The sequence below is a fragment of the Actinomadura harenae genome, from assembly GCF_003696215.1.
GTDB classification, from domain to species: domain Bacteria; phylum Actinomycetota; class Actinomycetes; order Streptosporangiales; family Streptosporangiaceae; genus Spirillospora; species Spirillospora harenae.
Window position 1 is genome coordinate 1 of the sequence record NZ_RFFG01000013.1, and the last position, 54,391, is coordinate 54,391.

At 69.7% G+C, this 54,391-nt stretch carries 56 protein-coding genes and 5 pseudogenes; 27 read left to right on the top strand and 34 right to left on the bottom strand.

What is annotated here, in order from left to right:
• The first annotated feature begins 239 nt into the window (after positions 1–239).
• Both EBO15_RS09370 and EBO15_RS09375 read left to right on the top strand, forming a co-directional pair.
• Positions 240–929 carry a TnsA-like heteromeric transposase endonuclease subunit gene (locus EBO15_RS09370; RefSeq protein WP_199744420.1) on the top strand — a complete coding sequence of 230 codons (690 nt, stop codon included), beginning with the start codon at positions 240–242 and terminating at the stop codon, positions 927–929.
• Positions 930–970: 41 nt separating this feature from the next.
• Positions 971–2,989 carry a Mu transposase C-terminal domain-containing protein gene (locus EBO15_RS09375; protein WP_199744421.1) on the top strand — a complete coding sequence of 673 codons (2,019 nt, stop codon included), beginning with the start codon at positions 971–973 and terminating at the stop codon, positions 2,987–2,989.
• A 208-nt stretch (positions 2,990–3,197) separates the two neighbouring features.
• On the opposite strand, the pseudogene EBO15_RS09385 reads toward EBO15_RS09375, so the two are convergent.
• Positions 3,198–4,354 (bottom strand): annotated as a pseudogene (locus EBO15_RS09385) (IS3 family transposase).
• Positions 4,355–4,428: 74 nt separating this feature from the next.
• Here EBO15_RS09385 and EBO15_RS09395 point away from each other — a divergent pair.
• Both EBO15_RS09395 and EBO15_RS09400 read left to right on the top strand, forming a co-directional pair.
• Positions 4,429–5,322: a TniB family NTP-binding protein gene (locus tag EBO15_RS09395; RefSeq protein WP_267898394.1), complete on the top strand. Its 894-nt coding sequence runs from the start codon at positions 4,429–4,431 to the stop codon at positions 5,320–5,322.
• A complete protein-coding gene (locus tag EBO15_RS09400) occupies positions 5,319–6,227 on the top strand; it encodes a TniQ family protein (protein ID WP_122193952.1) in 909 nt (302 codons plus the stop codon). The genes EBO15_RS09395 and EBO15_RS09400 overlap by 4 nt, the downstream gene beginning before the upstream one ends.
• A gap of 478 nt (positions 6,228–6,705) precedes the next feature.
• Here the strand turns inward: EBO15_RS09400 and EBO15_RS09405 are convergent, their stop codons facing one another.
• Positions 6,706–8,172, bottom strand: a complete 1,467-nt coding sequence (locus tag EBO15_RS09405; protein WP_122193953.1) for a DUF2079 domain-containing protein — start codon at positions 8,170–8,172, stop codon at positions 6,706–6,708.
• Positions 8,173–8,289: 117 nt separating this feature from the next.
• Between EBO15_RS09405 and EBO15_RS09410 the strand changes: the two genes are divergently transcribed.
• Together EBO15_RS09410 and EBO15_RS09415 are read left to right on the top strand one after the other, a co-directional pair.
• On the top strand, positions 8,290–8,967 hold the full coding sequence (locus tag EBO15_RS09410) for a response regulator transcription factor (RefSeq protein WP_122194046.1): 678 nt from the start codon (positions 8,290–8,292) through the stop codon (positions 8,965–8,967).
• Entirely contained in the window at positions 8,960–10,432 is a 1,473-nt protein-coding gene (locus EBO15_RS09415) for a sensor histidine kinase (RefSeq protein WP_122193954.1), read from the top strand. The genes EBO15_RS09410 and EBO15_RS09415 overlap by 8 nt, the downstream gene beginning before the upstream one ends.
• A gap of 6 nt (positions 10,433–10,438) precedes the next feature.
• On the opposite strand, the gene EBO15_RS45880 is transcribed toward EBO15_RS09415, so the two are convergent.
• Together EBO15_RS45880 and EBO15_RS47250 are read right to left on the bottom strand one after the other, a co-directional pair.
• Positions 10,439–10,651, bottom strand: a complete 213-nt coding sequence (locus EBO15_RS45880) for a hypothetical protein (protein WP_233616074.1) — start codon at positions 10,649–10,651, stop codon at positions 10,439–10,441.
• A gap of 9 nt (positions 10,652–10,660) precedes the next feature.
• Positions 10,661–10,882: pseudogene (locus EBO15_RS47250) on the bottom strand (methyltransferase domain-containing protein); the annotation flags it as partial.
• Positions 10,883–10,989: 107 nt separating this feature from the next.
• On the opposite strand from EBO15_RS47250, the pseudogene EBO15_RS47030 reads away from it, so the two are divergent.
• Positions 10,990–11,444 (top strand): annotated as a pseudogene (locus tag EBO15_RS47030) (IS630 family transposase); the annotation flags it as partial.
• 78 nt (positions 11,445–11,522) lie between these two features.
• On the opposite strand, the gene EBO15_RS09430 reads toward EBO15_RS47030, so the two are convergent.
• Positions 11,523–12,110: a hypothetical protein gene (locus EBO15_RS09430; RefSeq protein ID WP_122193955.1), complete on the bottom strand. Its 588-nt coding sequence runs from the start codon at positions 12,108–12,110 to the stop codon at positions 11,523–11,525.
• Positions 12,111–12,172: 62 nt separating this feature from the next.
• On the bottom strand, positions 12,173–13,360 hold the full coding sequence (locus tag EBO15_RS09435) for a lactonase family protein (RefSeq protein ID WP_199744424.1): 1,188 nt from the start codon (positions 13,358–13,360) through the stop codon (positions 12,173–12,175).
• A gap of 275 nt (positions 13,361–13,635) precedes the next feature.
• Between EBO15_RS09435 and EBO15_RS46760 the strand changes: the two genes are divergently transcribed.
• From EBO15_RS46760 to EBO15_RS09460, 6 genes are all read left to right on the top strand, one after another.
• Complete coding sequence (locus EBO15_RS46760; RefSeq protein WP_267898392.1) at positions 13,636–13,905, top strand: recombinase family protein; 270 nt, start codon at positions 13,636–13,638, stop codon at positions 13,903–13,905.
• Complete coding sequence (locus EBO15_RS46765) at positions 13,902–14,309, top strand: recombinase family protein (protein ID WP_267898393.1); 408 nt, start codon at positions 13,902–13,904, stop codon at positions 14,307–14,309. Before EBO15_RS46760 ends, EBO15_RS46765 begins: the two co-directional genes overlap by 4 nt.
• Entirely contained in the window at positions 14,306–15,307 is a 1,002-nt protein-coding gene (locus EBO15_RS45190) for a hypothetical protein (RefSeq protein WP_199744425.1), read from the top strand. Before EBO15_RS46765 ends, EBO15_RS45190 begins: the two co-directional genes overlap by 4 nt.
• A gap of 183 nt (positions 15,308–15,490) precedes the next feature.
• Positions 15,491–15,922 (top strand): hypothetical protein, encoded by a 432-nt coding sequence (locus EBO15_RS09450; RefSeq protein WP_158628169.1) that lies wholly within the window; start codon positions 15,491–15,493, stop codon positions 15,920–15,922.
• 105 nt (positions 15,923–16,027) lie between these two features.
• On the top strand, positions 16,028–16,321 hold the full coding sequence (locus tag EBO15_RS45885; protein WP_233616076.1) for an NUDIX domain-containing protein: 294 nt from the start codon (positions 16,028–16,030) through the stop codon (positions 16,319–16,321).
• Positions 16,322–16,767: 446 nt separating this feature from the next.
• Positions 16,768–17,406, top strand: coding sequence for a hypothetical protein (locus EBO15_RS09460; RefSeq protein WP_122193958.1), 639 nt, complete (start codon positions 16,768–16,770; stop codon positions 17,404–17,406).
• 63 nt (positions 17,407–17,469) lie between these two features.
• On the opposite strand, the gene EBO15_RS09465 is transcribed toward EBO15_RS09460, so the two are convergent.
• Positions 17,470–18,360, bottom strand: coding sequence for an aldo/keto reductase family oxidoreductase (locus EBO15_RS09465; RefSeq protein ID WP_122193959.1), 891 nt, complete (start codon positions 18,358–18,360; stop codon positions 17,470–17,472).
• 140 nt (positions 18,361–18,500) lie between these two features.
• Here EBO15_RS09465 and EBO15_RS09470 point away from each other — a divergent pair, with 140 nt between their 5' ends.
• Both EBO15_RS09470 and EBO15_RS09475 read left to right on the top strand, forming a co-directional pair.
• The gene (locus EBO15_RS09470; protein ID WP_456047864.1) at positions 18,501–18,938 is read left to right on the top strand and encodes a winged helix-turn-helix transcriptional regulator; all 438 of its coding nucleotides are present in this window, start codon (positions 18,501–18,503) and stop codon (positions 18,936–18,938) included.
• Positions 18,939–19,264: 326 nt separating this feature from the next.
• Positions 19,265–20,014: an SIR2 family NAD-dependent protein deacylase gene (locus EBO15_RS09475; RefSeq protein WP_122193961.1), complete on the top strand. Its 750-nt coding sequence runs from the start codon at positions 19,265–19,267 to the stop codon at positions 20,012–20,014.
• Positions 20,015–20,257: 243 nt separating this feature from the next.
• Here EBO15_RS09475 and EBO15_RS45195 read toward each other — a convergent pair whose 3' ends face one another.
• Both EBO15_RS45195 and EBO15_RS09490 read right to left on the bottom strand, forming a co-directional pair.
• On the bottom strand, positions 20,258–20,419 hold the full coding sequence (locus EBO15_RS45195) for a hypothetical protein (protein ID WP_199744426.1): 162 nt from the start codon (positions 20,417–20,419) through the stop codon (positions 20,258–20,260).
• A gap of 461 nt (positions 20,420–20,880) precedes the next feature.
• Complete coding sequence (locus EBO15_RS09490) at positions 20,881–21,771, bottom strand: LysR family transcriptional regulator (RefSeq protein ID WP_122193962.1); 891 nt, start codon at positions 21,769–21,771, stop codon at positions 20,881–20,883.
• A 121-nt stretch (positions 21,772–21,892) separates the two neighbouring features.
• Here EBO15_RS09490 and EBO15_RS09495 point away from each other — a divergent pair, with 121 nt between their 5' ends.
• The 3 genes from EBO15_RS09495 (at position 21,893) to EBO15_RS09505 (ending at position 23,751) form a co-directional block, all read left to right on the top strand.
• Positions 21,893–22,537 carry a hemerythrin domain-containing protein gene (locus tag EBO15_RS09495; RefSeq protein ID WP_122193963.1) on the top strand — a complete coding sequence of 215 codons (645 nt, stop codon included), beginning with the start codon at positions 21,893–21,895 and terminating at the stop codon, positions 22,535–22,537.
• A 212-nt stretch (positions 22,538–22,749) separates the two neighbouring features.
• The gene (locus tag EBO15_RS09500) at positions 22,750–23,163 is read left to right on the top strand and encodes a VOC family protein (protein ID WP_122193964.1); all 414 of its coding nucleotides are present in this window, start codon (positions 22,750–22,752) and stop codon (positions 23,161–23,163) included.
• A 123-nt stretch (positions 23,164–23,286) separates the two neighbouring features.
• Entirely contained in the window at positions 23,287–23,751 is a 465-nt protein-coding gene (locus tag EBO15_RS09505) for a YdeI/OmpD-associated family protein (RefSeq protein ID WP_233616077.1), read from the top strand.
• 154 nt (positions 23,752–23,905) lie between these two features.
• Here EBO15_RS09505 and EBO15_RS47255 read toward each other — a convergent pair.
• The 6 genes and pseudogenes from EBO15_RS47255 to EBO15_RS09535 all read right to left on the bottom strand — a co-directional run.
• Positions 23,906–24,076: pseudogene (locus EBO15_RS47255) on the bottom strand (Tn3 family transposase); the annotation flags it as partial.
• Between the two features lie 1,457 nt (positions 24,077–25,533).
• Positions 25,534–26,250 (bottom strand): cytidylate kinase family protein, encoded by a 717-nt coding sequence (locus tag EBO15_RS09515; RefSeq protein WP_122193966.1) that lies wholly within the window; start codon positions 26,248–26,250, stop codon positions 25,534–25,536.
• A gap of 628 nt (positions 26,251–26,878) precedes the next feature.
• Positions 26,879–27,562 carry a helix-turn-helix transcriptional regulator gene (locus EBO15_RS47035; protein ID WP_122194049.1) on the bottom strand — a complete coding sequence of 228 codons (684 nt, stop codon included), beginning with the start codon at positions 27,560–27,562 and terminating at the stop codon, positions 26,879–26,881.
• Positions 27,563–27,823: 261 nt separating this feature from the next.
• Positions 27,824–28,087 (bottom strand): hypothetical protein, encoded by a 264-nt coding sequence (locus tag EBO15_RS43575; protein ID WP_147481433.1) that lies wholly within the window; start codon positions 28,085–28,087, stop codon positions 27,824–27,826.
• A 227-nt stretch (positions 28,088–28,314) separates the two neighbouring features.
• Positions 28,315–28,638, bottom strand: a complete 324-nt coding sequence (locus EBO15_RS09530; RefSeq protein ID WP_122193968.1) for a hypothetical protein — start codon at positions 28,636–28,638, stop codon at positions 28,315–28,317.
• Positions 28,598–29,085, bottom strand: a pseudogene (locus EBO15_RS09535) (CoA transferase). The gene EBO15_RS09530 and the pseudogene EBO15_RS09535 overlap by 41 nt, the downstream one beginning before the upstream one ends.
• Positions 29,086–29,250: 165 nt before the next feature.
• On the opposite strand from EBO15_RS09535, the gene EBO15_RS09545 reads away from it, so the two are divergent.
• Positions 29,251–29,505 (top strand): hypothetical protein, encoded by a 255-nt coding sequence (locus EBO15_RS09545; RefSeq protein WP_147481434.1) that lies wholly within the window; start codon positions 29,251–29,253, stop codon positions 29,503–29,505.
• A 144-nt stretch (positions 29,506–29,649) separates the two neighbouring features.
• Here EBO15_RS09545 and EBO15_RS09550 read toward each other — a convergent pair whose 3' ends face one another.
• Complete coding sequence (locus EBO15_RS09550; RefSeq protein ID WP_122193972.1) at positions 29,650–30,297, bottom strand: peroxiredoxin-like family protein; 648 nt, start codon at positions 30,295–30,297, stop codon at positions 29,650–29,652.
• A 205-nt stretch (positions 30,298–30,502) separates the two neighbouring features.
• Here EBO15_RS09550 and EBO15_RS09555 point away from each other — a divergent pair, with 205 nt between their 5' ends.
• On the top strand, positions 30,503–31,114 hold the full coding sequence (locus tag EBO15_RS09555) for a TetR/AcrR family transcriptional regulator (RefSeq protein WP_122193973.1): 612 nt from the start codon (positions 30,503–30,505) through the stop codon (positions 31,112–31,114).
• A gap of 197 nt (positions 31,115–31,311) precedes the next feature.
• Here the strand turns inward: EBO15_RS09555 and EBO15_RS09560 are convergent, their stop codons facing one another.
• Positions 31,312–31,929, bottom strand: coding sequence for a DUF2218 domain-containing protein (locus EBO15_RS09560; RefSeq protein ID WP_122193974.1), 618 nt, complete (start codon positions 31,927–31,929; stop codon positions 31,312–31,314).
• A gap of 118 nt (positions 31,930–32,047) precedes the next feature.
• Here EBO15_RS09560 and EBO15_RS09565 point away from each other — a divergent pair, with 118 nt between their 5' ends.
• The 3 genes from EBO15_RS09565 to EBO15_RS09575 all read left to right on the top strand — a co-directional run bounded on the left by EBO15_RS09565 (position 32,048) and on the right by EBO15_RS09575 (position 34,891).
• On the top strand, positions 32,048–32,623 hold the full coding sequence (locus EBO15_RS09565) for a TetR/AcrR family transcriptional regulator (RefSeq protein ID WP_122193975.1): 576 nt from the start codon (positions 32,048–32,050) through the stop codon (positions 32,621–32,623).
• A 266-nt stretch (positions 32,624–32,889) separates the two neighbouring features.
• The gene (locus EBO15_RS09570) at positions 32,890–33,984 is read left to right on the top strand and encodes an agmatine deiminase family protein (protein ID WP_199744428.1); all 1,095 of its coding nucleotides are present in this window, start codon (positions 32,890–32,892) and stop codon (positions 33,982–33,984) included.
• Between the two features lie 70 nt (positions 33,985–34,054).
• Complete coding sequence (locus EBO15_RS09575; RefSeq protein WP_122193977.1) at positions 34,055–34,891, top strand: DUF4436 family protein; 837 nt, start codon at positions 34,055–34,057, stop codon at positions 34,889–34,891.
• Positions 34,892–34,984: 93 nt separating this feature from the next.
• Here EBO15_RS09575 and EBO15_RS09580 read toward each other — a convergent pair whose 3' ends face one another.
• Entirely contained in the window at positions 34,985–35,569 is a 585-nt protein-coding gene (locus tag EBO15_RS09580; RefSeq protein ID WP_122193978.1) for a TetR/AcrR family transcriptional regulator, read from the bottom strand.
• Positions 35,570–35,632: 63 nt separating this feature from the next.
• On the opposite strand from EBO15_RS09580, the gene EBO15_RS09585 reads away from it, so the two are divergent.
• The gene (locus tag EBO15_RS09585; protein ID WP_122193979.1) at positions 35,633–36,184 is read left to right on the top strand and encodes a TetR/AcrR family transcriptional regulator; all 552 of its coding nucleotides are present in this window, start codon (positions 35,633–35,635) and stop codon (positions 36,182–36,184) included.
• Positions 36,185–36,190: 6 nt separating this feature from the next.
• Here EBO15_RS09585 and EBO15_RS09590 read toward each other — a convergent pair whose 3' ends face one another.
• The 11 genes from EBO15_RS09590 to EBO15_RS09640 all read right to left on the bottom strand — a co-directional run bounded on the left by EBO15_RS09590 (position 36,191) and on the right by EBO15_RS09640 (position 48,162).
• On the bottom strand, positions 36,191–37,843 hold the full coding sequence (locus tag EBO15_RS09590; RefSeq protein ID WP_199744429.1) for an urease subunit alpha: 1,653 nt from the start codon (positions 37,841–37,843) through the stop codon (positions 36,191–36,193).
• Positions 37,840–38,532: an urease subunit gamma gene (gene ureA, locus EBO15_RS09595; RefSeq protein WP_122193981.1), complete on the bottom strand. Its 693-nt coding sequence runs from the start codon at positions 38,530–38,532 to the stop codon at positions 37,840–37,842. Before ureA ends, EBO15_RS09590 begins: the two co-directional genes overlap by 4 nt.
• Positions 38,507–39,325, bottom strand: coding sequence for an ABC transporter ATP-binding protein (locus tag EBO15_RS09600; RefSeq protein ID WP_122193982.1), 819 nt, complete (start codon positions 39,323–39,325; stop codon positions 38,507–38,509). Before EBO15_RS09600 ends, ureA begins: the two co-directional genes overlap by 26 nt.
• Positions 39,318–40,253 (bottom strand): ABC transporter ATP-binding protein, encoded by a 936-nt coding sequence (locus EBO15_RS09605; protein ID WP_122193983.1) that lies wholly within the window; start codon positions 40,251–40,253, stop codon positions 39,318–39,320. Before EBO15_RS09605 ends, EBO15_RS09600 begins: the two co-directional genes overlap by 8 nt.
• Positions 40,250–41,050: an ABC transporter permease gene (locus EBO15_RS09610; protein ID WP_122193984.1), complete on the bottom strand. Its 801-nt coding sequence runs from the start codon at positions 41,048–41,050 to the stop codon at positions 40,250–40,252. The genes EBO15_RS09605 and EBO15_RS09610 overlap by 4 nt, the downstream gene beginning before the upstream one ends.
• Positions 41,047–42,000, bottom strand: a complete 954-nt coding sequence (locus tag EBO15_RS09615; RefSeq protein WP_122194050.1) for an ABC transporter permease — start codon at positions 41,998–42,000, stop codon at positions 41,047–41,049. Before EBO15_RS09615 ends, EBO15_RS09610 begins: the two co-directional genes overlap by 4 nt.
• Positions 41,997–43,586, bottom strand: coding sequence for an ABC transporter substrate-binding protein (locus tag EBO15_RS09620; RefSeq protein ID WP_199744430.1), 1,590 nt, complete (start codon positions 43,584–43,586; stop codon positions 41,997–41,999). Before EBO15_RS09620 ends, EBO15_RS09615 begins: the two co-directional genes overlap by 4 nt.
• 62 nt (positions 43,587–43,648) lie before the next feature.
• On the bottom strand, positions 43,649–44,647 hold the full coding sequence (locus tag EBO15_RS09625; RefSeq protein WP_122193986.1) for an agmatine deiminase family protein: 999 nt from the start codon (positions 44,645–44,647) through the stop codon (positions 43,649–43,651).
• A gap of 142 nt (positions 44,648–44,789) precedes the next feature.
• A complete protein-coding gene (locus tag EBO15_RS09630; protein ID WP_199744431.1) occupies positions 44,790–45,608 on the bottom strand; it encodes a sugar nucleotide-binding protein in 819 nt (272 codons plus the stop codon).
• A gap of 94 nt (positions 45,609–45,702) precedes the next feature.
• Positions 45,703–46,839, bottom strand: a complete 1,137-nt coding sequence (locus EBO15_RS09635; RefSeq protein WP_199744432.1) for an ATP-binding protein — start codon at positions 46,837–46,839, stop codon at positions 45,703–45,705.
• 459 nt (positions 46,840–47,298) lie between these two features.
• A complete protein-coding gene (locus EBO15_RS09640; RefSeq protein WP_122193987.1) occupies positions 47,299–48,162 on the bottom strand; it encodes an NAD(P)H-binding protein in 864 nt (287 codons plus the stop codon).
• A gap of 109 nt (positions 48,163–48,271) precedes the next feature.
• Here EBO15_RS09640 and EBO15_RS09645 point away from each other — a divergent pair, with 109 nt between their 5' ends.
• Complete coding sequence (locus tag EBO15_RS09645) at positions 48,272–49,222, top strand: Lrp/AsnC family transcriptional regulator (RefSeq protein ID WP_122193988.1); 951 nt, start codon at positions 48,272–48,274, stop codon at positions 49,220–49,222.
• Positions 49,223–49,293: 71 nt separating this feature from the next.
• Here the strand turns inward: EBO15_RS09645 and EBO15_RS09650 are convergent, their stop codons facing one another.
• Both EBO15_RS09650 and EBO15_RS09655 read right to left on the bottom strand, forming a co-directional pair.
• Positions 49,294–50,343 (bottom strand): CU044_5270 family protein, encoded by a 1,050-nt coding sequence (locus tag EBO15_RS09650; RefSeq protein ID WP_233616080.1) that lies wholly within the window; start codon positions 50,341–50,343, stop codon positions 49,294–49,296.
• Positions 50,336–50,935 (bottom strand): RNA polymerase sigma factor, encoded by a 600-nt coding sequence (locus EBO15_RS09655; protein WP_233616091.1) that lies wholly within the window; start codon positions 50,933–50,935, stop codon positions 50,336–50,338. Before EBO15_RS09655 ends, EBO15_RS09650 begins: the two co-directional genes overlap by 8 nt.
• 356 nt (positions 50,936–51,291) lie before the next feature.
• Between EBO15_RS09655 and EBO15_RS09660 the strand changes: the two genes are divergently transcribed.
• Positions 51,292–51,762 (top strand): VOC family protein, encoded by a 471-nt coding sequence (locus tag EBO15_RS09660; RefSeq protein ID WP_122193991.1) that lies wholly within the window; start codon positions 51,292–51,294, stop codon positions 51,760–51,762.
• A 397-nt stretch (positions 51,763–52,159) separates the two neighbouring features.
• Here the strand turns inward: EBO15_RS09660 and EBO15_RS45200 are convergent, their stop codons facing one another.
• Both EBO15_RS45200 and EBO15_RS45910 read right to left on the bottom strand, forming a co-directional pair.
• Positions 52,160–52,357: a hypothetical protein gene (locus EBO15_RS45200; protein WP_199744446.1), complete on the bottom strand. Its 198-nt coding sequence runs from the start codon at positions 52,355–52,357 to the stop codon at positions 52,160–52,162.
• Positions 52,358–52,757: 400 nt separating this feature from the next.
• Positions 52,758–52,916: a hypothetical protein gene (locus EBO15_RS45910; protein ID WP_233616081.1), complete on the bottom strand. Its 159-nt coding sequence runs from the start codon at positions 52,914–52,916 to the stop codon at positions 52,758–52,760.
• A gap of 233 nt (positions 52,917–53,149) precedes the next feature.
• On the opposite strand from EBO15_RS45910, the gene EBO15_RS09670 reads away from it, so the two are divergent.
• A complete protein-coding gene (locus tag EBO15_RS09670; RefSeq protein ID WP_122193992.1) occupies positions 53,150–53,596 on the top strand; it encodes a pentapeptide repeat-containing protein in 447 nt (148 codons plus the stop codon).
• 240 nt (positions 53,597–53,836) lie between these two features.
• Here EBO15_RS09670 and EBO15_RS09675 read toward each other — a convergent pair whose 3' ends face one another.
• Complete coding sequence (locus EBO15_RS09675; RefSeq protein ID WP_122193993.1) at positions 53,837–54,361, bottom strand: DUF6790 family protein; 525 nt, start codon at positions 54,359–54,361, stop codon at positions 53,837–53,839.
• Positions 54,362–54,391 lie beyond the last annotated feature (30 nt).

Genomic DNA, 54,391 nt, shown 5'->3' on the forward strand with positions numbered 1-54,391 from the left:
CCGCTCTACCAGTACTTCCGCAAGAGCCAGATAGCGTGAGAACGCCCGACACCGCAGTCCCAAACATCGCGGCATCCCCGCAGGTCACCCACTCTTCATTGGCCACCTACAGTCGAACGGGACAGTGGCGAATCACGGTGGGTGAGCTGTCATGCTCGGTGGGTGAGTCGCCAGCGGGCCAAGGTGATGCAGTGAGAGCGGTTGAGGGCGCAGGCGCTGCCCGGTGCGATGAGTTCCAGGTGGCCTTCGTGGAGGGCGGTGACGAGGTACGCCGCAAGCTGGTCCATGCGCAGGAGGTTTCGTTCGAACGCGCGAGCGCGGTTCGGGACTTTCCGTCCTACCGAGGGCAACGCAACTATCCAGGGCTGTACTACGCGGCCACGATGGACGAGCACGTGGGGTACGAGTCGTGGCTGGAGCGTGATGAAGCGATGGCGCTCGACTTCGCGGTGGACGTGGTGGGCTTCGCATCCCAGCCGTTCTGGCTGTTCTGGTCGGATGGCCAGCGCGTCAGGTCTCATGCGCCGGACTTCTTCGCCCGGCTGAAGGACGGCACCGGGGTCGTGATCGATTGCCGTCCGTCCGAACGGATTCGCTCGCGCGACGCTGGTGCTTTCGAGGCGACAGAGCAGGCCTGCGACTCGGTCGGCTGGCAGTATCGCCTGGTCGCTGCGTATGACCCGACTTGGCTGAGCAACGTGCGCTGGTTGGCGGGCTACCGCCACGACCGGTTTGCGGATGAAGCGGTCGGTGCTCGACTCTGCGAGGTGTTCGCCGACGGCGCGTCGCTGATGGACGGAGCGGCCGAGGTGGGTGACCCCATCGCGGTGCTTCCGGTGTTGTTTCACCAGATGTGGTCCCACCGCTTGGGCACCGATCTTTCGCAACGCCTGGATGCCGGGGCATGGGCTTGGGACACAGCCTCGTGACGCGGGTCCTACGGGTAGGTGACCGGGTCCGGTTCGAGTCGATGGAGCATCAGGTCACAGCCCTGACGGGAACCTGGGCACGGTTGCTGGCCACCGACGGGCGGCCCTCAGCCGTGCTGCTGACGCGCCTCGTGAGCGCCGATGATTTCGCGTTGCTCAGCGAACAGGAGCAGGTCCGCGACGTTGTCATTCGGGATCTGGCTGGGGTCCCTGAGGGGGCCGCCGCTCAAGCCCGCTTCTGGGAGCAGCATGTGGTGGAGGTGGAAACTGGTCTGCCTCCGGGCGCCGAGGCCGGGGCGGTTCCGCGGCCCGAGTACGATGCGGCCACCCGGACGCTCACCGAACGTGAGCTCGCCAAGGTCGCCGAACTCGACGCGATGGGTGTGGTGGCCAGTGCGCGCACGATTCAGCGGATGCGGCGGCGCTACCGTGAACAGGGCCTGCGCGGGCTGGTCGATACCCGGTCAAACAAGGCTCGTGGCCGCTATGGGCGGACCGACTCCCGGGTCGTTGAGGCGATTCAGGAGATCGTCGCGGCGGAGGCTGGCACCTCCACCGGCACGCGCGACCGATTGCGATGGAAGGTCAAGAATCTCCTGGACGAACGGTATGGGCCCGACGCGGTTCCAGTGCCGTCGAAGTCCACGTTCGGTCGGCTGATGAACTCCCTGACCGCAGGACACCACACCTTCGGGTCGGCCAAGAACCGTCGGTCGGTGGCCAATCGGCCTGCTGCTCCTTTCAGCGTCACCTGGGCGGCGCGTCCTGGCCAACAGGTTCAGATCGACACCACGACACTGGACGTGATGGCGCTGTTCGATGACGGGCAGGCCCGGAGGGTCGAGCTCACCGCGGCGATCGACATCGCGACCCGCACGATCTGCGCGGCAGTGCTGCGTCCGGTGGGCACCAAGGCCGTGGACGCCTCGCTGCTGTTGGCGCGGACACTGGTTCCCGAGCCGATGCGGCCGGGCTGGGCCGACACGCTGCGCATGACCGGTTCGCGGCTACCGCATCGTCAGCTCGCCGAGATTGATGCCCGGCTGAAGGACGCGGCGGCCAAGCCGGTGGTGATTCCCGAGACGATCGTGTGTGACCGCGGCAAGGTCTACCTCTCGCAGGCGTTCATAGGAGCCTGCCGGAGCCTGGGAATCTCGGTACAGCCCGCGCACCCACAAGCCCCCACCGACAAGGGTGTCATCGAGGCGACCTTCGATGGGATCAATACGTTGTTCTGCCAATACGTCGCGGGCTACACCGGTCGGGATGTGACACGCCGCGGTGCGGCGGTGGATCGTGAGGCATGCTGGTCGATGGCCCAGCTTCAGGAGCTGCTGGACGAATGGGTTGTGATCGGCTGGCAGCAACGCCCGCACGAAGGGCTGCTCAGTCCCGACACGGCTCGGCCGTTGTCTCCGAACGAGATGTTCGCTGCGCTGGTGACTGCTGCGGGATACGTCCCCCTGATGTTGACCGGTGAAGACTACATCGAGCTGCTCCCGGTCGCCTGGCGGACTATCAACGACTACGGAGTGCGCCTGGACCGGCGCACCTATGACGACCAGGCCCTCAATCTTTACCGGCGGCAGCATTCGGGAGTGAGCGCCAAGCGGGGACTCTGGGAGGTGCGTTACGACCCCTACGACCTCACCCAGATCTGGGTCCGCAATCACCACGATGGCGGATGGCTCCGCATCCCGTGGACGCATCTGCCGATGGTGGCAGCTCCCTTCGCCGACTTCACCTGGCAGCAGGCTCGCAAGTCCGCGGCAGCGTCATTGCCCGACCGGGCCGAGCAGGAAACGGCCGCAGCATCGGCATTGAACGACCTTCTGAACAGGGCGAATCAAGGTCCTGACAGGGACCCGACACATGACAAGGTCGCAGCGCGAACCCGAGCCGCCTCCAGCACGCACCGCCCCGACATCGAGCCGGTCATGGTGGACGCCGGCACCGACGACGACTTCTCCGAAGACGACGGCATCGACTCCCAGGAAACCGGAACTGTCATCCCATTTGGGGTCTTCGACGCCCGAGCCGAAGCAGAACGGTGGCCATGACCGCAACAACCTCCACGCCCTCGCCGCCCTTCGCCCCGCCCCCGGACGAACCTTTGACCACCAAGGAAGGCTGGTCACGCTGGGTGCAGCGAGATCTCCAAGCGCCTTCCCCACCGGGCGAGCTGACTCTGCTGGCTCCGGCTGAGCGCGCCGCCTACGACGATGCCTGAGGTTCCCCCCGCTGCACGGACACGTGCGGTGAGATGGGTCAGGTCGCCCGCAAGGCGGTGCGGTACTGCTCCTCGTAAGCGACCGGGCTCAGCATTCCGATACTGGAATGCCGCCTGAATGGGTTATACCAACACTCGATCCATTCAAACTGTGCAGCGGCGAGTTCTGCCCGAGTTTCCCAGATCTTGGTGTCGAGCAGTTCGAGCTGCATCGTTCCCCAAAATGATTCGATCATTGCATTGTCGTAACAGTCGCCGACCGTGCCCATCGATCCGAGTAGTCCCGCATCGCGAAGCCGTTTCCCGAAGGTCCAGGAGGTGAATTGCGTGCCGTGATCCGAATGCAGAATCGTGGATCCGGCGGGCTGCCTGCGAGTCACGGCGGCAGCCATCGCGTCGACCACCAGCTCGGTGTTCTGTCGTGGCCCGATGGAATGCCCGATGATCCGCCGGGAGAAGCAGTCGAGAATGGCCGCGCAGTACAGCTTTCCTTCCCTGGTCGGGTGCTCGGTGATGTCGGTGACCCACAGCACGTCTGGGGCGTCCACCGTGAAGGCCCGCTTGACCAGGTCTTCCTCGGTGGCCGCGTTGACCAGGTTCTTGCGGCCTCTGCGCCGGTGGATCCCCTGGATCCCGGCCTCGCGCATGAGCCGTTCGACCCGTTTGTGGTTCACCACCTCGCCCCGCCCCAGCGTCAACTCCGCGTGCACCCGCGGCGAACCGTAACTCCCACGCGACTCCACCTGCACTTCGCGGATTTGTTTCAGCAGGTCGTCGTTGCGTTGTTGCCGCACCGACGCCGGCCTGCCGAGCCAGTCGGCATATCCCGACCGGGAAACCCCCAGGACTCGGCAGGCCACCGCGACGGGAACAGCGTCAGCGGCGAGTTCGCGGACCAGCGAGAACCTTATTTTGGGAGCATGTTCTCGCGGGCGAAGTACGCCGCCGCCCGCTTGAGGATGTCGTTCTCCTGCTCCAATTGTCGGGTCCTGCGCCGCAGCACGGCCAGTTCCTTCTTCTCGGCCGCGGTCAGCCCCTCGACGCGCCCTTCCTCGATGTCGGCCTGGCGCATCCAGTTCGACAGGCACGACTGGCTGATACCCAAGCTCTTGGCCAGCGCGGAGACCGACTTGTCGCCAGACCGCGCCAACTCGACAGCGCGACGCCGGAACTCCGGCGGATGTGGTGAAGGCACGAGACACTTCCTTCCCAAGTTGATCAAGGTCAACTCAGATCGGGTGTCCGCGGAACGGGGGAAGCTCAGCCCGGCTGGAGTTCCTCAGCGATCCGATCGTGGTGAACACCCCCACGATCCAGCAGGTCATCAAGACAGTTCGCCGCCTTCTCATTCTCAACCGGCGGCAGATCTCTGCCCGCCGCGGACTGATCATCACCGGTGGAGGTGGCACTGGCAAAACCACCGCCATCACCCAGCTTGGCCGCGCCCACGAGATCAGCGTTCGACTCCGCCACCCCGAGCCCCAGCATCGCATTCCCGTGATCTATGTGACCGTCCCTCCAGCTGCCACGCCCCGGATGCTCGCCGCGGAGTTCGCCCGCTTTCTCGGGCTCCCGGTCGCCCGCAGAGACAACATCACCGACATCACCAACGCGGTCTGCGCTGTCCTTAGTGACGTGGGCTGCGACCTCGTCCTCGTTGATGAACTCCACAACCTCAATCTCGCCACTCGCGCGGGAGCCGAGGTCTCTGACCAGCTCAAGTACTTCGCCGAGCGCATCCCTGCCACTTTCATCCTGGCCGGGATCGATGTTGAACGTGTCGGCTTGTTCTCCGGCACTCGCGGGCGCCAGATCGCCAGCCGGTTCAGCACCCTGTCAACCCAGCCGTTCGCCCACGGCACCCCCACTCAGCGCGACAATTGGCGGTCGCTCGTGCTGACCCTCGAACAGGCCCTCCCGCTCCACCAGCACAAACCGGGAACACTAGCCCGCCATGGCGAATACCTCTACCGGCGCACCGGGGGCATGCTCGGCAGCCTCTCCCACGTCATCCGCGGCGCCGCGATCGACGCCATCCTCGACGACACCGAGAAGATCACTAAAGCCCACCTTCAGGCGATCCTGCTCGACCACCAGGCTGAGCATGGTCTCGCAATGAAGGCAGCACCCTCACGGCCTCGGAAGCAACAAGGCGCCGCATGATCGAACAGCCCCTGCGCAGGCTTCCGATCACCTCACCGCCCGCACCATATGAGTCGCTGGAGTCCTATCTGAGTCGGCTGGAAAGGATCAATCATCTGCCCTTAGGGGCGCTTCGACGCTGGACCGCCACCAGTGCGAAGGCCAAGGCGAAATACAACCAGTTCACCTCGGTAACGATTGATATCGCCAAAGTAAGCATCCTGAGCGGCATACCAGAATCCACACTCCGCCAGGCGATCACCGGCTTCATGCCAGACGAAGACCGACGGCTCCTCCAGCCCCAGCAAAGGCCCGCCTGCCCACGATGCGTTCACCGAGCCGGCGGAGCAGTGCTCTGCCGTCATCCGTTCCACTACTTCACCTGCCTCCGCCACCGGACCCTGGTGGGCGGCCGAGCATGGGGACATCCGATCGAAGGGCCCCATTCCCACCTCGACCTGAGCCTGGTTCCCGAAGTCTTCTCAACTCAACGGCGACACCGCCAATTGATCCGCCGCTACGGCCACCCAACCATGGCCGACGCACTCGTAATCTCCGAGCAGTGGTTCGAATACTTCGTTCAGCGCCATGGAATGCTAAACCGATCGCGGACTCGTATAACGCGCCTGCTGGGGCCAAAGCCGGGACGGCTCTCCATTGACTCTCCAGCGCACGTAATCAGCTACCGCCCCGAACTAGTAAGCCTCGCCGGAATCCTGGCCGCGCCGCACTGGCGCGCCATCGCGGCTGCACCCGAGACTCGTGCCAGGTTCTACCAAGAGATCGACCGCATCACGAACCTCCACGGCTACGAGCCCATCACGAAGCAAGACCCCATCCATCACTGGATCCAAAGCCTGGAGCCACGCCGTCGTTCCACGCTCGCCAGATTCACTGAGTTCGATGAACTCTTCCAGAACCAATGAAAGTGACGAACCCCAGGTCAGCGCATGGACTACTCGCCAGATTCAATGAACCAGGACAGGGGGCCGGTCAGGACGCGGTCCGTCTGAGGCGGGCCGCGCGCAGAAACGCGGGCGGCCGCAGGGGGCCGCGAGATCCGCCAGCGGCGCCTCGGCCGTTCCCGGAGCACATCCCGGAGACCGACCGCAGTACGAGGGACCGCCCAGCTGTTGAGTGCCAGGTAGGCGTCCCGGATGCGCCAAGTAGTGAGCCACCCGGCGTCAGGTAGTTGGCGATTGACGTCAAGTAGTTGGCAGCTGGGGTGAGATGGAGCGCGCTCGCGCGGGTCGGGTCGTGGGCCCCGCCGGGCCTGTCTCATAGGTGAACGCCTATGAAACAGGCGCGTGACGAAGACCTGTCCCGGGTGTTCGGCGCTGCATGGCTTGTTGCATTTGGCTGGATGATTGCAACGCACTCATGAAACGCTTCGCGACCGGCGCACTAGGAGGACGGCGCGGCCGGGCGTCCGGGCGGAAGGGCCAGGCGGTAGACGGCGACCCCGCCGCCGGAGGCCACCAGCCGGTAGCCCGCCGCCGGCAGCCCTTCGAGGGCGGACGCGTCGGCCGCCGCCAACGGCCGGAACGGCGCGGCGCCGGTGACGGCGACCGCCCATTCCGGCCGCCGCCACGGCGGCGACGCGAGCAGCCGGAACACGCGGCAGCGGCTGGTGAGCTGCGGCGCGAGCCGGTTCGCGGCGGCCACTTCCGCGCCGTCGGGGACGAGCGCGAGCGTCGCCGCGGCCGCCCGGTAGCGGTCGGAGGCCGTCCAGGTCGCCGGGCTGAGGAGCCGCGCGAGCGGCTGCGGCCCGACCGGCCACGGCCCCACCATGGTGATCGCCACCGCCACCGCCAGGATCGCGGGCGCTGCCGCCCGTCCGAGGAAATGGTGGGAGCGGTGGAGGGCGTCCGCTGCGGCGATGGAGAGGATCGGCGTGAGGACGGCGCTGTAGTGGAAGCCGGTGCCCCAGTAGTGCGGTTCGGTGGCCCAGAAGCGCGCCGCGACGTACGGCACCGCGAGCAGGACGAGTGGTGAGCGCAGCGCGAGGAAGACGGTCGGCGCGAGCAGCGCCTCGACCGTGCCGGCCTTGACGGCGAGCCCGGCGAAGGGGCGTCCGCCGTGCAGGGTGTGCGCGTAGCGGTAGGCATGGCTCGGGCTGAAGGCCGGGATCACCACACCCATGACGACCAGGCCGGTCACGGCGGCGACGGCCATGAGGGCGGCGCCGGTCCTGCGGTCGCCGCGGCAGAGGATGTACGCGCCGATCGCCGCGACCATGAGCGCCTGGTCCTCCTTGACCAGCAGGAGCGGGAGGGCCCAGCGGGCGGCGGACGCCCACCGCCGCCGGGCGGCCGACTCGACGCAGCACGCGAGCAGCGGCACCGCGAACGCGATCTCGTGGAAGTCGAACTGGACGGCCTGCTGGATTCCCCAGGACAGGCCGTAGGCGAGTCCGACGCACGTCCCGGAGCGGCGGCCTCCCCAGTCCGTCGCGAGCCGCGTCACGGGGACCACCGACACCGCGAACAGAGCGGCCTGGACCAGCAGCAACGTCACGGGGCTCGGGAACACCCGGTAGAGCGGCGCTACCAGTGCGACGACCGGGTGGAAGTGGTCGCCGAGCACGTCGAAGCCCGGCGATTTCAGCGTCGCGACCGGCGGCTCGAACCGGGAGTAGGCACGGACGGCCTGCTCGAAGATCCCGAGGTCGTACCCGGTGCTCTCCATGGCGAGGTGCCGCGTCACCGACAGCGCGCCGTAGGCGAGGAAGAACACCGCCGCCAGGACCCACGGAATCGCGCGGCGGCCGCCCCCGGCGCGTCGGACCTCGCCGTCCGGAGAGCGGTCGGCTTGCGGCGAGACGCGCGGTGCGATGAGCGCGAGGGGCCGGGCGGCGAGTGCGAGGGGCATGGCAGCCAGCTTCGGCGCCGGTGGCCGAACCGGCGCTGAACCGACCTGAAGCCCGGCTGAAGCGGCCTGAAGCCGGGTTCAGCCGCCGCCGAGGACACCCCGGACATAATGACCGCCATGCGCCTGCTGATCATCGACGACGAAGAGCGCTTCTCGGCGACGCTGGCCCACGGCCTGCGCGCGGACGGCTACGCGGTCGATCTCGCGCACGACGGACGGCACGGCCTGGACCTGGCGCGGACGCACCCCTACGCGGCGATCGTCCTGGACATCATGCTGCCGGGCCTCAACGGCTACGCGGTGTGCGCGGAGCTGCGCCGCGCGGGCTCGACGGTCCCGATCCTCATGCTGACCGCCAAGAACGGCGAGTACGACGAGGCGGAGGCGCTCGACACCGGCGCGGACGACTACATCTCCAAGCCGTTCTCCTACGTCGTGCTCGTCGCGCGGCTGCGCGCGCTGATCCGGCGGGGCGGCGCCGTCCGGCGGTCGGTGCTGACGGTCGGCGACCTGCGGCTGGACCCGGCGACCCGCCGCTGCCGCCGGGGCGACACCGAGATCCGCCTCACCGCCAAGCAGTTCGCGATCCTGGAGTGCCTGGCGCGGCGGGCCGAGCAGGTGGTCACCAAGACCGAGATCCTCGACGAGGCCTGGGACGAGCGGTACGAGGGCGACGTCAACGTCGTCGAGGTCCACGTCCGCGCCCTGCGCCGCAAGCTCGACGTTCCGTTCGGGCGCGCCTCGATCCAGACCGTCCGGGGCGCCGGCTACCGCCTGATGCCCGCCGATGCGTAGGCCGGCCTCCGTCCGGGCGCGGTCCGCGCTCGCCGCCGCGCTGGCGACCGCGCTGGTCCTCGGGCTGGGCGGCTGGTGGCTGCGGGCGGACACCCAGGCCCGCTGGGACCGGAGCGCTCTGGAGACGGCGACGTCCGACGCGTTCGCGCTGACGTCCGCGCTGGAGGGCGGCGAACCCCTGGGGCCCGGAGTCTTCGTGCGCTCCGGCGGGCCCGTCGCGGTGGTCTTCGCGGACGGCTCGTTCGCGGTCGCCGGACGCCCGTTCACCGAACTGGACGACCGGCCACTCGTCCCGCTGCCGCCCGCCACGGGCTGGACGGTCCGGCACGTCCGGTTCCCGGCGCGGGCCGTCGCCCCCCGCGCGGATTCGGACGGCCTCCGCGCGGACGCGGACGGGCTCCGGCACCGCGACGCGACGCTCGCCGTCGGCGTCACCGGCGTGCTCTCGACCGACCGCGTCCGCGCCGTCACCGGGGTCGCCGGGAAGCCGCCGCAGCGGCTCACCGTCTACCGGCTCGCATCCCAGGAGTCGACGGACCTGGCCGTCGCCACCCTCGACCGGTTCACCGCCTGGGGCTTCCCGGCGGCGATGCTGTTCGTGGGCGCGGTGGCCTGGGCGGTGACCGGCCGCGCGCTGCGTCCGGTGGACGCGATCCGCGCGAAGATGGACGTGATCGGCGCGAGCGGCTCCGGCCAGCGGGTGCCCGTCCCGGCCGGGAGCCTGGAGATCGCGCGGCTCGCGCGGTCGACCAACCGGACGCTCGACCGGCTCGAACACACCCTGGACCGGCAGCGGCGCTTCGTCGCCGACGCTTCGCACGAGCTGCGCAGCCCGCTGTCCGGTCTGCGGGGCACGCTGGAGATCGCCCTCGTCCACCCCGGCGAGGCCGACTGGCGTGCGGTGGTCGCGCAGGCGCTCGCCGACGCCGTCCGGCTCCAGGCCCTGACCGACGACCTGCTCCTCCTCGCCTCGGCTGAGCGGTCCCCGGACGGCGAGACGACCGACCTGGCCGACCTGGTCGAGGAGCAGGTCGCCGAACGCGCCTGCGCGGAAGCCGACCTCACCTTCACAGCCTCGGTGCGGGGCCCGGCCGTCGTCCGGGGTGGCGAGATCCGGCTGGGCCGCGTCCTGCGGAACCTGCTCGACAACGCCGCCCGGCACGCGCGCGCCGAGGTGCGCGTCACCGTCGGCGCGTCCGCCGGGCGCGCGACGCTGACGGTGGCCGACGACGGTCCGGGGGTCCCGGCGGCCGACCGCGAACGGATCTTCGACCGGTTCGTCCGGCTCGACGACGCCCGGGCCCGCGCGACCGGCGGAGCGGGCCTCGGCCTGACGATCGTCCGCGACATCGTCACCGCCCTCGGCGGCACCGTCCACACCACTCCCGGGGCACCGGGGGCGTGTTTCGTGGTCAGCCTGCCCTTGCTCTTCGATGCCTCCGGAGTTTCCGCAGGGCGGGGGTAAAGGGCGTCAGGCGCGGCAGGGGATCTCGCCGTTCTGGGCGCAGAAGGCGCCGTCGGGCGCGGTGGCCCATTCCTGCCGGCCCTGGTGGATGCGCTCAAGGTCGTCGCGTGTGGCGTGGCTGTTCGCGACGGCCTGGTCGGCGACGCTGGACTTGACCATGCGGCCGCCCCACGTGCCGCTCCACCAGGCGCGCTCCTCCGGCGTGGCGAAGGCCCACACGCGCCGCATCTCCGACGGCGCGCGGACCGGGTCGGCGATGTGCTGGAGGACCTGGTGCGCGTGGGCGATGTCGAACGTGTCGTCCGAGACGTCCAGGGCGTGGACGTCGGCGACGCGAACTCGATGTTGTTCAGGTCGCCCTCGGCGGCGTGGGCGCGGGCCTGTTCCAGGCCGCCTTCGGCGGCGCCCACGCCCACGCCGCGGCCGGGGGCGAGGGCACGGTGGGCGCACGCGATGCGGCTACCAAGCTGGGCACCGCGTGCGCCCGTGGGCGAGGTGTCGTGTTGAGGAAACCAGCCCCGCGTGCAGGAGAGGGCTTGTGTCCGGCGAGGCCGAACTTCCACGGCTGCTACTCCCTCGGCGATGACCGGCTCTGGGGCGTCAACCGGCAGCGCAAAGGCGGCGTGAACACCCTCAAGGCGTTGAAGACGATCCGGGCCGCCCGCCCCGACGGCGCCCCGATCTAGGTGATCCTGGCAACCTGTCCTCCAACAAGACCTCCGCCATCCGCTCCTGGTCACGCATGAACAAGGTCGAGCTGTGCTTCACCCGGACCAGCGCGTCCTGGGCCTACCCGATCGAGGCTCAATTCGGGCCACTGCGCACCTTCGTGATGGGCAACTCCGACCACCCCAACCACACCGTCCTGGCCCGCAAGCTCCAGGAATACCTGCGGTGGCGCAACGCCAACGCCCGCCACCCCGACGTGCTGACCGCCCAACGCCGCGAACACGCCCGCATCCGCAGCCAACGCCAGCAACGCTGGGGACGCCCACACCCCAAAGCAGCATGACCAAACACGGCGAACGTATGTGGTCAGCGCACTAGGCAATGTCCCTCACCTGGGACGCCTCGCTCCGAGTCGGTGCTGTTAGACGAGTCGAAAGCGGGCCCAGCCACCCCGGGTGAGGGGGAGTACTTGGTCGAGGACCATCTCCCGAGCCGCCGGGCCGATGCGTGCGCCGGACGTCCGGCGTTCGAACTGGTCGATCACTGGGGCCGGTTGGGTCGCCGTACGCAGCGCCCGCCAGAGCAGGCGGGTCTGCTCCGTCAGTACCGCGTGCAGGGCAGGCCCGACTTCGGGCTCGAACCAGCGGACGGCAAGCCTGCCCGCGCGGAAGTGTTCGCCATGCTCGTCCTCGTAGAGGTCGGACCGCAGGAGCTGGACGATCGCTTGGAGTGGTTCCGGCGAGCGGGGCTCGACCCCGTCGGTCAACTCGGCGGTCTCGGGAAGCGACGCCCGCGCCGGGAGCGGGATGAAGGCCTGGCGGCCGCCGCATTCCATCGCCTGCCGGACGGTGCGATGCAGGTGGACCTGATGGAGCCCGACAGGGCCAGGATGGCTGCACATCCACCCAGCACCGGGAAGCGCTCGGTCGACGCCGGCGTCCAGGAGCTCCTCATCCGGCGGAAGAAGCCACAGGTCGGTGGACTTGGTGCGGGAACCGGGCAGCGGCATTATCGGACACCCTGGGACGGACGGAACATGACTACGATTGGGCAGCGCTCGAATCGGTGTCGTCATTCCGCTTGCAGAACCGGATTGCCGTGCAGCCCTCCGTCGGCGCACGGCCAGGGCCCATCGTCCATGGTGCTCAGCCCTGTGTCTGACACCAGCAGCAGCTCGTCGTCCAGAGCGAACGCGACCTGTCCGCGTTCGAGTAGGACGGTGCGGCTCATGACCTTGCGGCGGTCGTCCGGGGATGCGAGCAGCTCCCGTGCCTGAAGCTCTGGTGTGACGGCCAGGAGCTGGCCGTCACGCCAGAAGACCGCAGTGCCCTCGCGGTCCAGGACCGGGTAGGACGTGTAGTAGCCCGGCAGGTGTGGGCCCTCGCGGGTGGTGCCGTCCGGTTCGAGGGCGACGAAATGAGACCGCGAAGGCGTCACGTTCTCGAACTCCGGTCCGCAGATGCGCCCCTTGCTGTCGACAAGCGGCATCGTGTGCGTGGGCCACCGGCGGACGATCGTGCCGTCCGCGTCGTAGTGGCTGGTGGAGAACGCCCCGTAGCCTTGCGAGCCGACCAGGAACTGACCAGGCCCCAGGATCGCCTTGTGCTCGGTTGGCCCCGGTGGCGTGGCCGCGACCAGGCGCCCGTCCCTGGAATCGAGGAAGAAGGTGACGGCGATGCCGCTGGGGTCGTCTTCGAACGTGGCCGCCACCCGATCTCCCGTGACCATAATCGGTGTCCGGCGGTGAGCCCGGATGGAGGTCGGCGCCCAGGACCGCTTCGGCCGAACCTCCCAACCGGTATCGACGCCGGCTTCGACGACCCCCGGGTAAGAGATCTTGTCCAGAGCGGTCGGGGTAGACCAGCAGATTCCGCCGTCGTTGTTGTGAAGCGCGATCCGGGGTGCGCGGCCGGCCAGGGCCAGTCGTCCGCGCCCCACCCGGAGCCAGGCAGTGATGACCCGCTGCCCGAGCACCGCGAACGCGCAGAGCCGCTCGCTTCGCTCGTGTACGGGTGCGATCGTCTGGACCAGGGTGCCGGATGCGTCGATCTCGCAGACCACGTCACGGCCGGACGTTCGATGGGCGATCCAGACGTTCCCGGTGTCGCTGCTGACTCGCGGGGGGCCGGGATGGCCCTCGAACTCCCGCTGCCAGAGAACCTGTCCGGAGACATCCAGCGCGGTGAGCATCGTCCCCAGGAGATCGCGGCCGCGATAGCTGGCCACGTAGAGCGGGCCGGACGGGTCATGCGCCGCCAAGCCCCACACCTGTCCGGGCATCGGTACTGTCCGCAGCGAGACCACGCACGTCCTCCAAAGGTCAGCGATGCGGCCCACACCTCGACTCGTGGACGGTGAGCGCCGATTCGACCGCACCCCGGCGTAGGCTAACGCCCCCCATGCCCTCAAGAATCCATCGTCAAATGAAGACATCGCGACCTTGGTCCCTGCGGGCCCCATTCCCCTCAAAACCCTCTTCAACAACCAGGCGGATTCAACAACCTCGGAGACCCTTTGTTGAGAGAAACGAGGCTGTGACGCCCCCTCTGGAGCTGCCCGCCGATCTCCTCGGCGCCTTCCCCACGGCCCGGTCGGAGATCCGCATCGGCTACACCCGAGTATCGGCTCGCGGCCGGAACCTCGAACGGCAGATCGACGCCCTCAAGGAGGCTGGTTGCCGCCGGATCTTCGCCGACAAGAAGTCCGGTAAGACCGCGCTGCGCCCCGGACTCCAGGCCTGCCACGCCTTCCTCGCCGAAGGCGACCCCTCGTCGTCAGCCTCGACCGGTACGGCCGCACCATGAAGGACCTCATCGCCATGGTCGCCGACCTCCAACGCCGCCTGATCGGCTTCACTTCCCTGCTCGAGAGACTCGACACCACCACGCCCGGCGGACGGCTCATCTTCCATGTCTTCGCCGCCCTCGCCGAGTTCGTCCGTGAACTCATCGTCATCGGCACCCACGAAGGACTCGCCGCCGCCCGAGCCCGCGGCCGCGGCCGCACCGGCGGACGCCCAACCGTCGTCGACGCCGAACCCCTCAAAGCCGCCCGCGACCTCCTCCCCGCCCCTGAACGCTCTGTCACCTCCATCGCCCGCCTCCTGGGCGTCTCCGTCGGCACCCTCTACAACCACATCCCCGACCTCCAAGAACTCCGCGCCGCCGGAGCCGAAGCAGCAGCCCTCACCCAAGGTGCCACTCGATGAACCTCGACGCCGTGAAGGCCCTGTGGGCGGACCACATGAACGAGCCCTTCCCCGACGGGCTCCGCTGGATCGACGCGCCCAGCGGAGAGTCGATCGCAGCTCTGGACTCCTACATCGCCGGCTGCGTCACCACCTACCTGTCCAACCAGGGCGAACTGGACCCCCAACGCCGGCAGGTCCTCAACGATCGCGCGGCGGACCTCACCGCCGCTCTCCCCTTGGTGCCTGAAGACGACGTTCCGTACGCCACCCGGCTGATCCAGATCGCCGAGCTGGTCACAAGCCGACCCGAGCCCGCATCAGGCCCCGCTTCCTGGCCCTCATCCGATCTCGGAGAGGCTGCACCGACGTCGAATTCCCAAGGCCTGCGTGCAGCTGCGGAGATTCGCGACTACCTCGTCGACCAGCTCAACCTGACGCTGCGCAGACCCGAAATGTACGGCGGCGAGACGGCCATCCGCCTCGTCCTCGACCATCTCGAGTACGCCGAGCACAGGGACAGAGCCGGTCTTCCTAGCTTGCTCGAAGAACGCGGGGCCTGGACGCCCCGGGGCGTGACCGGCGCCTTCGCACAGGTGATCCCCGGCGACTACGAGTCAGGCATCGCGTCGGTCTACGCCGAGTACGCCCAAGCACGCGGCTGGCTGAAGATCGACCGGGCGCTGACCGCTGCGGAGTACTCGGCCCTCGCGACCGAATACCGCCGGTGGACGGCGCAAGATCGAAGCCTGACCGATGTCCTGGAGACCTTCGGTCCACCTTCGATCCTCTTCGGCGGAACCAACCCGCTCTACGGCAAAACCCTGAGCTACACCAGCGGAGCCCCGACCGACCCGGTCGTCTCCTTCCACCTCTGGAACGGCACCGAACCCGACGCCGAATCCACCTGGCCACCCCTCTACAACGAGCCCGTCCTACTCGTCGCCCGCTCCACCACCCAGACTTTCGAAACGAGCCTCGCCTTCACCCCAGAAGGCACGCGCCGTCGTCCGTCTTAACTGCCGAGCGCGGAAAGGACTGCCGTCAGCTCCCAGGGCGTCCACCCGATACCCAGACGTCTGCGCTGACCAGGGCTAACTCAACCCCTTGTACGTGATTGCACGAGTCTTACCGACACCCCGGCCCCGGTCAGCGACCTGCAGCCCTACATCAACGCCGCCGCCCAGCCACTGCCCGCGCTGGTGTTCTACCTCGCCGGGGCACTGCACGCCTCCGACCTGGCCCGGCAGGCACTCACGACCGGCGACGTGGTCGCCGACCGGTACATCGCCTCGGTCATCGCGAACCACTCCGCTGCCCACGGCCTGGACAACCAGACCACCGCCACGGCGATCGCCCCGTACACCGCATACCTCACGGCCCCGGACCTGACCGCCTACCTCCACACCGACCCGGCGGAACTCGCCGCGCGGATGCGCGACAAGCCCGACCAGACCCAAAGCGACCGAGACCTCATCGCCGACCAGCGGCTCCTGGACCGGCTGTGCGACCACTACGACCAGATCGCCGCGACCGACCCGACCGCCTACCACCTGCACACCGACGGACGCACCCCGGACAAGCTCACCGACCACATCACCGCCCTGGCCTCCGCCATCACCAAAGCCGCCTGACCAGCACCCGGGAACGCCTCGCGTCGTTCCCGGGAAACCACAGGCAGACCCGGCGGTCTGGATACTGTGGCCCCTTGAGGCCACCACCGACCGCCGGGAGCGAACATGGCCCGCACCGAGGACTACCGGCCAGGAGTCGGCGTCCACCTCGTCCTCACCGACCCCGACGGCCAGGTCCTGCTCCTCCAACGGGCCAACACCGGATTCGCCGACGGACACTGGTCGGTCCCCGGCGGCCGACTCGACCACGGAGAACCCCTCCCACACGCAGCCGCGCGCGAAGCCCTCGAAGAGGTCGGCATCCACATCGACCCCGACGACCTGGCCTTCAGCCACCTCTGCCACCACGCCGACCCGAACGGCCAACAACGCATCGGCGTCTTCTTCACCGCCAGCTGATGGAACGGCGACGTCGTCAACGCCGAACCCGACCGCTGCAGCGACCTCCAATGGGCGAAACCCGACGAGCTGCCCGGCAACACCGTCGGCTACGTCCGCCAAGGCATCCGCGCCACCTTGACCAGCCCCGGCGACATCAGCCTCCACGGCTGGCGAGCCTCCTAATGGGAGCTGCCGGGTCGGGTGTCCCATTCTGCGAGCGCGGCCGGACCCGCCGCGCCACCGCGTGGTCGATGCTCGAACGCTGAGCTGTGTGGCGCAGATACTCCTCGGCCCCCTACAGCAGTCCCGACCGCGAGTACTCGGTGATCATAGAGACGTGCGTCCCGGCCAGCCCGACGTGACTCCAGGAATCTACGTCGTTCCGCTTGGCCGCCCCGTGTCGTCCACGGCCAGGATGTGACCCGGTCACGAAACCTCCACCCGGCCCGAGGCAGACGAAGTCGTTGTCGCGCAGCGCGCAGTCGCCGCACGCCAGCGTCCCGATCACCGCCCGGCCCGGCGTGCATACCTTGTCGGAAGAGATATCGGAGCCGGTCCAGGCGTTTCGCCGTGATGCGGCGGTGTGGAGGGAGACCGCCTGGCGGCAAGCGCCCTTCAGCGCCGACTTCGACGACCGCGATGGGCCCTTGCCCGAGATCAACCGGGCGATGCTGTTGGACCGTCCGAGCGGCCTCGACACTCTCGAGGGCCCTTGGCATTCCGGCGCGCGCGGCTATGAGCGAGCCGAGTACGCGCTCGACCTGGTGGTCTTCCGCCAGCTGGACGGCTACGGAGAGCGGGAGCGTTCACTGCCGTATCGGATCATTCACGGTGATCGGCGCTTCGCCGACCACGCGCGCTCCGGGCAGGGCATGCCGTGGCGCTGCTCTGCCCGAGCTCTTCTCATCGAGGCCGCCGCCGCGATCGAGGCTCTTGACGAGGCTGCAGTCCGCCGAGAACTCTCGATCGAGGAGATGGTACGTGGTGGCGTTTATAAGACGCGGCGGAGGATGACGAGGACAAGACATTCGCGCGCGCCGTGGACGACCTGCGATGGCTCGCGCGCTCCTACCGCAGCGTCGCCGCCTACGGCCACGACCTGATCGTGATCCTGGACTGATTGTGGACGGCCTGACATGGCGCGTCGAGCGCTGGGAAGGTAGGGCTCAGTCTGTGGGCATGGACCCGACGCCGATGTTGTTCAGCTTGGCCAAGTCCTCCCGGGAGAGGGCGAGTCCCGCGCCGGCGATGTTCTCGCGCAGGTGTGCCGTCGCTGACGTGCCGGGAATGAGCAGGATGTTCGGCGAGCGCTGCAGCAGCCAGGCCAGCGCGACGGACATCGGCGTCGACTCCAGTCGGGCGGCGACCGCCGAGAGCGCCGAGGACTGAAGCGGGGTGAAGCCTCCAAGGGGGAAGAAGGGCACGTACGCGACGCTGTCGGCGGCGAGCCGGTCGATGAGCGTGTCGTCGTGGCGGTGGGCGAGGTTGTACATGTTCTGAACGCACACGATCGGCGCGATGCTCTGTGCCTCGGCGACCTGCTCCTCGGTGGCGTTGCTGACCCCGAGGTGGCGGATCAGGCCCTGCTGCTGAAGGTCGACGAGCGTCCCGAACGCCTCGGCGAGCGAGCCGGGCCGGCGGCCTTCGGCGTTGCCGAGCCGGAGGTTGACCAGGTCGAGTACGTCGAGCCGGAGAGACCTGAGGTTGTCGTGGACCTGGCGGCGCAGATCTTCAGGTCGCCGGGCCGTGGGCCATCCCCCCTGTGCGTCGCGGGTCGCGCCCACCTTGGTCACGATGTGCAGCGACTCGGGATAGGGGTGCAGCGCCTGGCGGATCAGCTCGTTGGTGACCCGCGGCCCGTAGGCGTCGCTGGTGTCGATGTGGGTGACACCGAGGTCGACCGCTTCCCGCAGAACGGCCAGGGCACCCTCGTGATCGGCGGGCGGCCCCATCACCCGCGGGCCGGCCAGTTGCATGGCACCGTAGCCGAACCGGGTGACGGTCAGGTCACCCAGAGTCCAGGTGCCGCCGGGAAGAGAGAGGGAGGGCGTGCTCATCGCGTTGCCTTTCGTTGTGCACTCGAGGGTGCCGCCTGCGGCGTCCCCGCATCATGATTGGAGAGAAACTTCCCGACGGGAAGTAGGTACTTTGGAGTGCGTAACCCACCCATCGGTGAGAGGTGTGCTCAGTGACGACGATGAAGGCGGCCCAGCAGAGGGCTCAGGCCAAGGTGGAGTACAACGCGTTCCTGGCTGCATGTCCCAGTCGGCAGTTGCTCGACCGGATCTCGGACAAGTGGGTCGTCCTGATCCTGTGCGCGCTGGGCGGTGACAACAGCTCCGACCAGACCGGTGCGGCGCACGCAGACACTCCGAAGGTGATGCGTTACTCCGAGATCGCTCGTCTTCTGGCCGGGGTCAGCCAGAAGATGCTGACTCAAACGCTGCGGTCGCTGGAGCGCGACGGTCTGCTCACCCGTACTGCGACGCCGACCGTCCCTGTCACCGTCACCTACGAGCTGACCGACCTCGGCCTCTCGCTCCACTCCATGACGCGCGGGCTCAGAAGCTGGGCGCAGACGCACATGGACGAGGTTCTGGCGAACCGCGAGAACCACGACGCTCGCACCTCCTGACGACCCGCGTCCAGCCCTCCAACAGCTCCCACCGGTGTGCCGAGAACAGCACGGGGGCCACGTTCCGATGGCCGCGCCCGCAGTCGACCGTGGTGTGGGGCGATGGCGCCTACGTCGGCACAATGGTGGCCCGGGCCCTGCACCTGACCCTCAAGATCGCGACCAGAAGGTATCCACCACGACCTGGTAGGCGGCATTTCTCCCTCTGGTACCCGGCTCGGACGAGACGCTCCCCCACGGTCTGACCGTCCCGAGGACGGTCCGCCGATCGGTCGTCTGCCGAAAACCGGTCGCGACCGGCCCTGGCGGCCCCCTACCGTCGCGGCATGGATCTTCCCGACTGGGGGCGTGGCGTCTCGAGGATCGCGGTGCTCACCGGCGCCGGGATCAGCACCGACTCCGGCATCCCCGACTACCGAGGCCCCAACGGCGTGTGGACCAAGGACCCCGAGCTGCTGGGCTTGTTCAACCGCCAGGACTTCCTCGCCGACACCGGCGTGCGCCGCCGGTTCTGGGCCGCACTGCCGGCGCTGGAGGGACACGACGCCGAACCCAACGCCGCCCACCTGGCGCTGGCCCGGCTGGAGTCCACCGGCCTGTCCTTGCGGATCCTCACCCAGAACGTCGACGGCCTGCACCAGCGGGCCGGGTCCACACCGCGCAAGGTCCTCGAACTGCACGGGTCGATGGCCTCCACCACCTGCACCCGGTGCGCCGCCAGGACTCCGACCCGGGAGGTCCTCCACCGAGGCGAGGACGACCCGGCCTGCGCCCGGTGCGGCGGGATCCTCCAGCCGTCGATCGTCCTGTTCGGGCAGGTCCTCGACCAGGACCTGCTCGGCAAGGCCGCCGCCATAGCCTGGGCGGCGCAGCTTTTCGTCGCGATCGGCAGTTCGCTGCTGGTCGAGCCCGCTGCCGCGCTGTGCCGCGTCGCCGTCGAGGCCGGGGCCACCCTCGTGATCATCAACCGGGACCCGACGCCGTACGACGATCTGGCCACCGAGGTGATCAGGGAGCCGATCGGCGTGGCCGTCCCCGCGCTCTGCGCGGCCTTCGCCGCCTCGCGTCCCGCGTAGGAGCCGATCGTCGTCCTCACCGCCGCCCGGTGCCGCCGGGTCTTCGCCGACCCCAGTGCGGCAGGACCGCCGATCGGCCTGGGCTGGATGCCTGCCACGCGCTCCTGAACGCCGGGCACAACCTGGTCCTCCCCGCCCTGGACCGCTACGGCCGATCCCTCCAGGACCTCGGGGTTGAGGAACCTGCGGACAGCCGTTGGCACCGAGAATGATCTTGGTGGGGTCTGGCGTGGTGCGTGCTGGTCAGTTGCCGGGTGGCTGCTCGGCGGTTTTGATGCGGGTGGCGTAAACCCGGTGGGCCTTGCGCTCGGCTGGTGCGCCGGAGGCGAGCAGGGCGGACAGGGCGTGCCGCTGGCGGGCGTCGGTCTGCTTGTCGGTGGAGTGCCGCAGGTAGAGGCGGTCCATCGTGTCCCCACTGTCCGGTCGGCTGGACTGCCTCTGACGGGCGCCCGCAGCGATTTTCGGGGGCGAAAAGGAGGGGCGGAAGTATGGATCGGATCCGATTGGATCGGTGGGCCGTCGCCGCAGGTCGGAGACGGGTCTTGATTGGATCCGGCTGTGGGGGCGGAGTCGAACGATTACGCCCCCTCGGCAAGAACTATCCTGGGTACTTTCCGGGCATGGGACTGGGCTTTTTCTGGGCGTGGTGCGGGAGGCAGGGGACACGACCCCTTCCGAGATCTCCCTCCGCGATCAGGAGGAGAGCCCGCCGCTGGAGCTCGCCGAGGAGATGCGGGCGACTTCTGGCCGGAGACCACCCGCAGAACCCCATCCGCACGCGGTGGTCGCGACGTGACCGTCTGTCAAACGCGGGCGCGATCCACGGGTCACGTGCTGTGACCGCGAGCGGGGTCGCCTGGTGCCGGTCAGCCGTTGGTGGGGCCGAGGTCGTGGATCGTCTGGGCGAGGGCTCGGATCAGGTCGGTTTCGGCCTCGGTGTGCCAGACCAGGGCATAGGTCAGGTGTGGCATGTCCGGCATGGGGAGCCACCGCAGGTGCGGCATTGCCCAGTATCGGGTGATGTGGGCGGGGAAGTTGTGGACGATCTCGCCGGTGCTGACCAGGTGGATCAGCTCGTCGGCGTTGGCGATGGGTTCGATCCGTTCGATTGTCTGACCGCGCGGGGTGTGGAAGGGCAGGTAGCTGCCCTCCCAGTAGTCCGGCATGTGGGGGGCGGTGCCGTGCGGGAAGTCCGCGAGCGCTTCCAGGGGTACGGAGGGCCGGTCGGCCAGTTCGTGCTCGGCGGAGACGGCGAGTACCCGTGGGTCGGTGAACAGGACCGGGCCCACTGTCAGATCGGGTTCTTCCACGGGGAGCCAGGCGATCAGTACGTCCAGGTCGCCGGAGCGGAGCCTGGCGAACGGGTCGATGAAGGGAGCGCGGCGCAGCTGCAGTTCCCAGTGCGGGTGCCGGTCGCGGAAGGCCCGCCAGTAGGGATGCAGGTCGTGGACGTTGAAGGGCAGCATGCCCACCCGTAGCCGCGCGTTGATACCGCGGGATGCCATCCGGGCGCGTTCGAGGCTTTCGCGCAGGCCCGCGTAGACCGGGAGCAGGTCGTCACGCAACTGCTGTCCGACCGGGGTCAGGCGGACCTGGCGGCGGTTGGAGCGGTCGAACAACGGGGTTCCGATACGGCGTTCCTGCTGGCTGATCGCCTGGCTGACCCGCGCCTGGGACACGTAGAGCCGGGCGGCCGTCCGGCCGAAGTGCAGCTCCTCGGCCAGGGTCAGAAAGATCTCGATGTCCCTAAGTTCCACCTTGTTCCTATCTGAGCTATAAGCCCCAAGTTATCGGATCACGCGGAATCCCACGTTGATGCGGGCACGTCACCACTCCAGAGTGGGAGACGTCCAAAACCACAGGTGGAAGGGGTGGCCCATGAGTAGCACGCTCGACATGACGGCGATGTGCGCGATGCACGACGCGCTGCGCCGGGAAGCCGAGCACCTGGCCAAGGTCACCACCCGGGTCGGCGTCGACCCGTGCGCCGTCCTGCGCACCGCCGCCGGCTGGGAGCTGTTCAAGACCTGCCTGCACGTCCACCACACCGCCGAGGATGACGCACTGTGGCCCGTACTGCGCCAGATCCTGGCCGACCGGCCGGCCGACCTGACGCTGCTGGAGGCGATGGAGGTAGAACACGCCGCCATCGACCAGGTCATCGAGGCGATCGATGAGGCACTGGCCGGGCCCGAGGACGGGCTGGACCGGCTCGGGGATCTCACCGATTCCCTGGTCACCGGCCTCACCGGACACCTCAGGCACGAGGAGGATCAGGCGCTTCCGCTGATTCAGGCGGCCGCCACCCAGGAGCAGTGGACGCGCTTCGGGCAGATCCACGCCCAGCGGATCGGCGCCGACGCCCCCAGAATCCTGCCGTGGCTCCTGGACGGCGCGAGCGACCAGGCCGTCGCCGCGATGCTGGCGCAACTCACCGAACCTGCGCGCCAGGCCTACCAGCACCAGTGGCGACCCGCCTATCTGGCCCTCGACCGCTGGCATCTACGAAAGGAACGATCATGACCAGTGGTGTTGATCACCGGAGGCAACGAGGGGTAGGCCCTTGAGCTGGCCAGCCGCTCGGGGTGCAGGTTGGGCGATCTTCCTCGGCTCGTGTGACGAAGGCCGGGGACAGGCGGGCCCCACCGGGGTGGCGTCCGGGCCCTGCCTGGATGCCCGGTCGGGCACATAACCACCCATGCACCACATAACCATCTATGTATAGGGAGCAAGACATGAAGGCACACGTCAGCTCGATCCTTCTTGGCGTCCGGGACATGGACCGGGCCAAGCGGTTCTACACCGAGGGGCTCGGCTGGAAGATCCAGAGCGACTTCGGCATCTCGGTGTTCTTCGAATCGGACGGCGCCTCACCCGTCGGCTTCTACAGCCGCGAAGGCTTGGCCGCTCAGGTGGGCACGGACCAGGAAGGCAGTGGCTTCAGCGGACTGGTTCTGACCTACGTCGTCCGCAGTGAGGCGCGGGTCGATGAGATCATGGCGGAGGCCGAGAAGGCCGGCGCCACGGTCCTCAAGCCCGCCGGCGCTCTGCCGTGGGGCGGGTACGGCGGCACCTTCGCCGACCCGGACGGCTACATCTGGAGTCTGGGCTACAGCGCCCAGGCAACCGACCAGCCCTACGCGGAGTAGCCGCGATCCTTCTCTCACAGCCGTCCGGGACGGCGGGGCGCGTGCCGCTGCCGTCCCGGACGGCTGTGACCCCGCGTGCGGGAAGCGGGAGCGGCGATCGGAGCCGGGCGGGCGGGATCCGCAGTGAACCGGCAGGACGAACAGGAGAAGATCATGAAGTTTCGGGCCTACGTTGAGCCACCTGAGCCCATGCGGGGTCTGGAAGTTCCGTCCGAGGTGGTGGCAGCGCTCGGCGGGGGCGCGCGGCCGCCGGTGACGATCACAGTCAACGGGCATTCCTGGAGGAGCCGGGTCGCCCTCCTGCGCGGCCGCCACTTGCTCGGCCTCAGCAATGCCAACCGGCAGGCCGCCGGTGTCGCAATCGGCGAGGAGGTCGAGGTCGAGCTGGAGCTCGACACCGAGCCGCGCGTCGTGGTCGAGCCTGCGGACTTCGCCCAGGCTCTGGACGACGACCCCGTCGCCCGCGCCGCCTACGACAACCTTGCATACAGCCACAAGCGCGAGCACGTGCGTGCAATCGAGAGTGCGAAGAAGCCCGAGACGCGCCGGCGGCGTATCGAGAAGGCCATCTCCACTCTGCGGGGCTGACCCCCGAAAGCAAGACTCCGGGCACATTCTGCTCACTCCCCGCCGCCAGGAAGCGCACCGACGCCAGGCCCTACACACCCCCGTCGCCGGCGGGCGGCTCGGGCATCGGGCCGAGTTCGCGCAGCCCCTGGTCAGGGGTGGAGGAGGCGATGACGTAGCGGCCCAGGCAGTTGAGGTGGGTGTGGCCGAGCGGGGACAGGCGGGCGACGTCCTCGCCGGCGACCGGGATGCCCTGGGCGCGCAACTGGTCGACGATCTGCGACAGATAGCGGCTGTTCCACAGCGCGACGGCGTTGACGACTAGGCCGAGCGCGGCCAACTGGTCTTATCCGGGTGGAGATGTCGACCGGGTGCACGTAGGCGTCCAGGAACCCGGTCCAGGAGTGCACCTCCAGCAGCAGTTCGGGCAGCTCGATGCGCGGCAGCATCGCCTGACACGCTCCCCGCAGCCAGGCCAGGGACCCCGGCTCGCCGACCGTGCCGGGCTTGTCCACCGACAACCGGGCCCGCCCGTCGGCCGGTGTCACCACCCGGACCCGGGCGTCCTCGCCGGCCTCTTCCAACCGGGCGGCCATCTGCTTCCACGCCGCATCCAGCGCCAGCAGCTTGCCGTCCAGGTGCTCCTGCACCGGGTCGGTCAGCGACAGCGAGGCCAGCACGTCCGGCCGGACCGCCTCCCACACCCGGCCGTCCAGCAGGTGCGAGCGAGGGTCGGCCCACCGCAGCGACGGGGTAGCGAACACATCCCGCACCGACAGCGCCCGCAACAGCGCCTCGAGCACGCGCACCACATAGGCGTAGCGGTCCACGGCGCCCTGCGGAAGATCCTTATTGGAGTACACCGCCCGCTTCCACGCCGGTGTCACCAGCGAGACGTCGATCTCCCCCGGCAGCAGCGGCTTGCGTGACACCTGCCGGCGTGCCAGCTCCGGCAGCCGCCGCACCGCGGCCAGCACCCGCACCCCACCGGCCGCCGCGCCCAGCGACCTCGACTCGCCCAGCAGCTTCAGGAACGGCCGGACGGTGTTGTACTTGTCGACCAGCGCCGAGCGCATCGCGGCCTCGGCGGCGCCGTCATCGTCGGGGACAAGTTCCTCCACCGACTCCAGCGCCGCCAGGACCTGCTGTTTGGTCGCGCCGGCCTCCTGCGCGACCGCCGCCCACAACGCCGCCGGGTCCAGATCGGCGTTGGTCTCGGCGACCAGGTCGAGTTGTTCCACCAGTACCCGGCCCGCCCGCGACAGCACCCTGGAGGCCTTCTCCAACCTGGGCAGCATCGCCAACCGGTCAGTCCCCGACTTGCGCCGCGCCGGGTTGATCATCCGGGTGGCCATCAGCAGCGCGAACAAGTCGAGTGCGTCGTCGATGGCCTCGGCCTCCAGGCTGCGGGTCACCGCCACCAGCGTCGCCGTACGCCGCGGCTCGCCCAGACGCGCCAACAGCGGCGCCTTGCTGCCCGCCCCGCACCCTGCGGCTCCTGAGCCAGGAGCCGCAGGGCGCTATGACTCCTACGCCTGGTGGAAGCGGCTCCGGCCGGCGGCAATCCGACGAGCGGTCGGCCCGTCATGGTGCGGGTGGAAACGGCCCGTAGGGCTCGTCGCGGCGGAACAGTTGTTCCATGGGCATCTCCTCATGCTCGTCGGAGTCGCCGAACAGGGCGTGCTGGTCGCGGCCGTAGGGGGCGCGGCGTCGGTCGAAGCTGGCGGTGCCGGGCTGGGAGACATACAGCGCAGCTCCACCGCCGTAGCGCAGAGCGGAGGTGACCGCGCCCTCGATGGTCTCTCAGTTCATGCCGGTCCCCGGTCGTTCCGGCCGATGCGGGGGTCGGATGTCCCAGGTCGGCTCGTGGAGCTGATCGTTGTACACGACGATGTCAGCGTGATCGGTCGGGCGGGCTGTCGCGAAGTAGAGCTGTTGGGACGGGATGTAGCGGTGGCGCCAGGACCGTTCGATCTCCGCGGCGTCGGCCGATCCGGCCGACGCCATGCTGCGGGACAGGGCGCGATCTATGGTCTGCTCGAAGTCGACGGACACGAAGATCCGCAGGTCCCATCGGTCGATGAGTTCTGGCCGCAGAAGGAAGACTCCGTCGAAGAGGAGTACGGCGTCTTCGGCGGCGGCCGTGATCGGCGGGGACAGCGGGCTGTCGGTTTCGTGGTCGTAGACCGTGAGCTGGAATCTGCGGTCTCCACCTGGGCCCAGCGGATCAAGCAGGACCTGGCGCAGCGCTTCGTGGTCGTGAGCGTCGAAGTAGCAGCCTTCCGCCGAGAACCGGCCGCGTCGATAGCGCTGTGCCCGGGGAACGAGGAAGTCGTCGATGGTCGCCCGAATGACGTCGCGGCCCTGCGCGCGCAGGGCGATGCCGAGTTCGTCGGCCAGCGTGGTCTTGCCGGCGCCGGGAGATCCGTCGACGGCGACGCGCAGCGGGTGGGGGGTGGTAGCTGCCCTGATCTCCTCGACCAGCCGGCCAAGGAGATCTTGACGGGTGCCATGCTCCATGTTTCTCCACTCACGGCAATCGCGAGCCTGTTACCTGGGTGAGCCTTGTGGAGGGCCAACGACGACAACGCCGTGTCTCATAGGTGGTCACCTATGAGACCCACAAACCCGGCTCCGGCGCGAGATGCCGACCAGGGACACCCGGGACGGAATCGTTTCACACCGCGTTTCAATTCTGGGTGTTTTTCAAGTCGACTCATGAAACGACTTCTGGGTGAGTGACCCCGAGGACGCCTTCCTGCGCCTGAAGGCCTCCGCAGCCCACCGGTCCCTCGACAGCCAGCCCGACGCTCTGAAGACGGTCGGCGTGTCCCGCGTCTTCTCAGAGAAGGTCTCCACCCGCATCGCCGCCCGCCCCGGAGCTCGAACGCGCCATCAGCCACGCCGCCGAACGGCTCTGCGCCGACGACAGCGGTCTGGAGTTGCTCACAGTGGCTGGTGTTCGCCGAACCCAAGGACGGCGGCATGGCCTTCGTCGACCACACCCCTGGCCCTACATACGGGCAGGTGTACGAATTCGGCACGACGAGGGCGTTGCCGACGCGCAGATTGTCCAGCGGTTCTCAAGGCACCAGAACGTTCCTCCTGCGGGCGACAGCGCTGCTGTCGAGCCCCGCGTCCTTCTTCGTCAAGGGGAGGCGAGATCGGAGTCCACCGGGTTCGGTCGGCCAGGAGAGCGGCTGTTGCGCCGGTACCGTCCGGGCGCGATGTTGAACTCGCGTTTGAACGCGTTGGCGAAGGCGAACTCCGAGCCGTATCCCACCTGTTCTGCCACGACGCCCAACGGAGCGTCAGAGTCGCGCAGCAGCCGCATCGCGGTCGTCAACCGCCACCAGGTCAGGTAGGTCAGCGGGGGCCGACCCACGAGCGCCGTGAAACGGCGGGAGAAGGCGGCCCGCGACAGTCCGGCGTGTTCGCCCAGGCCCGCGACGCTCCAGGGACGCGCGGGATCGCGGTGGATCGCGCCCCGGGCCTGGTCGGCGATGATGTCCAGGACGATCTGAGCGGCGCGCGGGCAGCGGGCGGTGAACCGGTCGTAGCCGGTGAAGGCGACGACCAGTCCAGTGGCGACGCGGCGGGCTCCGTACTCGAAGGCGGCGACGTCGCTGAGGCAGTCGTTGAGGGCGTCCAGGTTGCGGCCGTAGTGGTCCGGGAAGTCCAGCGCCTTGGCGATCGCGGTGAGCATGTCCTGCTCTCGTTCCCAGGTGGAGGCGTCCAGGCGCACCACCTGGTAGCCGTGCTCGAGGAGCCAGTCGATGGCCTCCTCCAGCAGGGCCCGGCGCCAGAACAGGCGGACGAAGGAGGCGGCCATGAGCCGGAAGGCGACATCCTGGGACAGGTCCTGATCCGGGTCGAACGCGCTCACGCCTGGTCCCCGACACTCGCAGCAACCCGGCCAAGGACCCAGTACGCCGTCGCCCGTCCGACGGAGAACTCCTCCATGAGTTCGGCGATGGTGTAGTCGCCAGTGCCGTGCATCCGCATCAGTTCGACCTGCTGGCGGGTGGTCAGTTTGGGGCCCGGCCTCTGAGGGTGCCGCGGGAGCGGGCGATGGCCATGCCCGCGCACGGGGTCAGCCTTGGTGGATCGGTGCCTGCCGGTCGAGCTGGCGGCCGATCGCCATGACCATGTCCTGAAAGGCTTGGTCTCCGTGCTTGTGCACCAGCGAGGGGAAGACGTTCTTCCGGGCCGCCAGTCGCAGCATGTCGCTCAGCACCGTGAACGGGACCTGCCGTCCTGAGGCGAGTTCCTCAAAGGTGTCGCGAGAGAGGCGCATCAGTTCGGGGTGGTCGGCCGACTCGTTCAGGATCATGCACGTGGCGTCCTTGAGATCCATCCCGGAAGGGTACCGCGACGGCCGCCTCCGCCCCTTGAGAACGCCCGGCTCCCGGCAGAAACCCCATAGCTCCATCCCCTCACCGGTACGGCGTCGGCAGACGCCTTTCATCTTCATCGGGCCTCCTGCGTGGACGACTCCGGCGGCGAGCAAGGCGCCGATCTCGGCCCGCTCGAGTCCGCGCCCGGCGAGGATCTCCTCGGGGTGCTCCCCCGCCCCCGGCGGGTTCATCGGGCCCGCCGCCAGGTGCGCCCGAAAGCCGCGTGCCTGCCATTCACCATGAACGCCGAGACGTCTTCGGCCGTCCGGATGTGGAAGGCCCCGGCGCCCCGCAGCGCCGGATCCCGCAGCACCTCGCTCGCTGGCCGTGTCCGCGTGGCCTGGAGTCCCGCGGCCTCGGCCACCGCGATCGCCTCCGCACACGTGCGCTTTGCGACCAGGCCCTCGGCCCCCGCGCCGACGCAGGCGCCGTCGCCGCGCGCCTGGACGCAGACCCAGCCGTCGGCGGCCTCATAGAAGCCCCCGGCCGGGCCGACCCCGCGCGGGTCCAAGCCGCGGTCGCCGGACGGGGCCGCCCCTGTACCGGACGGGCTCGTTCGCCTGCAGGTAGAGGGGCGTCCCCGCGAGCGAGTCCCAGGTCCGCTGCCCCTCGCCGGTCAGCGTGCGGTGGTGCAGAGCGAGCACGGCGGTCAGGGCCGAGACCACGGCCGCGGTGACGTCGTTGACGGCGATGGTGTTCGCGATCGGGACGTTGTCGCCGAACCCCGACGGGGAGACCGTGATGATCCGCTCGTTCGCGTTCCGCAGAGCGGCGTGGTCGATGCCGAGCCTGGCCAGGACGCCGGGCCGCATGCCGTCGATCACCACATCGCTCCCTGCCGCCGGCCGCCGGAAGCCGTCCGTCCCTCGGCCGAGCCGAGGTCGAGGGCGATGCTGCGCATGCCGCGGTCGATGTGGTGGCCGGTGGCCCGGAACGGGTCCCCGGCCAGGGGTTCCACCTTTACGACGTCGGCCCCGAGTTCGCGCAGCGGTTGCGGCCGAGTCGCGGGATGTCCCGCCCGTCGAGCTCCGCAACGCTACGACCCATCTCGCTTGAGCTCCGCGCCCGGCGGGCGGGCCCGCAGCGGCCGGGCGGGGGCGGCGGCGAGCCATACACTGCCCTCATGACTCTCACCGACGCGACTCGCATGATCTGCGCCGAGGCGTCCGCGCTGCCCGATCTGATGCGGACCACGAGCCACGTCTACAAGGAGCTGTCCGCCGGCCGCCAGGTTCCCCGCGCCACTCTCCGCTGGGTCATCCGTGAGGCCGGCCTCCAGGGCGTCTTCAAGCCGATCCGCAGGACCCACGGCGCCGACGCCGTCAAGGACATCATTCTGGCCTTCGAGTACGAGCTCAACTTCGGCCTCGTTCGCTGACCCCGCCGCACGCTCCCCACACGGCCGGCTGCTCACCGGCCCAGCACGCCGCGCCCGTCACCGACCTCGAAGACCTGCCGGGCCTCCGTCCGCCGGACGATCGGGTGCGGCATCCGCCGGACGGCGTCCGCCGCACCCAGCGGGTCAACCGAGCGCGGTGAGTGCGGTGAGGATCTCGGCGGGCTCGGCGCGGGTGGTGTAGTCGGTGTCGACGAAGGCCCAGGCGATGGTGTGGTCGGTGCCGATGACGTAGGTGGCCGGCAACGGGAGCGTTCGGGGGTGGCCTGCGTTGACACGCTGCAGGTCGAAACCGAGCTTGTCGTACAGCGCGGCCAGTTCCTCGGTCACCTCGAAGGCCAGCCCGTAGGCGGCGGCGGTGTCCGAGCCCACGTCGCTGAGGACGTCGAAGGTCAGCGCGTGCTTTTCGGTCAGGGTCAGCGACTCGTCCGGGATCTGCGGCGAGACCGCGACCAGGCGCGCGCCGCGTTCGGTGATCTGGTCATGGTGCTGCTGGAGCGCGTGCAGGGTCAGGTTGCAGTAGGGGCACCAGGCGCCTCGGTAGAAGGTCAGCACGACCGGCCCGGCGGCAAGGAGTTCGTCCAGCGCGACGGTCTTGCCGTCGGCCGAGGGGAGGGAGAAGCCGGGGGCGGTGTCGCCGACGGTCAGGGCCTTGTCGGCCTGTCCGGAGGCGGCGAGCCCGGCGGCGGCCGCGTCCATGACGGCCTTGACGTCTTCGGGCATCTGCTTGCGGCGGGCGGTGTAGAAGGCGTGCAGTTCGGCCTGGAGGCTCATGGGTGGTCCCTTCTTGGAATGAACAGTCCAAGTTGACGGCAGGCGAAAGTCGCAGGGCGATGAACGAGCGGCACTCCGTCGTCGCCAGGTGCGACCGCCCTGGTGGAACGGCGGGTCCGCCCCGGGGGGCGGGGGTACGGCATGGCGTCAGCATGACACCACGACTACTATCTTGGAAAGGTCGTTCCAAGATAGCGAGGTGGCGATGGCCGACATCAAGCACTTCGACCCCGACGCCGCGCTGGAGACGACCCTGCGGCTGTTCTGGAGGCAGGGGCCGGAGGCCACCGGCATCCAGGACGTCGTGTCGGCCACCGGCCTCAGCCGCTCCAGCCTGTATGCGACCTTCGGCGGCAAGCACGATCTCTACCTCGCGGCGTTGCAGCGCTATGTGGAGCAACGCTCGGAGCCGACGTTCCAGCGCCTCGCCGAAGACGAGCGCGGCCTGCTCGCGATCGCCGACTTCTTCTCCGAACTGGTCACCGCGCGCTGCACCGGACCGTTCGCCCGCTGGGGCTGCATGGTCGCCAACGCCCACGCCGCCACACAAAACCTCACCGCGCAGAACGCCGATACGCAGGTGCGTGCCATTCTCGACCGGCACCACCAGCAGCTGTGCCAGGCACTGACCCAGGCGCTCACCACCGCCCGGTCATTGGGACAGTTGGCCCCCGGCACGACGCCCCGCTCCACCGCGGAAGTGCTCGCCTTGCTCGCCTACGGGATCAACCTGCGCTCGCGCAACGGCGCCGACGCGCACGCGCTCAACCAGACGATGCAAACGGCCCTGAACGCCCTCACGCCATCGCGCCGATAGCCCGACGATCTGACCGCAACCCACCCGTCAAGCGACACCGACCGGTCAACGACGTTTGCGAGCCGGCGCCGTCCAGCGTTCCGGCCGACGGCCGTTGGCGATGCTTCCTGACCAGGAAGGTGCGGTCACCGCGGTTGGGCGCCTCGAAAGTGACATGCGGGACGTCCGGCGCTCGGCGCTCGGCGCTGGCAGCGTGCTCATGACCGTCCTGCGGCGCGGCGGTGGCGGAGGCGGAAGTGTCCCGCAGCGATGAGTGCAACCTTCACGACCACCAGACCGACGACCACGTTGGTGGCCGTCCCGGTCCAATGGGAGCCGGCGCCGATCGCTCCGGCCAGCCCCAGATGGAGCGCGGCCACGGCGATGACGCCCACCGCGAGCACGATGGCCGGGGCACGACCGCGCCGATGTCCAGCGGGACGCACGGTTCGATCGTCCGGGTCGTGCTGGTCGATCCGCGGATCGTCGGGCCGCCGCCAGACCAGGGCGAGCGGGGCGCGGCGGCTGAAGCGTTCGAGGTCGCGGGAGACGATGTCCTGGATCCGACGGAGGCCGTCCTCGGTGTCCGCCTCGACTCTCAGGCCGAGGGTTCCCGGCCCCGCGGTCAGGGTGCAGGTGCCCCATGGGACGAAGGTGACGGTGCCGCCGTCGTCGGACCACCGCGCGGACACCTGGACGTCATCGCGCGAGACCCCCGCACGCGAATGCGTCTTCGGCATGTGACCGCCACTCCCCATCTTCTCGGCGTGCTTGCAGAACTGGACGAGATAGCGGCTCGCCCGATCGGTCTCGACCGCTGCTTCCAGGACGGGCATCCCACACCTCCGGGTCGTCGAGCGGGCTCTCTCGTCCCGCAATCTCAGATTTATCGATACAGAGTGTCTCTGTCAACATCACTGTGTCTTCGTTATCAACGATGTGTATGCTTGCGTGGTGCCGAAGCTGTGGGACGAGACCATCGACGCGCACCGCAACGCCGTGCGGGACGCCGCACTGGACGCCACCGCCGTCCTGGTCGGGGAACGCGGCCTGGCCGCCCTGACGATGTCGCGGATCGCCGAACGCGCCGGAATGGGCCGGGCGACGCTGTACAAGTACTTCCCCGACCTTCAGGCCGTGCTCACCGCCTGGCATGAACGCCAGGTCAACGACCATCTCGCCCAGTTGGCCGCCGCAGCCGACCCGGCCGAGCCGGTCGCGACCCGTCTCCGGTCGGTCCTGCACACCTACGCGATGATCCAGTTCCATTCGGCTGCGCACCGCGCGGGCGACCTCGCCGTCCTCCTTCACAGCGGCCCTCATGTCGACGACGCCGTGCGGCGCCTGCGCGACTTCCTCCGCGATCTCATCGACGAAGGCGTCCAGGCGGAACACGTGCGTACCGATGCGGGCCCGGACGAGCTCGCCGACTTCTGCCTCCACGCGCTCACGGCCGCAGGTTCCGCCGGCTCCGCCGCGGGGGTGGACCGTCTCGTCACTCTCACCTTGAGCGCCCTGCAGCCCGACTGACACTGCCGACAGCCGCGAGCCTCCCCCCTCACCCGCTCCTCCACGCGACGTTTCGCGACGACGGACCGGTGGGCTTCATCGGCGGGCTGGGACAAAGCGGGATGCGCCTCCGGCAGGCAGACGCCCGACCGGGTGGCGTTCCGACATGCCCTGGCGCGCCGTCCTCGATTACCTGGTCGGTCAGGTATGGTCAGGTCCTGATGGAATTTTCAGTCAGGGGGATGGTTGTGGGGGTTTCGCGACGTCAGGCGCTTCAGGGGGCGTTCTTGGCTGCTGTCGGTGGCGCGCTGAGCGCCTGTGGCTCGTCCCCGACCGGTGTCGAGGGGACGAGCGCCTCGGGGCCGAGCACGTCGGCGGGGAAGGCCAAGTGGCTGATGCCGGAGGAGACGCATCCGCACGAGCGGACCTTCATGTCGTGGCCGACCGAGCTGATCTGGAAGTCCGACACGGCGGCGGTGCGCGAGGACATCGCCGGCATCGCCCGCGCGATCGGCGACTTCGAGCCCGTGGTGCTGCTCGCCAATCCCCAGGACGTCGAGGCCGCGCAGCGCGCGTGCGGTTCCCAGGTCGAGGTCGTCCCGATCCCCGTCGACGACCTGTGGGCGCGCGACACCGGCCCCGCCTTCGTGCTCTCCGGCAAGGACATCGCCGGGGTCGACTTCAACTTCAACGGCTGGGGCGGGAAGCAGGAGCACTCCCGCGACAGGAACGTCGCCCGCCGGATCCTGGCCAGGGAACACGTCACCAGGATCCAGGCCCCGATCGTCGCCGAGGGCGGCTCGATCGAGGTGGACGGCGCCGGGACGCTCATGGCCACCGAGAGCTCACTCGTCAACGACAACCGGAACCCCGGCAAGTCCCGGGCCGACATCGAGCGCGCACTGAGCGAGACCGTCGGCGCGACCACCTTCATCTGGGTGAAGGGGGTCAAGGGCAAGGACATCACCGACTACCACATCGACGCGCTGGCGCGGTTCTCCGAACCCGGCGTCGTGGTGGTCAGCACCCCGCCCGAGGACGCCCCCCAGGATGTCTGGACGGCCGCCTACGACCAGGCGCACAAGGTGCTGAGCTCGGCCGTCGACTCCCGCGGCAAGAAGCTCGAACTGGTCGAACTGCCCGAACCGGTCGACATCGGCCGCCGGGGCGAAGGCTTCCTGGCCACCTACGTGAACTACTACGTCGTCAACGGCGGCGTCATCCTGCCCCGCTTCGGCGACAAGAAGGCCGACAAGGACGCGGCCGCCATCGTCAAGGAGCTGTACCCCGGCCGTGAGGTCGTCCAGGTTCCGGTCGACACCCTCGGCGAAGGCGGAGGCGGCATCCACTGCTCCACCCAGCAGATGCCCAAGCGGAACTAAACAATCGCGTGGGCTCCGTTGGGACGTGGGACGCACCGGGCAGACCACGCTGGAACAGCGGAGGGATGTCATGATCCGGCGCCTACTGGCGGTCGCGGCCGGCGTGGCCGTGGTCGCGGCGATCGTCCTGGGCACCTGGCTCCAGATCGACGAGCGCCGCGCGCTCGGCGTGCGCCACGCCGCCGTCAGCACCGCTCCGAACCGCATCGACATCCGAGCCTCGATCCAGCACGTGGACGCGACCGCCGGGCAGCTCACCCTGCGCCTTCTGGTCGTGCCGCGCGGCGACCTGGGCGAGTCGGGCGGTCTGGCACCGACCACCGACCTGGCGCTTCTCACGTCCGCGTCCGTCCGCGGCGACCTGCGCTTCCCCGCGCACGCCCGCATCTCCAGCGTGGACGTGCCGGTGTCGCTGAGCGGCGGGTCGGTCGCCGACTATCCCTTCGACGCCTACGGAACCCTGATCGAGGTCGCCGCCCAGGCGGGCGGCGCCGCCGTGCCGGTCAGCATGACCCTCGTCGGCCGTGACCCGCTGTTCACCGAGGACGTGGCGGCCGAGCAGATCGACGGTGCGGCCTCCTTCGACGTGGGCATCGAGCGGACGACCAGCGTCCTGCTGTTCGCGCTGTTCATGATGGCCGCCATGTGGGCGCTGGCCGGCGCCGTGGTGCTCGCCGCCTGGTTCCTGGTCTCCCGCCGCCGCGGCCTGGTCTGGGCCGCCCTCGGCTGGATGGCGGCGACGCTGTTCGCCCTGGCCGCCTTCCGCACCACCGCTCCCGGAACCCCTCCCTTCGGCTGCCTGGTGGACTACGCCGCCTTCCTCTGGGCAGAGATGATCATCGCCACCTCGTTGACGTGCGTGGTGCTCGCCGGAGCGAGAACAGAGTTCACCGACACCGTCCGGTAAGGGCAGGGAACGGTGAGCCTCGTGGCCCGACCGGGCCACGAGGCTCACCATCAGGGCCTGATTTCCTGCATGGTGACGCGGTGCGCGCCGCCGCTACCGCCGAGGGGCGCGGTCGAGTTCGAGGGCGATCGCGTCCCGCAGCAGGCTCTGTGCGCGGTCCAGCATCAGGGTGCCGCTCAGCCAGCGTTCGCTGAGGCCTTCGACCAGGGAGGTCAGGCGTTCGGCGGCGCCCTCGGGTGAGACGTGGGGGGCCACTTGTCCCTCGATCATGGCCTGGTCGATCAGGCCGCTGATGTCGCCGACCCATTCGGCGGTCGCCGTGCGCACGGGCTCACGCAGCACCGGGTCGAAGGTGGCGCTCGCCCGGAGTTCGCCCCAGGCGGTGCTGTTCTCGCGGATGGCCGGGGTGTCCTGGAGCTCGTGCAGCAGGAGCAGTTCCACGTGCGTCCGGGGGTCGGTGCCGGGGGCGATCGCCTCGTCGGTGTAGCGTCCGGCCCGCTCGCTGACGTACTCCAGCGTCCGGTGCAGCAGTCCGGCGCGGTTCTTGAAGTGGTAGTAGATCAGCGCGGTGGACACGCCCGCCTCCGCGGCGAGGTCCTCCATCCGCAGGCCCCGCACGCCGTCGCGGGCGATGACGCGGACGGCGGCCGACAGGATGAGCCGCTGACGCTCCGACACAGGATCACTCCGCTCGGCTGACCAAACTTTCAGTCAATATCGTATCTGGTACCGTCGCGACCCGTGACGGACCGACGGCAATCGATCCTGGAGGCGGCGACCCGGAGCATCGCGCGGGACGGCGTGCGGGGGCTGCGCGTCGAGAAGCTCGCCGCGGAGGCGGGAGTGTCGACCACTCTCCTCTATTACTACTTCAAGGATCGTGCCGGGCTGCTGCGCCAGACGCTGGAGTACGTCAGCGACCGCGCGTCCGACTACACGACCGAGGATCGTCCGCGCGCCGCAACCGCGCGCGAGGAGCTCGAACAGACCCTTCTGCTGGAGATGCAGGACGTCCCGGACGTCCGGGAGAACAGCACCGCCTGGGGCGAGCTGCGGGCCAGTGCCGTCTTCCACGAGGACCTGCAGGAGCAGCTCCGCGACGCGACACGGCAGTGGGTCGCCGAGATCGCCGAGCTCGTCACGCGGGCCTCCGACCACGCCGACCCGGTGGCCGCCGCCGAACGCCTCACGGCCTTCGTGGAAGGCCTGAGCCAGCGCTGGCTCAGCGGGACGCTGACCCTGGACCGCGCACGCGACCTGATGCGCGACGCGATCGCCGTCGAACTGGACTGACCTCTCCTACAGGAAGTAGAGGCGGCCGAGGGACACCCGGTCGGCGGGCGGGGCGTGGACGGGCCGGCCGTCGAAGGTCACCCGTCCGGTGTCCGGGGCCACCTCGGTCAGGCCCGTGCGGCTGTTGCGGACGAGGTCGGCCGGCCCGATGCCGCGGGTGCCGCGGACGGCGACACGGCGGCGGCGGGTGGTCAGCGCGTCCCTGCCCGTGGACCCGGCCACGAACGCCACGGAGAGGTCGGCGGCCGTCGCGCCGTGCCCGCCGAACAGCGGCCCGTGGACGCGGGGTTCGCAGAGGTCGGTGGAGGCGTTCGGGTCGCCGGTCACGCCCCAGGCGGGGAATCCGGCCTTGAGGACCAGCTGCGGCTTGGCCCCGAAGAACTCCGGCTGCCACAGCACGATGTCGGCGAGCTTCCCGACGCCGATCGAGCCGATCTCGTCGGCCACTCCCTGCACGAGGGCGGGGTTGATGGTCAGCTTGGCGATGTAGCGCAGCACCCGTTCGTTGTCGTCGGGGCCCGGTGAGGCCTCCAGGACCTCCTTCATGCGTCCGGCCAGCGCGAACGTCCGGCGGACCGTCTCCCCCGCGCGGCCCATGCCCTGGGCGTCGGACGAGGTGATCCCGATGACGCCGAGGTCGTGCAGCACCCCCTCGGCGCCCATGGTCCCCGCGCGGATGCGGTCGCGGGCGATCACCACGTCGCTGGGCAGGTCGGTCTTCAGGCCATGGGCGGACACGATCATCCCGAAGTGCTCGGCGACGGCGTCCCGGCCGAACGGCAGGGTGGGGTTGGTGGACGAGCCGATGACGTTCGGCCTTCCGGCCAGCGTCAGCACGTTGGGCACGTGCCCGCCGCCGCACCCCTCGATGTGGAACGCGTGAAGCGTGCGCCCGTCCAGGACGGCGAGGGTGTCCTGCACCGACAGGCACTCGTTCAGCCCGTCGGTGTGCAGCGCGACCTGCACGTCGTGGTCTTCGGCCACGCGCAGCGCGGTGTCCAGGGCCCGGGTGTGCGCGCCCATGTCCTCGTGCACTTTGAACCCGCACGCGCCGCCTTCGAGGGCCTCCAGCAGCGGGCCGGGGGCGGACGACGATCCGCGCGCCAGGAAGCCGATGTTGACGGGCCAGGCGTCGAACGCGTCGAACGCGTGCCGCAGCGCCCACGGGGAGTTCACGCCGACGCCCCAGACGGGCCCGAACTCCTGCCCGATGATCGTCGTCACTCCCGAGGCCAGCGACGCCTCCATGATCCGCGGCGACATCAGGTGGACGTGCGTGTCGATCGCCCCGGCGGTGGCGATCAGCCCTTCCCCGGACACGATGGTCGTCCCCGTCCCGACGACGACGTCCACGCCGTCCAGGGTGTCGGGGTTGCCCGCGCGCCCGATCGCGCTGATCCGTCCCTTCCGGACGCCGACGGACACCTTGCGGATGCCGAGCAGCGCGTCGATGACCAGCACGTTGCTGATCACCAGGTCGCACGTGTCGCGGACCGTGGCGGCCTTCAGGTGCATGCCGTCCCGGGCGGTCTTGGCGAAGCCCGCGAGGAACTCCTCACCGGGCCGCTGCGCGTCGGCCTCCACCCGGACCCGCAGCCCGGAGTCGCCGAGCGCCACCAGGTCCCCGGTCGTCGGCCCGTGCACCGCCGCGTAGCTCACAGTTCCTCCTCCTCTTGGTCGACGTGCAGGTATCCGCACGCGATCGCCCGTTCCATGGCGCGTTCCAGCGCGCCGTCCGCGTCCAGCGGGCCGTCCACCAGACCGGCGAACCCGACCATCATCCGAGCGCCCCCGAACGGGGTCAGCCCCACCTCCACCGTCGCGCCGGGGTCGAACCGGATCGTCTCGCCCGCGCCGATGGCGGCACGGCGTCCGTAGGCGCGGCGGCGGTCGAACCGCAGCCGGGGGTTCACTTCGAAGAAGTGGAAGTGCGAGGTGACACCGATCGGCACGTCGCCGGTGTTCTCCACCCGCACCGTCACGACGTCCTCGAAGACCGGCGCGGTGGGCTCGTCCGGCTCGTCCGGCTCGTCCGCGACCAGGCCGCCGCCGACCGGGGCGGGGATCACCACGAGCCGCGTGCCGTCCTCGAAGACCGCCTCCACCTGTACCTCGGTCACGCAGTCGGCGACCCCCGGCAGCACGTCGCCCGGCCCGAGCACCGACCGTCCGGCGGCGACCGCCTCGTCCAGCCGTCCGCCGTCGCGCGCCACCTCGCAGGCCGCGTCGGCGACCAGCGCGATCGTCTCCGGGACGTTCAGCCGCAGCCCCCGCGCCCGCCGGGAACGCGCGAGCTCGGCGGCGGTGAACAACAGCAGGCGGTCACGTTCGGTCGGGGTGAGATGCATCGGAACCTTCCGGATGAGTGGACGGCAGTGCCCTCCGGGCCGCGGCGACGCCCGCCGGGTCCCAGCCGGGCCGCGGCACCGAGTCGAGCAGCAGCCGCGTGTAGGGGTGGCTCGGAGCGGCGAGGATCCGCGCCGTGCCGCCCTGTTCGACGACGCGGCCGTGGCGCATGACCAGCACCTGGTCGGTGATGGCACGGACGACACCCAGGTCGTGCGTGATGAACAAATAGGCGACGCCGAGTTCGGCACGCAGATCGGCCAGCAGGTTGAGGATCTGCGCCTGCACCGACACGTCGAGGCCCGCGACCGCCTCGTCCAGCACGATGACCGACGGCCGCACGGCGAGCGCCCGGGCGATCGCCACCCGCTGCCGCTGCCCGCCCGAGAGCTGGCGGGGCAGCCTGGCCGCCTGATCCTGGCCGAGACCGACCTGTTCCAGCAGTTCCGCCACGCGGGCCGGATGGTCGGAGTCCGGGAAGTGCAGGCGGAGGGTCTCCCGCAGGGCGGCGCCGACCGGGACGCGGGGATCGAGGGACAGGTAGGGGTCCTGGAAGACCATCTGGATCTGGCGGGCGCGCCGGAGACGGTCGCGTCGGGGCGGGGGCGCGCCGTCGACGGCGATCCGCCCGGAGTCGGCCCGTTCCAGGCCGACGATGATCCGCGCGGTCGTGGTCTTGCCGGAGCCGGACTCGCCGACGATCCCGAGCGAGCCGGCCTCCTCGAGGGCGAAGGAGACGTCGTCGACGGCGAGCAGGCCGCCGTACCGCTTGACCAGGTTGTTCACCTCAAGCATGCGTACCTCCGGGATGATGGCAGGCGACCTGGCCCACGGGGACGGTCGTGTGGCATTCGTCGGTCGCCCTCGTGCAGCGGGGTGCGAAGGCGCAGCCGGTCAGCTCGGCGCGCAGGTCCGGAGGCCGTCCCGGGATGGCGTGGAGCCGGCGGTCCGGTTGCGCCAGCGACGGAGTCGCTTCCAGGAGGGCGCTGGTGTACGGGTGGCGGGGCGCGGCGAAGACGGTCTCGGCGGTGCCGTGCTCGACGATCCGTCCGGCGTACATGACGTAGACGTGATCGGCGATCGCGGCGGCCAGTCCCAGGTCGTGGGTGACGAACAGCAGGCCGGTGCCGAACCGTTCGCGCAGGTCGGCCAGGAGCGCGACGATCTCGGCCTGCGTGGACACGTCGAGCGCCGTGGTCGGCTCGTCCGCCAGGAGCAGCGCCGGACCGGCCAGCAGCGCGGCCGCGATCATGACGCGTTGCAGCATCCCGCCCGAGAGCTGGTGGGGGTGCTGCCGGAGCACGCGGTCGGTCAGGCCGACCGCCTCGAGCATCTCGACGGCCCGGGCGCGCGCCCCGGCCTTCGACTCGCCCAGGTTGGCGCGCAGGCTCTCGGTCAGGAACGCGCCGACACGCAGCATCGGGTTGATGGCCGCCCTGGGGTCCTGGAAGACCATCGACACCTGGCGGGACCGCAGCTCACGCAGCCGGGCGGGCGGCATCGCCAGGACGTCCTCGCCCGCGACCCGCACGGCCCCGCCGGCCCGGGCGCCGGGCGGAAGCAGGCGCAGCACGCTGCGCGACGTGAGGCTCTTCCCGGAGCCCGACTCGCCGACCAGGGCCACGGTCTGCCCCTGGCGCACCTCGAGGTCGACCCCGGCCAGCACCGGACGGGACGCGCCGGGCAGCTCCAGCCGCAGGTCCTCGATGGACAGGACGGTCATGCGGCCCTCCGGGAGATCCGGTCGGCCCAGGCCCCGCCGACCACGTTGAACGCGACGACGGTCAGCACGATCGCCACGCAGGGGATGACGGCGGGAAGGAAGTGGCCCTGCATCATGGCGTCCTGGCCGTCGTTGATCATCGCTCCCCAGTCCGGGGTGAGCGGCGGCAGCCCCAGGCCCAGGTAGGACAGGGCGGCGAGGTCGAGCAGCGCGTAACCGAAGTTCACGGTGGACTGCGCCAGGACGGTCGGGGCGATGTTGGGCACCAGATGCCGCACGCAGATCGCCAGGCCGGAGAATCCCTGCACACGGTAGGAGTCCAGATAGGGACGCCGCTTCTCGCTGACGGTGAGACCGCGCGCGAGGCGGGAGACGTACGGCAGGTAGGCCAGCGACAGCGCGACCACCGGAGTCAGCAGACCGGGACCGTACAGCGCCACGAACAGCATCGCGACGAGCAGCGCGGGGAAGGCCAGCAGCAGCTCGCTCCCCCGCGACAGGACGGTGTCCAGCCACCCGCCGCGCCAGCCCGCCGCGACCCCGACCGCCGCCCCGGCGACGGTGGAGAAGACCACCACTCCGATCGGCCCCAGCAACGCGGTCCGCGAGCCGATCAGCAGGCGCGAGAGCGTGTCGCGGCCTGAGCCGTCCGCGCCGAACGGGTGGACGGCCGACGGGCCGGAGACCGCCGCGCCGAGGTCGACCCCGTTGGGGTCGTGCGGGGCGAGCAGCGGAGCGGCCAGCGCGATCAGCACCAGCGCCCCGGCGAACACCAGGCAGGTCCGGTAGAGCCTCATGCGTCCCCCTCGCGCGCGCCGAGGGCGACGCGCGGGTCGATGAACGGGTAGAGCAGGTCCACGACCAGGTTGACCAGGACGAAGACCGCGACGATGAGCAGCGCGACGGCCTGCACGACGGGGAAGTCCTTGACCGTCACCGACTTCTCCAGGAACGCGCCGACGCCGTTCAGCGTGAAGACCGCCTCGACCAGGACGGTGCTGATCACCAGCCCGGTGACGATCAGGCCGGCCGTCGTGACGATCGGGCCGAGCGCGTTGCGGAACACGTGCCGGCGCAGCACCTGCCGCTCGGGGACGCCGCGGCCGCGGGCGACCGTGACGTGCTCCTGGCCGAGCACGTCGAGCATCGCGGTCCGGGTGACGCGGGCGAGCATGCCGATCCAGTAGAGGGAGAGCGCGATCGAGGGCAGCACCAGGTGGTAGAGCAGGTCGGCGAAGCCCGTTCCGCTGCCCTGGTCGGGGAACCAGTGCAGCCTGATGGCGAGGTACGACTGCATGACGACGCCCGCGACGAACGAGGGCGTCCCCAGGGCGAGCGACGTGCCGACCAGCACGCCCGAGTCGGCCGCTCCGCCGCGGACCGCGCCGAGCCAGCCCAGCGCGATGCCGAACACCAGCACCAGCACCAGCGACATGCCGATGAGGGTCACGGTCGTCGGCAGCCGGGACCCGACCAGCCCGAGGACGGAGCTGCGGTACTGGACGGACTCCCCGAAGCGGCCGGTCAGCACGTCGCCGAGCCAGCGGCCGTACTGCACGAGGAACGGGTCGTCCAGGTGGTACTGGGAGCGGATGGCGGCGAGCAGCTGCGGGCTGGCGCCGCGTCCGCCGAGCAGGAAGGTCTCCGGACGGCCGGGAGCCAGGTAGACCGCCCCGAAGACCAGGAAGGAGGCGACCGCCAGCGTCCCGGCCAACTCCAGCAGCCGCCTGGCCAGGAATCCGATCACCGGGCCGCGCCCACGTCGGCGGCCCACGGGTAGTACATGAACGCGATGGAGGTCGGCGCGCCGGTGATCCGCTTGTTGAGGAACAGCGACATCGGGTACTCGGCGACCGGGATCCACAGGTACTGCCGGCTCTCCAGCCGCTGCACCTCCTGGGTGAGCCTCGCCCGCTTCACCGGGTCGTACTCCGTGTCGGCCGCGTCGACGGCCCGGTCGTAGGCGGGGTCGGAGAAGCCCTGGTAGTTCTCGAACTGCCCGGTCCGGAAGATCCTGTACATGCTCAGCGGATCGGTGACCGACAGGTAGTAGGTCTCCGGGAACGCGTCGATGCCCTCACGCGCCTTCGGGTCGGAGAACAGCGCGGTGAACGCGTCCGGCGCGACCGTCCTCAGGTCCACCTTGAGGCCGATCCGGGTACCGGCCGCCTGGACGGCGGTCGCGAGCAGCGACACGTCCGGGCCGATCTGGCTGGTCGCGACGGTGACGGTCCTGCCGACCGCGCCCGCGTCCTGGACGAGCCTGCGCGCGGCGGCGATGTCGGTCTCCGGGGACGGCAGTCCCGTCCCGCCGTCCACGCCCTGCGGCCAGACGTCCTTGGTGACCAGCGAACTCGTGGGGACGCCGTTGCCCTGCAGCCCGGCCTTGACGAAGCCCTTGCGGTCGAGCGCCAGGGAGAGGGCCTTGCGGACGCGGACGTCCCCGAGCGTGCCCTTGAGGTTGGTGACGTTCAGGTTGACGGTCGTGGCGCCGCGGCCGAAGTAGAGGCCGCCGCCGCCCTTCAGCTTCGCGTAGCTGTTGGGGTTCAGCAGGTAGCCGCCGTCGGTGTCGCCGTTGAGCAGGGCGTTGGTGCGGGCGTTCTCATCGGTGATGATCTTGAAGATCACCTTGCCGGAGCGCGCCCGCCTGCCCCAGTAGCCGTCGAACCGGTCCACCTCGATCGAGTGCCCCTTGTTCCAGCGCCCCAGCGTGAACGGTCCGGTGCAGTCCACCTTCCCGTCGGGAGTGCCGAACCTGGTCCCTTCGGACTTCAGGGATCTCGCGCTGGCCACGGTCCCGGCGGACGTCGCCATCCACTGCGGGAACAGGGCGTCGGGGCTCTTCAGCTTGACCGTGACCTCCAGCGGCCCGCTCTTGGCGATCGAGGCGACGTGCTCGAAGGCCGACACCCAGGTGGAGCCGACCGCCGGGTCCCGATGCCGGTTCAGGCTGTGGACGACGTCGTCGGCCGTCACCGTCCCGCCGCCGTGGAACCTCACGCCGGGCCGGATCCGGTAGACGAACGTGAGCGGGTCCGGTCTCCGTACCTCCTGCGCGAGGCCGGGTTCCAGGGTGAGCTGAGGGGTCCAGCGCATCAGGCTCTCGCAGACGTTGGAGAGGATCTCGTTCTGCGGGTAGTCGAACGCCGTGGCGTAGTCCAGTCCGGGCGGCTCGGCGTACAGCCCCCAGGAGAACGACGCGATGTCCCCCTTGGCCGAGGGTGTCGACGGTGACAGCGCGAATCCGGTGCCGCCGCCGGACGACCCGCCGGAGTCGCAGGCGGCCGCCAGCAGGACCAGGGCGAGCGCGCTTGCGCGGAGTGCTCGGGGCACGCTTTCTCCTTCATGTGCGGGCCGGCCTGGGGGCGGCCCGAGGGGGGTCGGCTCGGCGCGGGTCACCGGGACGGAAGCTGCTGGGTGATGCAGTGGACTCCGCCGCCCCCGTACGCGACGGCGGGAGTCTCGACGCCAACGACCTTGCGGTCGGGCAGCGCCCGGGCGATGACGGCGAGCGCCTGGGCGTCCTGGGGAACTCCGGCGGTCGGCACCACGACGCCACCGTTGGCGATGTAGAAGTTCAGGTAGCTGACCTCGGTGGGACGGCCCGCCACGACGGCGCTCCCGCTCTGCGGCAGTTCGACGATCTCGAACCCGCGGCCCCGGGCGTCGGTGGTGTGCTCGAGGATCGCCCGGTTGGCCCGCATCCGGGCGTGATCGGGGTGGTTCCGATCCTCCGGCACGAACAGGACGACCCGGGCGGGACCGACGTAGGCGCACACGCCGTCCACGTGACCGTCCGTCTCGTCGTCCTCGAATCCGCCGTACGGCAGCCAGACGACCTTCTCGGCCCCCAGCCGGGCGCGCAGTTCGGCCTCGATCTCGGCGCGGCCCATCGCCGGGTTCCGGTTGGGATGCAGCAGGCACTGCTCGGTGGTGATGACGGTCCCCTCGCCGTCCACCGTGATCGCGCCACCCTCGAGGACCATCGAGGACGGGACCCGGTCCACGCGGAGACGATCCAGCAGCAACCGGGACACCCTGTCGTCGTCGGCCCAGGGGTAGTGCTTCCCACCCCAGGCGTTGAACCGGAAGTCGAGCCCGACCCGTCCCCCGGCGCCGTCCACTGCGAAGATCGGCCCGGAGTCGCGCAACCACGAGTCGTCGATCGGCAGCTCGACCACCTCGACGCCGGGACCGCACAGTTCGCGGGCCTCGTCCGCCGTCCCAGGCCGGGCGACCATGACCACCGGCTCGAACTCGCGGATGGCACGGGCGACCGCCGCGTACTCCCCCTTCACCTGGGCGAAGGCCTCTCCCCACAGGGACTCGCGCGTCGGCCACGCCATCAGGCACGCCTCGTGCTCCCCGAACTCCGCCGGCATCCGCATGCCCATCCACGCCCTTCCTGAAAATTCACTCAGGGCGTCATTCTGGATCCTGATCGAATTTTCAGTCAATACCCGGCGCCGCACCTCGCCCCAGCTGATCGCGGCCGCCGCCAGCGACGAACCCACCTCCACACGGCCCCTACGGGGCTCAGCCGCCGAGGAACTCCCGGGCGCCGCGAAGCCTGGTCCGCAGGTGTTGCCGGGTGAGGGTGCAGTCGAGGCGGATATCGACCGGGCCCGGCAGGCCGACGTCGGCTCGCCGCCCGGACGGCACCGCAGCAGCATCCAGACCGTCCCGGCGGGCGACCAGCACACCCAGCTCGTGACGGCTCACCGCGTCCGCGCCGGCCACGTGGCAGATTCCGCTGCGGCCGGTCGAGGCGAGTTCGAGAAGCGCCGCCGCCAGGTCCCCGACGTGGACCGGGCAGCGCACGTCATCGGTGAACAGCACACCCTGGTCCCCTGCGACCAGAGCATGCACACGCCGTTCGTGAGAGGAACCACCGTCGCCGATGATCAGCGACGTGCGCGCGATCACCGCGGTCGGGCTGATGGCCCTGACCGCGGTCTCGGCCGCGGCCTTGGCCGCGCCGTAGGCCGTGGTCGGGTCGGGCGTCGACGTCTCGTCGTACCGGATCGCGCGACCGGAGAACACCGCATCGCTGGAAACGTGAACCAGCCGAGCGGCCACCGAAGCAGCAGCAACGGCGACATGCGCGGCACCATCCGCCGTACTCGCCCAGTCGCCCTGACGGAAAGCAGCGTTGACCACCACGTCCGGCCTGACCGCGGTCACCAGATCAACGACCTGCGTCCGATCCCGAATATCCACGGCATGCCACGCCGCGCCAGCCACACCGACCGGCCGTGTCCGATACGCCGCGGCCACCTCATGCCCCGCGGCCAGCGACCGCCGGACAACCTCCCTGCCCAGGAACCCACTACCACCAGCGACCAGGACCAACACGAACACCACGCTACTGCCTCGGCAGGTGCGGGCGGCCGCGGAGTAGCGCCCCACCAGGCCCTTTAGGTCATCGCCATCGTCTGGGCCGTCCGAGTCAGCTGCTCCAGGAGTCGATGAGGTCCTGAGGTGTCCAAAGCAGGCTGCCGGTGAGGTCGAGGTCGACGCTGGTTCCGTTGAGGGAGGCGATGACCGTGCCGGTCTTGTCACGGTCGAAGCCTGGGACTTCGACCGCCGCATGGCGCAGGGCGGTCAGGTCGTGGTGATCGAAGGGGCCGCCCAGCCATTTGATCGATCCGACGAACGAGACGGTGTCGGCGATGGGTTCTCGGTCGGCTCCCACCAGATCGACTTCGGGATCGAAACGCCGGTTCCACCATCCGCCCACGCTCTCCACACGCGGCCACGGCAGCCGGTCGTCACCGGCGGCCAGCTCCAGCGACTCCCGGACCAGAGGCCCCACCGCCCGGCCGCGCCATGTCGGCCATCGGCGTTCGATCAGCCGGAACCCGGCTTCGGGGCGGCCGCGGCGCGCCTGCTCTTGGACCATGCGCAGCACCCCCAGGTAAAGGCGGAGGTTGCTGTCGGCCACCCGGTAAAGCGCGGGCTTGCCCGGACGGGTGGACAGCGGCTGGTCCACCGCCAGTACCCGCTTCTCCTCCACCAGCCGTCGCAGCAACGGCGACAACGTCCCCGACGGGACCTCCGCACCGCGACTCCCAGCCGAAGCCGCGATGTCGGCATGCGTGCGCTCCCCCGCTCCCACCGCCTCAATCACCCGTCGGGCGGTGTCGGGGTTGGGGAACTCGGCAAGCAGCACTGACTCGGGAATGCCGAACACCGCTGCGGCGGGGTCGGCTGCCCCCTCCCGGAGGAACTCCAAAGCGGGTGTCGCATGCGGCCAGGTCCGCACGATTCCGGGCAGGCCTCCAGAAACCAGTTGGGCGTCCACCGCGTCGCTCGCGTCCAGGCCCAGGACCCGGCCGATTTCGGCGACATTGAGCGGGGCCAGCACCATGTTGTCGGCCCTGCCGAAGAACGGCCGATCGTAGGCTGTCAGCTGTTCCATCATGCGCGGATCGCTGCCCACCAGCAGCAAGAGAACCGGTCGTGAGGACAGCAGCCGGTCCCACGCCGTCTGCAGCGCACCGTCGAACAGCGCGTCCTGCTCGGCCAACCACGGAACCTCGTCCATCACCACGATCGACGGAGTGGTCGGCAGTGCCGCCGCCAACGCACGGAACACCTCCGGCCAGCTCGCTGCCGAGGGTCCTGGGACCAGTGTCGGGTCGGCGGGGAGGCCGGACTCGCGTAGGTCGCCAAGGAAGGCGCCGACAGCCTGGACCGGTGGGGCTCCCTTGGTCGCCGTGGAGAACACGTACGGCACCCCGGCCCGGTCGCAGAACTCCCGGACCAGACGTGACTTGCCGACCTGCCGCCGTCCACGCAGCGTCAGGGCGACTCCCGCGCCCGAGGACGCCACCCGTCGCAGCCGCTTGTCCAGCCGGCCAACTCCGCAGCCCGCCCGATGAACACCCCAGCCCCCGCCTATTGAGATTGCATCTGCCCCCATAGACCTTCCGGGTCCCGCATGCAGGGTCCATGTCTCCGGGGGAACGGTAGCCCTTCCTCGTCGGAAGCCGTCATGCAAGTGCGATTTGCGGGGCCATCGACATGGTCACCGGGCTTCTGGTCACTGCCGGGAGAACTGTTCGGCGTGGTCGGCTGCCCACTGGTGGAAGGTCCGCGCCGGAGCGCCCGTCACCGTTTCTATGGTCCGGGTCACGGGTGGTGCGGGAGCGTCGAGCATCTTGGCGTAGCCGTCGAGCAGGACGTCCACGAAGGAGTCGGGGAAGGACTCGTCGTCCAGTAGCCGCTGCCTGGCCTGTTCGCGGGACAGTTCCTGCCAGCGCAGCCGCCGGCCCAGGGCCTGGCCGATGATGTGGACCTGCTCGCTCTGGGTCAGCAGTTCGGGGCCGGTCAGCTGGTAGCACGCCTGGTCGTGCCCGTCCCCGGTCAGCGCGGCCACCGCGACGGCGGCGATATCGGCCTCATGCAGCATCGCCATCCGCACCGCACCGAACGGCCCGGCGACCGTGTCACCGTCGCGGATCTGGTCGGCCCACCACAGCGCGTTGGCGGCGAATGTGCTCGGTCTCAGGACGGTCCACGCCAGGCCGGACTGCTGAACGCGGTGCTCGACCTCGGCGTGCGAACGGCCCACAGGATCGGTGTGCTGGTCAGGGGCGAACCCGTCCTGCACGGCACCGGAGGACAGCAACACCACCCGCTGAGCGTGTCGCTTGATGACCTCCAGGATCGTCGTCACCGGTCGAGCGTCGTGGAAAGGCCACATGAGGAAGACCGCATCCACACCGTCCAGGCACATCTCCAGGCCCTCCGGATCCGCGAGGTCGCCACGCACCACCTCGGCTCCCCCAGGAAGGTGGGCCGACTCGGGATCGCGCGTCATCGCCCGCGCCGGGATCCCGCGCTCCAAGAGCTGTGCGAGGACCTGGCCCCCGACGTTTCCGGTGGCCCCGGTCACAAGAATCATCGCTTCTCACTCCTTCATCACTGGCGGCCAAGCCTCACTTCGGCAGGCGACGCGGCGCCATCCTGAGGCAGGATTCCGGCGGACTCCTCCATCCGAGTAGCTTCTAGCGGTGGATTCCATCGATCGCGGATTGGTACATGCCCTTCAACTGGACGGCAGGGCTCCGTTCAGCCAGATCGCCGAGGTACTGGGGGCGTCCGAGCAGACGGTCGCCCGCCGCTACCGCAAGCTGCGGTCGACTGGGGCGATCCGTGTGGTGGGCGGCGTCGACGGTGCGCGGCTCGGCTACACCTCATGGACCATCCGGCTGCGGACGACCCCGGACGCGTCGAACGCGCTGGGCGCCGCCCTGGCCCGCAGGCCCGACACCTTCTACGTCCACCTGCTCTCCGGAGGCACCGAGATCTCCTGTTTCACTCAGGCCCGCCTGGGGGACGGCGAGGCATCGCTCCTGGACAAGCTGCCACGGACGAGCAAGGTGATGGCGATGAGCGCACACTCGCTCCTGCGGGGCTTCGCCCTCCCCAGCGGGTGGCCAGGCCTCGCCGCTCTGGACGAAGAACACGCCGCGCGACTCCGGTACACGGCGGCCCCGGAAAGCCAGGTCGCCGTCGACACCACCGATCACGCCCTGCTGGAGGCATTGGCGGCCGACGGCCGCACCAGCCACGCCGACCTGGCCACCGCTACAGGCTGGTCGGAGTCGACGGTCCGGCGACGGCTGGATCGCCTTCGCCGGACGGGCGCACTGCTGATCCAGCTCGAGTTCGACCCGCGCGTCCTGGGGTACCGGGCGCAGGCCAGACTCTGGATGTCGGTACGCCCCTCGGGACTGGTAGCGGTCGCCGAAACCATGGCCACCCATCCGGAGGTTTCCTTCGTCGGCGTCACCACCGGCCCGGCCAACCTCGTAGCCGAGGTGATCTGCCGGGACAACACCCACCTCTACCAGTACCTCACCGGACAGGTGAGTGCTCTGGACGCCATCGAATCGCTGGAGAGCGGCCCAGTCATGCGCACCCTCAAGCGGACCGGCACCATCCTGCCGTCGACCAACTGAACCACCGGGCCGAGAGCCGCCACAGAACACGCCACCTGCACCGGTGAGGGGCCGGCCTACCGCTCGATCGGTCAGTGCCCGTTGATCGCGGGCGCGCGTTCGGCGACCCGGACGGTCAGCTGGGCCGTGGAGGTCAGCACGCTCCCGACCGGTGCTCCGGCTTGGGCGGCGTCGGTGACGACGCTGCGCTGACCGAGGTACTGGTAGGTCTTCGGAGTGAAGATGTACTCGTCCCGGATACCGCTGCCCGGTACGACCAGCGCCACGGCGATGCCGGTACGGCCTGCGGCGTCCACGGCCTTGCCCACGGTGGTGACGCCGCGGATCGCCGCCGCGGCCCGGAACAGCGCGGCCCGCTGTGGCGCGGGCATGTAGGCCTCGGTGAGCATGCCGCCGACGTTAGACCAGGCCTGGGCGTCGGCTTGGGAGCCGTTTCCCAGGTGGGTGTAGAGGTGCTCGTACATCTTCGCCGGATCGGCGGGCAGTCTGCTCAGGTAGGCGAAGTCATTACGCAGCCACTCGGCCCGGTGGTCGACGTCTGCGGCCTTGCCCAGGCTGCTGCGACCGGCCTCCTCGCGGGCCTCGGGCGGGATCGGCCAGCCCGGGTACGGGAGAGGCACCAGGCCCTGGGTCCACAGCACCCCGTGCGTCGCGTCTCCTTCCACGGGAAGCCAGATCGTGCGCTTGGCGCGGGACAGGTAGTGCGCGGCTCGGCCGTTGGAGATGGTGTCGACGGGGTTCATGGTCCGGGAGTCGAAGACCAGGAACTGGCCGGGCCGGGGGTGCAGTTCCGGGGCCTTGTCCACGTGGTCGGCGGCCCGCTGGAGGATCTGCACCGCCGCCACCGGCATCGTGTGGATCACCGGGGAGCCGAGCGGTTTGCGGCCCGGGCCCGGGGAGACCGCCACGACCCCGGCGGTCACCGCGGCGGCGGCCAGACCGGCTGCCAGGCCGAACTTCAGGCGGCGGGCCCGGCGCGGACGGACCGCCGCGCTCGCGGGACGGGCGAAGGCCGGGTCGACCATGGCGCCCATCAGCCGGCGCTCCTCGGCCTGAAGGTCGCTCAGGCCGGGGCGAGGGACTTCGGCCCGGAACCGCTCGAGTCGGGTCATCTCATTCATGAACGAGCTCCTCACTAACGACGGCCGTGGGGTTGACTCCACCGAGATCCCTGCGAAGTCGTTTTCGAGCCCGGTTGATGCGCGAGCGCACTGTTCCGATGCGTACGCCCAGTGCCTGGGCGGCCTCCGGGTAGCTCAGGTCGCCCCATGCCACCAGGAGCAGAGCGTCGCGATGTCCGACGGGCAGCGCGGCCAGCGCGCCCGCCAGCACCGGGCCGGACGCCTCGGCGGCGAGCCGTTCGTCGCTGCGCTCGGCGAAGGACGCCGTCACCGGGTCGCTGCCGGTGCGCTGAAGGACGTGCAGTTGCCGCACCTCGGTCCGCACGTGCCGACGCATCAGGTTGGTCGCTATCCCGAACAGCCACGGTCGTGCGTTCGGCCGCGACATGTCGTAGCCGTCCCGCTGCGAGAACGCCGCTAAGAAGGTCTCGGCCACCACGTCCTCAGCGGCCTCGGCCCCCAACCTGCGGGTGACGTATCGCTTGATGTCCGGGGCATGGCGGCGGAAGACCTCGGCGAACGCCTCGGGCTCCCGCCGGGAGCGCCCGATGACGGAAGCGTCATCGACCTCCGCCCGACTCGTCTCACTCAATTTCTCGGCCTCTCGGCTCCGGATCAGGACATCCGTTGTTGCCAAGCCGACCACGAACGGTTCCCACCAGATCCGAGGAGATCCGAAACCACTCACTCTCATGGGCCCCGTGACCCCGAGCTGTCGCCGGCAAAAATCGACCGCGGGGCCGCGTGCGTCGCTCGATCGCGCGGTTGCCGTGCGAACGCGTCGGCACGTCCGTGGTGCGCTTCAGGCTCCCTCACCGGGATGGGGCGGTTGATCAGGCCCGAGCTGCCGCGCCTGGCGGTGGAGCGCAGGGAACCAGCGAGTTGACCTCAAGTTTGGTTGAGTTTCTAGTGTTCTCAGCAGCAAGGACTTCTCAGAAAGGCACTGTGATGACGACTGTTCCCGAGCGCTACCGGTACGCCGCTGTTCCGCATGTCATGGTGGACGGCGCCGCAGAGGCCATCCGGTTCTACGGCGAGGCCTTCGGCGGCGAGGAGCTGTTCCGCATCGCCGCCCCGGAAGGCCAGATCATCCACGCCGAGGTCGCCATCCAGGGCTCGGTCATCATGGTCGGGGACGCCGATGGCCCGTTCAGGGCTCCTACCGCCTCGGGCGGCTCGACCGTGGGGATCCATGTCTATGTCGATGACGTGGACACCTTCAGCGCCCAGGCCGTCCGTGCCGGTGCCGAGGTGCTCCAGCCCCCCACCGACATGTTCTACGGGGCCCGGCAGGTCATGCTGCGGGACCCGTTCGGGCACCTCTGGGTCTTCCTGACCCACACCGAAGACCTGTCGTCCGAGGAGATCGCTCGCCGGGGCACCGAGCTGTTCAAGGCGAGCGCCCCACTCACCGACTGAGGGATGGGAACGTTCCGCCCGCGAGCCCGGCACGGCTCGACGCCCACGAGGTCAAGGTCCTCGTGGCGAGCCCCATGGACCACTCGCGGAACCTGCTCGAAGACGGGCGTCGTCCTCGCCCATTTCTGCCAAGGTCGAAGATGTGCCTGGCAGGGAAGGGGCGGGCCGCCTTCCGGTGTCCAGCCTGAAGGCGGCCCGCCTGCGATGTCACAGCCCGCTGGGTGCGCCGCATGCGGTTTCGCCGAGCGACGCGTGCGCCGATGTCTGAGCCTGAGGCCGTGCCGTCCGCGCGCCGGACCACCTGCCACGACGGACCGCGGCGGGCCCGCTCCCGTTTGGGCCGACGGCTACCGGTCGGCCCAAACGGGAGCGAACACCGAAGTTCGGCCGGACGTCGTCACCCGCCAGTGCTCGGGTAGTAGTCGTCCTTCGGAGGGGCGAACCCACCAGTGCTCGGCCAGTAGTCGTTGCCTGCCGGGGCGAACCCGCCGCCGCTCGGCCAGTAGTCCTCTTTGGCTTGGGCGGGGGCGGAGGCCATGGTGAGGCCGACGGCCGCCGCCGCAGTGGCGATGATGATCCTGACGTGTGCGCGCATGCTTCTCCCTTGCGCCGGATGCCGGGTGCGGGGCGCACGGCCGGGGACGGCCGCCTGGACCTCAGCCTTGGGGGCGACACATTGTCTGGCAATCCCCCACCCACCACGCCAGACAAAACCGCCCGTCGGCCACCGCCTTGGCGAACTGTCCGGTGTCAGGCGACCGTTACTCCGCCTGTGGTCGCTGACGAAGGCAGGAGCCAGCTCCATCGACTCCAGCACCTGTCGCAGCGCCGGTCGTAGCCGTGACGCGTGCTCGCCCCGGTCCTCGTGCACGGCAGTGGTGCCCGCGAGTGCGAACAGATGCCGCCACTCGATGTCATCGAACCGCAGCGCGTCGCAGAGGGCATGGAGTACCTGCTCGGACGGCTGCCGGGCGCGGCCTTGTTCCAGGCGGGTGTTAGTACTCGGCGCTCACCCCGGCCAGCCGCGCGACCTCACCGCGCCGCAGACCGGCGACCCGGCGGCCGGCGCCGAACTCGACCGGCAGACCGACCTCGTCCGGCGTAAGCCCAGCTCGGCGGGCCCGCAGGAAGTCGCCCAAGTCGTTGTTGCCCATGCCCCAAGTCTGCTCTGCGCCCAGCCGATCACCCAAGGGCGTAGCTGGCCCTGCCAGTACTACGCACCAGGTCGTGCCAGACCACGAGCATTCAGTCCGCCGCATCCCGATGGTCCTTCTCGTAGGTCGGCAGGAGGCTGAACGAGAATACCGGTGGCCGCCCGCTCTTCTCACCGGATACCAAGTCCTGGCGATGAACAGTCGCGATCGGCCACCAGGCGAGGACGGACGGCATGGGACAGATGGCGGCCAAACAGGAGCTGGCGGGGCTCGGAACCTCCTCCGAAGTGGTCCGGCAGGTCTTCGACAGCCAGGACCTGATCTCGCTGCAGACCCGGCAACTGTGGTTTGTCCGCTGCTCATTCGTCGGGGCGGACCTGCGGCAGGCGACCCTGGATCGATGCTCGTTCAAGCTGTGCGACCTGCGCGGTGCCAACCTGCGCGGGGCATCTCTGCGCGGTACGCACCTTGCCGGATGCGACCTGCGTGACGCCGATCTGCGCGATGTCGATCTCACCGATGCCCAGTTCGGCTGGGTCAACACCGGCCGCCCCCCATGGGGCCTGACCGACCTGACCGGTGCCGACCTGGCGGGCGCCACCACCACCCGCCTATGCGTCGACCGCGTCGTCGGCTGGCCCCCACCGACCATCGGCACCCCCACACGAGGGCGCCGATGACCATCCAGCGCTGACTTTCGCCGGGTCGAAACCCCGCCGTACCTCACGCACCTCCGCGACCATCCGCACAGTCATGCCGTGGCGCAGCCGCGACCGATGAGAACAAGACGTCCAACTCCAGGGGCGCGATCGCCTCCGCCTGGTCGATCAGCTGGCCCCAGTCCCCCGGGTCGCAGGTGGGGCCCTGGGTGAGGGCTTCGTCGTGTTGGCGGTGCGTGTGCGGCTGGTCGGCGGTGGCGGTCAGGCGGGTGCTTTCACGGTCGGCCGGGGCGTGGCCCGCAGTCGCCGGGACCGCATGGCCAGGATGATCATGACGGCCGGGATGAGGAGGTCGTTGACCAGGACGCCGCCGGTGTTGCCCGGAGCGTGGTCGCCGCCTGCGAACCACTGGTAGAGGTGGCCGGCCAAGGCACCCCAGAGGAACATCCCCGCACCGAGCCCGATGGTGACGCGCTCGTGCGCGGAGCCCGAGGCGGCGCGGAATCCCATGACGGCCAGCCCGAGGTTGGCGAAGGCGATCTCGAACATGAAGGGCGTCCGGTGGAAGCCGATCGCGGTGGCCATGGTGTCCGGGAAGGCGAGGAACGCGATCGTCATCCAGAGGCTGCCGATACCGAGGGCGCCGATGGCCCACCAGCGCTGCCAGATCTCCAGCCGCTGTCGGGGTGAGGTGGCATGGCGGGCCCGCACGAGGGCGCCGATGGTCGGGACCAGGATCCAGACCAGGGGGAACGCCGACTGGGCGAGGAAGCTGACGTTGTCCATGACCTCAATCTTGCATGGTTAATATTAACG

What these genes read in the sequence shown, in the direction of transcription:
- EBO15_RS09545 (WP_147481434.1), top strand. Translation starts at nt 29,251, where the DNA reads ATGACTCTCACCGACGCGACTCGCATGATCTGCGCCGAGGCGTCCGCG.
- EBO15_RS47035 (WP_122194049.1), bottom strand. Translation starts at nt 27,562, where the DNA reads ATGGCCGCCTCCTTCGTCCGCCTGTTCTGGCGCCGGGCCCTGCTGGAG.
- EBO15_RS09640 (WP_122193987.1), bottom strand. Translation starts at nt 48,162, where the DNA reads ATGATTCTTGTGACCGGGGCCACCGGAAACGTCGGGGGCCAGGTCCTC.
- EBO15_RS09560 (WP_122193974.1), bottom strand. Translation starts at nt 31,929, where the DNA reads ATGCCCGTCCTGGAAGCAGCGGTCGAGACCGATCGGGCGAGCCGCTAT.
- EBO15_RS43575 (WP_147481433.1), bottom strand. Translation starts at nt 28,087, where the DNA reads ATGGATCTCAAGGACGCCACGTGCATGATCCTGAACGAGTCGGCCGAC.
- EBO15_RS09610 (WP_122193984.1), bottom strand. Translation starts at nt 41,050, where the DNA reads ATGAGGCTCTACCGGACCTGCCTGGTGTTCGCCGGGGCGCTGGTGCTG.
- EBO15_RS09515 (WP_122193966.1), bottom strand. Translation starts at nt 26,250, where the DNA reads ATGGAGCATGGCACCCGTCAAGATCTCCTTGGCCGGCTGGTCGAGGAG.
- EBO15_RS09675 (WP_122193993.1), bottom strand. Translation starts at nt 54,361, where the DNA reads ATGGACAACGTCAGCTTCCTCGCCCAGTCGGCGTTCCCCCTGGTCTGG.
- EBO15_RS09475 (WP_122193961.1), top strand. Translation starts at nt 19,265, where the DNA reads ATGGATCTTCCCGACTGGGGGCGTGGCGTCTCGAGGATCGCGGTGCTC.
- EBO15_RS09400 (WP_122193952.1), top strand. Translation starts at nt 5,319, where the DNA reads ATGATCGAACAGCCCCTGCGCAGGCTTCCGATCACCTCACCGCCCGCA.
- EBO15_RS45190 (WP_199744425.1), top strand. Translation starts at nt 14,306, where the DNA reads ATGAACCTCGACGCCGTGAAGGCCCTGTGGGCGGACCACATGAACGAG.
- EBO15_RS09410 (WP_122194046.1), top strand. Translation starts at nt 8,290, where the DNA reads ATGCGCCTGCTGATCATCGACGACGAAGAGCGCTTCTCGGCGACGCTG.
- EBO15_RS09405 (WP_122193953.1), bottom strand. Translation starts at nt 8,172, where the DNA reads ATGCCCCTCGCACTCGCCGCCCGGCCCCTCGCGCTCATCGCACCGCGC.
- EBO15_RS45910 (WP_233616081.1), bottom strand. Translation starts at nt 52,916, where the DNA reads ATGGGCAACAACGACTTGGGCGACTTCCTGCGGGCCCGCCGAGCTGGG.
- EBO15_RS09415 (WP_122193954.1), top strand. Translation starts at nt 8,960, where the DNA reads ATGCGTAGGCCGGCCTCCGTCCGGGCGCGGTCCGCGCTCGCCGCCGCG.
- EBO15_RS09470 (WP_456047864.1), top strand. Translation starts at nt 18,501, where the DNA reads ATGAAGGCGGCCCAGCAGAGGGCTCAGGCCAAGGTGGAGTACAACGCG.
- EBO15_RS09430 (WP_122193955.1), bottom strand. Translation starts at nt 12,110, where the DNA reads ATGCCGCTGCCCGGTTCCCGCACCAAGTCCACCGACCTGTGGCTTCTT.
- EBO15_RS09555 (WP_122193973.1), top strand. Translation starts at nt 30,503, where the DNA reads ATGGCCGACATCAAGCACTTCGACCCCGACGCCGCGCTGGAGACGACC.
- EBO15_RS09605 (WP_122193983.1), bottom strand. Translation starts at nt 40,253, where the DNA reads ATGACCGTCCTGTCCATCGAGGACCTGCGGCTGGAGCTGCCCGGCGCG.
- ureA (WP_122193981.1), bottom strand. Translation starts at nt 38,532, where the DNA reads ATGCATCTCACCCCGACCGAACGTGACCGCCTGCTGTTGTTCACCGCC.
- EBO15_RS09495 (WP_122193963.1), top strand. Translation starts at nt 21,893, where the DNA reads ATGAGTAGCACGCTCGACATGACGGCGATGTGCGCGATGCACGACGCG.
- EBO15_RS09575 (WP_122193977.1), top strand. Translation starts at nt 34,055, where the DNA reads ATGATCCGGCGCCTACTGGCGGTCGCGGCCGGCGTGGCCGTGGTCGCG.
- EBO15_RS09550 (WP_122193972.1), bottom strand. Translation starts at nt 30,297, where the DNA reads ATGAGCCTCCAGGCCGAACTGCACGCCTTCTACACCGCCCGCCGCAAG.
- EBO15_RS09670 (WP_122193992.1), top strand. Translation starts at nt 53,150, where the DNA reads ATGGGACAGATGGCGGCCAAACAGGAGCTGGCGGGGCTCGGAACCTCC.
- EBO15_RS09660 (WP_122193991.1), top strand. Translation starts at nt 51,292, where the DNA reads ATGACGACTGTTCCCGAGCGCTACCGGTACGCCGCTGTTCCGCATGTC.
- EBO15_RS45885 (WP_233616076.1), top strand. Translation starts at nt 16,028, where the DNA reads ATGGCCCGCACCGAGGACTACCGGCCAGGAGTCGGCGTCCACCTCGTC.
- EBO15_RS09465 (WP_122193959.1), bottom strand. Translation starts at nt 18,360, where the DNA reads ATGAGCACGCCCTCCCTCTCTCTTCCCGGCGGCACCTGGACTCTGGGT.
- EBO15_RS09625 (WP_122193986.1), bottom strand. Translation starts at nt 44,647, where the DNA reads ATGGGCATGCGGATGCCGGCGGAGTTCGGGGAGCACGAGGCGTGCCTG.
- EBO15_RS09500 (WP_122193964.1), top strand. Translation starts at nt 22,750, where the DNA reads ATGAAGGCACACGTCAGCTCGATCCTTCTTGGCGTCCGGGACATGGAC.
- EBO15_RS45195 (WP_199744426.1), bottom strand. Translation starts at nt 20,419, where the DNA reads ATGGACCGCCTCTACCTGCGGCACTCCACCGACAAGCAGACCGACGCC.
- EBO15_RS09375 (WP_199744421.1), top strand. Translation starts at nt 971, where the DNA reads ATGGAGCATCAGGTCACAGCCCTGACGGGAACCTGGGCACGGTTGCTG.
- EBO15_RS09650 (WP_233616080.1), bottom strand. Translation starts at nt 50,343, where the DNA reads ATGAATGAGATGACCCGACTCGAGCGGTTCCGGGCCGAAGTCCCTCGC.
- EBO15_RS45200 (WP_199744446.1), bottom strand. Translation starts at nt 52,357, where the DNA reads ATGCGCGCACACGTCAGGATCATCATCGCCACTGCGGCGGCGGCCGTC.
- EBO15_RS09600 (WP_122193982.1), bottom strand. Translation starts at nt 39,325, where the DNA reads ATGCTTGAGGTGAACAACCTGGTCAAGCGGTACGGCGGCCTGCTCGCC.
- EBO15_RS46765 (WP_267898393.1), top strand. Translation starts at nt 13,902, where the DNA reads ATGAAGGACCTCATCGCCATGGTCGCCGACCTCCAACGCCGCCTGATC.